55 protein-coding genes, 3 tRNA genes and 2 pseudogenes (1 of these 60 only partly in view) are annotated in these 56,706 nt (G+C 66.7%); 31 read left to right on the plus strand and 29 right to left on the minus strand.

Annotated features, from left to right (window positions below; all coding sequences use genetic code 11):
- The coding region (locus C5B96_RS11585; protein WP_104245520.1) for a LacI family DNA-binding transcriptional regulator at positions 1–828 on the minus strand (828 nt) is incomplete at its 3' end.
- Positions 829–910: 82 nt separating this feature from the next.
- Between C5B96_RS11585 and C5B96_RS11590 the strand changes: the two genes are divergently transcribed.
- On the plus strand, positions 911–2,203 hold the full coding sequence (locus tag C5B96_RS11590; RefSeq protein ID WP_104245521.1) for an MFS transporter: 1,293 nt from the start codon (positions 911–913) through the stop codon (positions 2,201–2,203).
- A gap of 105 nt (positions 2,204–2,308) precedes the next feature.
- Entirely contained in the window at positions 2,309–3,004 is a 696-nt protein-coding gene (gene nucS / locus C5B96_RS11595; RefSeq protein WP_104245522.1) for an endonuclease NucS, read from the plus strand.
- 37 nt (positions 3,005–3,041) lie between these two features.
- On the opposite strand, the gene C5B96_RS11600 is transcribed toward nucS, so the two are convergent.
- Positions 3,042–4,262, minus strand: coding sequence for an SLC13 family permease (locus tag C5B96_RS11600; RefSeq protein ID WP_104245523.1), 1,221 nt, complete (start codon positions 4,260–4,262; stop codon positions 3,042–3,044).
- A gap of 85 nt (positions 4,263–4,347) precedes the next feature.
- On the opposite strand from C5B96_RS11600, the gene C5B96_RS11605 reads away from it, so the two are divergent.
- Both C5B96_RS11605 and C5B96_RS11610 read left to right on the plus strand, forming a co-directional pair.
- Positions 4,348–5,025, plus strand: coding sequence for an HAD hydrolase-like protein (locus C5B96_RS11605; RefSeq protein WP_104245524.1), 678 nt, complete (start codon positions 4,348–4,350; stop codon positions 5,023–5,025).
- A gap of 131 nt (positions 5,026–5,156) precedes the next feature.
- Positions 5,157–5,822, plus strand: coding sequence for a peroxiredoxin-like family protein (locus C5B96_RS11610; RefSeq protein ID WP_104245525.1), 666 nt, complete (start codon positions 5,157–5,159; stop codon positions 5,820–5,822).
- A 77-nt stretch (positions 5,823–5,899) separates the two neighbouring features.
- On the opposite strand, the gene C5B96_RS11615 is transcribed toward C5B96_RS11610, so the two are convergent.
- Together C5B96_RS11615 and C5B96_RS11620 are read right to left on the minus strand one after the other, a co-directional pair.
- A complete protein-coding gene (locus tag C5B96_RS11615) occupies positions 5,900–6,787 on the minus strand; it encodes a LacI family DNA-binding transcriptional regulator (RefSeq protein ID WP_104245526.1) in 888 nt (295 codons plus the stop codon).
- A gap of 266 nt (positions 6,788–7,053) precedes the next feature.
- Positions 7,054–7,356: a helix-turn-helix domain-containing protein gene (locus C5B96_RS11620; RefSeq protein WP_104245527.1), complete on the minus strand. Its 303-nt coding sequence runs from the start codon at positions 7,354–7,356 to the stop codon at positions 7,054–7,056.
- Between the two features lie 139 nt (positions 7,357–7,495).
- Here C5B96_RS11620 and C5B96_RS11625 point away from each other — a divergent pair, with 139 nt between their 5' ends.
- A complete protein-coding gene (locus C5B96_RS11625) occupies positions 7,496–7,711 on the plus strand; it encodes a hypothetical protein (RefSeq protein ID WP_104245528.1) in 216 nt (71 codons plus the stop codon).
- A gap of 64 nt (positions 7,712–7,775) precedes the next feature.
- Here the strand turns inward: C5B96_RS11625 and C5B96_RS11630 are convergent.
- Positions 7,776–7,862: transfer RNA gene (locus C5B96_RS11630), tRNA-Leu, on the minus strand.
- 196 nt (positions 7,863–8,058) lie between these two features.
- Here C5B96_RS11630 and C5B96_RS11635 point away from each other — a divergent pair.
- The 7 genes and pseudogenes from C5B96_RS11635 to pknB all read left to right on the plus strand — a co-directional run.
- A pseudogene (locus C5B96_RS11635) lies at positions 8,059–8,727 on the plus strand (FhaA domain-containing protein); the annotation flags it as partial.
- A 350-nt stretch (positions 8,728–9,077) separates the two neighbouring features.
- The gene (locus C5B96_RS11640) at positions 9,078–9,761 is read left to right on the plus strand and encodes an FHA domain-containing protein (RefSeq protein WP_104245530.1); all 684 of its coding nucleotides are present in this window, start codon (positions 9,078–9,080) and stop codon (positions 9,759–9,761) included.
- Positions 9,762–9,773: 12 nt separating this feature from the next.
- Complete coding sequence (locus C5B96_RS11645) at positions 9,774–11,021, plus strand: Stp1/IreP family PP2C-type Ser/Thr phosphatase (protein WP_104245531.1); 1,248 nt, start codon at positions 9,774–9,776, stop codon at positions 11,019–11,021.
- A 13-nt stretch (positions 11,022–11,034) separates the two neighbouring features.
- Entirely contained in the window at positions 11,035–12,414 is a 1,380-nt protein-coding gene (locus tag C5B96_RS11650; protein WP_233189176.1) for an FtsW/RodA/SpoVE family cell cycle protein, read from the plus strand.
- Positions 12,415–12,419: 5 nt separating this feature from the next.
- Positions 12,420–13,874, plus strand: coding sequence for a penicillin-binding transpeptidase domain-containing protein (locus C5B96_RS11655; RefSeq protein WP_104245532.1), 1,455 nt, complete (start codon positions 12,420–12,422; stop codon positions 13,872–13,874).
- Positions 13,871–15,730 (plus strand): serine/threonine-protein kinase, encoded by a 1,860-nt coding sequence (locus C5B96_RS11660; protein WP_104245533.1) that lies wholly within the window; start codon positions 13,871–13,873, stop codon positions 15,728–15,730. The genes C5B96_RS11655 and C5B96_RS11660 overlap by 4 nt, the downstream gene beginning before the upstream one ends.
- Before the next feature lie 107 nt (positions 15,731–15,837).
- Positions 15,838–17,586 (plus strand): Stk1 family PASTA domain-containing Ser/Thr kinase, encoded by a 1,749-nt coding sequence (gene pknB, locus C5B96_RS11665; protein ID WP_104245534.1) that lies wholly within the window; start codon positions 15,838–15,840, stop codon positions 17,584–17,586.
- Between the two features lie 29 nt (positions 17,587–17,615).
- Here the strand turns inward: pknB and C5B96_RS11670 are convergent, their stop codons facing one another.
- From C5B96_RS11670 to C5B96_RS11675, 3 genes are read right to left on the minus strand one after another with little or no spacing between them, the layout of a single operon-like run.
- A complete protein-coding gene (locus C5B96_RS11670; protein WP_104245535.1) occupies positions 17,616–18,254 on the minus strand; it encodes an aminodeoxychorismate/anthranilate synthase component II in 639 nt (212 codons plus the stop codon).
- A complete protein-coding gene (locus tag C5B96_RS17405; RefSeq protein WP_158507174.1) occupies positions 18,251–18,418 on the minus strand; it encodes a hypothetical protein in 168 nt (55 codons plus the stop codon). Before C5B96_RS17405 ends, C5B96_RS11670 begins: the two co-directional genes overlap by 4 nt.
- On the minus strand, positions 18,415–19,323 hold the full coding sequence (locus C5B96_RS11675; RefSeq protein WP_233189168.1) for a class E sortase: 909 nt from the start codon (positions 19,321–19,323) through the stop codon (positions 18,415–18,417). Before C5B96_RS11675 ends, C5B96_RS17405 begins: the two co-directional genes overlap by 4 nt.
- Before the next feature lie 104 nt (positions 19,324–19,427).
- Between C5B96_RS11675 and C5B96_RS11680 the strand changes: the two genes are divergently transcribed.
- Positions 19,428–19,667: a cell division protein CrgA gene (locus tag C5B96_RS11680; RefSeq protein WP_104245537.1), complete on the plus strand. Its 240-nt coding sequence runs from the start codon at positions 19,428–19,430 to the stop codon at positions 19,665–19,667.
- Between the two features lie 113 nt (positions 19,668–19,780).
- Here C5B96_RS11680 and C5B96_RS11685 read toward each other — a convergent pair whose 3' ends face one another.
- Both C5B96_RS11685 and C5B96_RS11690 read right to left on the minus strand, forming a co-directional pair.
- A complete protein-coding gene (locus tag C5B96_RS11685) occupies positions 19,781–20,665 on the minus strand; it encodes a rhomboid family intramembrane serine protease (protein ID WP_104245538.1) in 885 nt (294 codons plus the stop codon).
- Between the two features lie 44 nt (positions 20,666–20,709).
- On the minus strand, positions 20,710–21,249 hold the full coding sequence (locus C5B96_RS11690) for a peptidylprolyl isomerase (protein WP_104245539.1): 540 nt from the start codon (positions 21,247–21,249) through the stop codon (positions 20,710–20,712).
- A 142-nt stretch (positions 21,250–21,391) separates the two neighbouring features.
- Here C5B96_RS11690 and C5B96_RS11695 point away from each other — a divergent pair, with 142 nt between their 5' ends.
- Complete coding sequence (locus tag C5B96_RS11695; RefSeq protein ID WP_104245540.1) at positions 21,392–21,925, plus strand: hypothetical protein; 534 nt, start codon at positions 21,392–21,394, stop codon at positions 21,923–21,925.
- A 176-nt stretch (positions 21,926–22,101) separates the two neighbouring features.
- Here the strand turns inward: C5B96_RS11695 and C5B96_RS11700 are convergent.
- From C5B96_RS11700 to dnaA, 10 genes are all read right to left on the minus strand, one after another.
- Positions 22,102–22,174 (minus strand) — tRNA-Ala (locus tag C5B96_RS11700).
- A 13-nt stretch (positions 22,175–22,187) separates the two neighbouring features.
- Positions 22,188–22,261: transfer RNA gene (locus C5B96_RS11705), tRNA-Ile, on the minus strand.
- A gap of 62 nt (positions 22,262–22,323) precedes the next feature.
- Complete coding sequence (locus C5B96_RS11710) at positions 22,324–22,731, minus strand: DUF3566 domain-containing protein (RefSeq protein ID WP_104245541.1); 408 nt, start codon at positions 22,729–22,731, stop codon at positions 22,324–22,326.
- A 5-nt stretch (positions 22,732–22,736) separates the two neighbouring features.
- A complete protein-coding gene (gyrA, locus tag C5B96_RS11715; RefSeq protein ID WP_199176638.1) occupies positions 22,737–25,310 on the minus strand; it encodes a DNA gyrase subunit A in 2,574 nt (857 codons plus the stop codon).
- A gap of 9 nt (positions 25,311–25,319) precedes the next feature.
- A complete protein-coding gene (gene gyrB, locus C5B96_RS11720; protein WP_104245542.1) occupies positions 25,320–27,281 on the minus strand; it encodes a DNA topoisomerase (ATP-hydrolyzing) subunit B in 1,962 nt (653 codons plus the stop codon).
- A 121-nt stretch (positions 27,282–27,402) separates the two neighbouring features.
- A complete protein-coding gene (locus C5B96_RS11725; protein WP_104245543.1) occupies positions 27,403–27,933 on the minus strand; it encodes a DUF721 domain-containing protein in 531 nt (176 codons plus the stop codon).
- Positions 27,926–29,113, minus strand: coding sequence for a DNA replication/repair protein RecF (recF, locus tag C5B96_RS11730; RefSeq protein WP_104245544.1), 1,188 nt, complete (start codon positions 29,111–29,113; stop codon positions 27,926–27,928). Before recF ends, C5B96_RS11725 begins: the two co-directional genes overlap by 8 nt.
- A gap of 55 nt (positions 29,114–29,168) precedes the next feature.
- Entirely contained in the window at positions 29,169–30,083 is a 915-nt protein-coding gene (gnd, locus tag C5B96_RS11735) for a phosphogluconate dehydrogenase (NAD(+)-dependent, decarboxylating) (protein ID WP_255414735.1), read from the minus strand.
- The gene (gene dnaN, locus C5B96_RS11740; protein ID WP_104245546.1) at positions 30,080–31,225 is read right to left on the minus strand and encodes a DNA polymerase III subunit beta; all 1,146 of its coding nucleotides are present in this window, start codon (positions 31,223–31,225) and stop codon (positions 30,080–30,082) included. Before dnaN ends, gnd begins: the two co-directional genes overlap by 4 nt.
- A gap of 351 nt (positions 31,226–31,576) precedes the next feature.
- Complete coding sequence (gene dnaA / locus C5B96_RS11745) at positions 31,577–33,007, minus strand: chromosomal replication initiator protein DnaA (RefSeq protein WP_104245547.1); 1,431 nt, start codon at positions 33,005–33,007, stop codon at positions 31,577–31,579.
- Between the two features lie 324 nt (positions 33,008–33,331).
- Here dnaA and rpmH point away from each other — a divergent pair, with 324 nt between their 5' ends.
- The 8 genes from rpmH to C5B96_RS11785 all read left to right on the plus strand — a co-directional run bounded on the left by rpmH (position 33,332) and on the right by C5B96_RS11785 (position 38,798).
- On the plus strand, positions 33,332–33,469 hold the full coding sequence (gene rpmH / locus C5B96_RS11750; protein WP_022895130.1) for a 50S ribosomal protein L34: 138 nt from the start codon (positions 33,332–33,334) through the stop codon (positions 33,467–33,469).
- 27 nt (positions 33,470–33,496) lie between these two features.
- Positions 33,497–33,847 (plus strand): ribonuclease P protein component, encoded by a 351-nt coding sequence (gene rnpA, locus C5B96_RS11755; RefSeq protein ID WP_104245548.1) that lies wholly within the window; start codon positions 33,497–33,499, stop codon positions 33,845–33,847.
- Positions 33,844–34,200: a membrane protein insertion efficiency factor YidD gene (gene yidD / locus C5B96_RS11760; protein ID WP_104245549.1), complete on the plus strand. Its 357-nt coding sequence runs from the start codon at positions 33,844–33,846 to the stop codon at positions 34,198–34,200. The genes rnpA and yidD overlap by 4 nt, the downstream gene beginning before the upstream one ends.
- 8 nt (positions 34,201–34,208) lie before the next feature.
- Positions 34,209–35,183, plus strand: a complete 975-nt coding sequence (gene yidC, locus C5B96_RS11765) for a membrane protein insertase YidC (RefSeq protein WP_104245550.1) — start codon at positions 34,209–34,211, stop codon at positions 35,181–35,183.
- 143 nt (positions 35,184–35,326) lie between these two features.
- Positions 35,327–35,902: a R3H domain-containing nucleic acid-binding protein gene (locus tag C5B96_RS11770; protein WP_233189178.1), complete on the plus strand. Its 576-nt coding sequence runs from the start codon at positions 35,327–35,329 to the stop codon at positions 35,900–35,902.
- Positions 35,903–36,031: 129 nt separating this feature from the next.
- The gene (gene rsmG / locus C5B96_RS11775) at positions 36,032–36,673 is read left to right on the plus strand and encodes a 16S rRNA (guanine(527)-N(7))-methyltransferase RsmG (RefSeq protein ID WP_369826477.1); all 642 of its coding nucleotides are present in this window, start codon (positions 36,032–36,034) and stop codon (positions 36,671–36,673) included.
- A gap of 210 nt (positions 36,674–36,883) precedes the next feature.
- Entirely contained in the window at positions 36,884–37,816 is a 933-nt protein-coding gene (locus C5B96_RS11780) for a ParA family protein (protein WP_104245553.1), read from the plus strand.
- Positions 37,809–38,798: a ParB/RepB/Spo0J family partition protein gene (locus C5B96_RS11785; protein WP_104245554.1), complete on the plus strand. Its 990-nt coding sequence runs from the start codon at positions 37,809–37,811 to the stop codon at positions 38,796–38,798. Before C5B96_RS11780 ends, C5B96_RS11785 begins: the two co-directional genes overlap by 8 nt.
- An 11-nt stretch (positions 38,799–38,809) precedes the next feature.
- On the opposite strand, the gene C5B96_RS11790 is transcribed toward C5B96_RS11785, so the two are convergent.
- The 4 genes from C5B96_RS11790 to trxB all read right to left on the minus strand — a co-directional run bounded on the left by C5B96_RS11790 (position 38,810) and on the right by trxB (position 42,605).
- Positions 38,810–39,772: a D-alanine--D-alanine ligase gene (locus C5B96_RS11790; RefSeq protein WP_104245555.1), complete on the minus strand. Its 963-nt coding sequence runs from the start codon at positions 39,770–39,772 to the stop codon at positions 38,810–38,812.
- Positions 39,773–39,774: 2 nt separating this feature from the next.
- Entirely contained in the window at positions 39,775–41,106 is a 1,332-nt protein-coding gene (locus C5B96_RS11795; protein WP_104245556.1) for a PLP-dependent aminotransferase family protein, read from the minus strand.
- 131 nt (positions 41,107–41,237) lie between these two features.
- A complete protein-coding gene (trxA, locus tag C5B96_RS11800) occupies positions 41,238–41,564 on the minus strand; it encodes a thioredoxin (RefSeq protein ID WP_104245557.1) in 327 nt (108 codons plus the stop codon).
- Positions 41,565–41,603: 39 nt separating this feature from the next.
- Positions 41,604–42,605 (minus strand): thioredoxin-disulfide reductase, encoded by a 1,002-nt coding sequence (gene trxB / locus C5B96_RS11805; RefSeq protein WP_104245558.1) that lies wholly within the window; start codon positions 42,603–42,605, stop codon positions 41,604–41,606.
- Positions 42,606–42,722: 117 nt separating this feature from the next.
- Here trxB and C5B96_RS11810 point away from each other — a divergent pair, with 117 nt between their 5' ends.
- Positions 42,723–43,529 carry an alpha/beta fold hydrolase gene (locus C5B96_RS11810; protein WP_233189170.1) on the plus strand — a complete coding sequence of 269 codons (807 nt, stop codon included), beginning with the start codon at positions 42,723–42,725 and terminating at the stop codon, positions 43,527–43,529.
- A gap of 20 nt (positions 43,530–43,549) precedes the next feature.
- Here C5B96_RS11810 and murJ read toward each other — a convergent pair whose 3' ends face one another.
- Together murJ and C5B96_RS11820 are read right to left on the minus strand one after the other, a co-directional pair.
- Positions 43,550–45,163 carry a murein biosynthesis integral membrane protein MurJ gene (murJ, locus tag C5B96_RS11815; protein WP_233189171.1) on the minus strand — a complete coding sequence of 538 codons (1,614 nt, stop codon included), beginning with the start codon at positions 45,161–45,163 and terminating at the stop codon, positions 43,550–43,552.
- A complete protein-coding gene (locus C5B96_RS11820) occupies positions 45,156–47,615 on the minus strand; it encodes a DUF6049 family protein (protein WP_104245561.1) in 2,460 nt (819 codons plus the stop codon). Before C5B96_RS11820 ends, murJ begins: the two co-directional genes overlap by 8 nt.
- 79 nt (positions 47,616–47,694) lie before the next feature.
- On the opposite strand from C5B96_RS11820, the gene C5B96_RS11825 reads away from it, so the two are divergent.
- Positions 47,695–49,122 (plus strand): CCA tRNA nucleotidyltransferase, encoded by a 1,428-nt coding sequence (locus C5B96_RS11825; protein ID WP_104245562.1) that lies wholly within the window; start codon positions 47,695–47,697, stop codon positions 49,120–49,122.
- 117 nt (positions 49,123–49,239) lie between these two features.
- Here C5B96_RS11825 and C5B96_RS11830 read toward each other — a convergent pair whose 3' ends face one another.
- Both C5B96_RS11830 and C5B96_RS11835 read right to left on the minus strand, forming a co-directional pair.
- Positions 49,240–50,310 (minus strand): inositol-3-phosphate synthase, encoded by a 1,071-nt coding sequence (locus tag C5B96_RS11830; protein WP_104245563.1) that lies wholly within the window; start codon positions 50,308–50,310, stop codon positions 49,240–49,242.
- 60 nt (positions 50,311–50,370) lie between these two features.
- Positions 50,371–51,636, minus strand: coding sequence for a glycosyltransferase (locus C5B96_RS11835; RefSeq protein ID WP_104245564.1), 1,266 nt, complete (start codon positions 51,634–51,636; stop codon positions 50,371–50,373).
- A 193-nt stretch (positions 51,637–51,829) separates the two neighbouring features.
- Here C5B96_RS11835 and rpsF point away from each other — a divergent pair.
- The 7 genes and pseudogenes from rpsF to C5B96_RS11870 form a co-directional block, all read left to right on the plus strand.
- Positions 51,830–52,159, plus strand: a pseudogene (gene rpsF / locus C5B96_RS11840) (30S ribosomal protein S6); the annotation flags it as partial.
- Positions 52,160–52,306: 147 nt separating this feature from the next.
- Positions 52,307–52,828: a single-stranded DNA-binding protein gene (locus C5B96_RS11845; RefSeq protein WP_104245566.1), complete on the plus strand. Its 522-nt coding sequence runs from the start codon at positions 52,307–52,309 to the stop codon at positions 52,826–52,828.
- Positions 52,829–52,855: 27 nt separating this feature from the next.
- Positions 52,856–53,119, plus strand: coding sequence for a 30S ribosomal protein S18 (rpsR, locus tag C5B96_RS11850; protein ID WP_104245567.1), 264 nt, complete (start codon positions 52,856–52,858; stop codon positions 53,117–53,119).
- 11 nt (positions 53,120–53,130) lie between these two features.
- A complete protein-coding gene (gene rplI / locus C5B96_RS11855) occupies positions 53,131–53,583 on the plus strand; it encodes a 50S ribosomal protein L9 (RefSeq protein ID WP_104245568.1) in 453 nt (150 codons plus the stop codon).
- 379 nt (positions 53,584–53,962) lie between these two features.
- Entirely contained in the window at positions 53,963–55,339 is a 1,377-nt protein-coding gene (gene dnaB, locus C5B96_RS11860; protein ID WP_104245569.1) for a replicative DNA helicase, read from the plus strand.
- 151 nt (positions 55,340–55,490) lie between these two features.
- Positions 55,491–56,132: a hypothetical protein gene (locus C5B96_RS11865; RefSeq protein ID WP_233189172.1), complete on the plus strand. Its 642-nt coding sequence runs from the start codon at positions 55,491–55,493 to the stop codon at positions 56,130–56,132.
- Entirely contained in the window at positions 56,129–56,467 is a 339-nt protein-coding gene (locus tag C5B96_RS11870; protein ID WP_199176639.1) for a hypothetical protein, read from the plus strand. Before C5B96_RS11865 ends, C5B96_RS11870 begins: the two co-directional genes overlap by 4 nt.
- A gap of 119 nt (positions 56,468–56,586) precedes the next feature.
- On the opposite strand, the gene purB is transcribed toward C5B96_RS11870, so the two are convergent.
- Positions 56,587–56,706 carry the 3' end of an adenylosuccinate lyase gene (gene purB, locus C5B96_RS11875; protein WP_104245571.1) on the minus strand. The gene runs 1,263 nt beyond the window's last position, so only the last 120 of its 1,383 coding nucleotides appear in the window; the start codon falls outside the window, past its right edge; it ends in the stop codon at positions 56,587–56,589.

A 56,706-nucleotide genomic window follows, 5' to 3' on the forward strand; every position in this document is an offset into this window, starting at 1 on the left:
GTCGCCCTCGGTCGCGAGCGCCCCGCCCCCGTGAACCCCCGCCGCGGCATCCGGAACCGCCAGCAGCCGCAGCCCGGCGGCGAAGCCGTCGTCGCTCGACGAGTTCGCCGCGACGTACCCGCCGAGCCCCGGGTAGACCTTCCGCGCCCCGGCGAGACGGTCGATCGCCACGGCGGTCGTCGCCTGCGCCAGCACCTCGTCGCTCAGCGGCCGCAGCGTGCGCTCGGCGTCGGTCGGCAGCACGACCGTCGCCACCCGCCGGTGCCCGAGCCCGTGCACCAGCCGCGCCAGCCGCGTCGACGCCTCACGATTGTCGAGCGCCACGTCGAGCACACCGTCGAAATGCTGCCCCTCGATCGCCACCATCGGAATGTTGCGCTGCCGCATCACCTCGATCGACCGCGTCAGCCGCGGGCTGCACCCGAGAAAGACGGCCGCGTCGAAGACGGCGCTCTGGATGCTCGACTCCCCCACTCCCGTCGCCGTGAGCAGCAGCAGGCCGGAGTGTTCGCTGCCGAGCGTCTGCGAGATGCCGTCGAGCACGGCGATCGTCATCGGATCGCGGAACGAGTGCAGCACGCGGTCTTCGAGCACCACCCCGACGATGCCCGACCGCCCCTGCCGCAGCGACCGCGCGCGCGGATCGGGCCCGAAGTAGCGCAGCTCCTCCGCCGCCTGCAGCACCCGTTCCCGCGTCGACGCAGAGATCGACCCGACCCCGCTGAACGCGATCGACGCCGTCGAGCCCGAGACGCCGGCCCGCTTCGCGACGTCGGCGAGGGTCGGCCGCGACGGTTCCGCGATCGACGGTTGTCTCTCTGCACTCACATCCCCTAGCCTAGTAGAGCCTCGATCGAATCGATTCGATTCCGGTTCTGGATGCTCGACCGCCCCCTCTTCGAAAGCCACCATGTCCCAGCCCAGCGCCCCCGCGACCACCCCGGCCCCCGGCCGGGCACCCGCCAGCCTCATCGCCTGGCGGAACGCCATCTTCGTCATCTTCACGATGAGCGGGCTGTCGATCGCCACCTGGGTCTCCCGGCTTCCTGCCGTTCGTGACGACCTGCACCTCGACACCTCCGCGGTCGGGCTGCTTCTGCTCGGCCTGTCGGGCGGAGCCGTGCTCGGCCTGCTGGCCGCCCAGCAGATCCTGTTCCGCCTGGGCCCGCGTGCGGGCATCGCCCTCTGCATGGTTCTGCTCGCCACCGGCCTCGCGAGCGTCGGAGTCACGGCCACCGTCGTGCCCGAGCTGGGCCTCGGCATCCTGTCGCTCGCCGTCCTCGGCTTCGGCAATGGCGCGATGGACGTGATGATGAACCTCGAGGGGGCGCAGGTCGAGCGCGCCGTGGGCCGCACACTGCTGCCGCTGATGCATGCGTTCTTCAGCTTCGGAACCGTCGCCGGCGCCGGGATCGGGGCCGCGGCATCCGCCCTCTCTGTGCCCGTCATCTGGCACCTCGGGCTGATGGCTGTGCTCATCGCCGCCACCGGCGTGGTGACCGTGCGCTTCCTGCCCGCGCACCTCGAGGCCGGGCAGCCCGACGGGGCCGGGCTCGACGGGGCCGGGCTGGACGGCCAGAAGACCGGCGCGCCCGCGAAGCCCGCCCTCGGCCAGCGCATCCGCGAGAGCCTGGCCGTCTGGGCCGACACCCGCCTGCTGCTGATCGGCCTGATCATGCTCGGAATGGCCTTCGCCGAAGGCTCCGCCAACGACTGGCTCGCCATCGCAACCGTCGACGGACACCACCAGTCGAACACCACCGGCGCCATCGTCTTCGGGGTGTTCGTCGCCGCAATGACGGTCGGCCGCGTCGCCGGCGGCCCCGTGCTCGACCGCTTCGGCCGCGTGCCGATCCTCCGCTGGTCGGCGCTGCTCGGCGCGATCGGGCTGCTCGGCTTCATCCTCGCGCCCAGCCTCTGGATGGCCGTCGTCGGCGCCGTGCTCTGGGGCCTCGGGGCGTCGCTCGGGTTCCCTGTGGGCATGTCCGCCGCCGCAGACGACCCGGCGAAGGCGACGGCGAGCGTGAGCGCGGTCGCGATGATCGGCTACCTCGCGTTTCTCGCCGGCCCGCCGCTGCTCGGTTTTCTCGGCCAGCATTTCGGCATCCTGAACGCCCTCTATGTGATTCTCGCGCTGCTCGTGCTCGCGGCGATCGCGGCGCCCGCCGCCCGCGAGCGCTCGGGCCGCTTCCAGCGCACCTGACGCTCCCAGGCGGGCAGGCGGGCCGGGGCGCTCCCGGGTGGGCGGGCGCTCCCGGCCTCTCCGGGGCGGGCGGGCCGCGCACCGCCGACCGCCTAAACTCGCTGTGTGCGACTCGTCATAGCCCGATGCGCCGTCGACTACGCCGGTCGACTGAGCGCCCACCTTCCCCTCGCGACCCGCCTGCTGATGCTGAAGAACGACGGCAGCATCCTCGTGCACAGTGACGGCGGCTCCTACAAACCGCTGAACTGGATGAGCCCGCCCTGCACCTTGCAGATCATCGAACCCGACGACGAACAGCGGGATGCCGGCATCACCGAGCTCTGGAAGGTCACCCACGCGAAGACGGCCGACCTTCTCGTGGTGTCGATCCACGAAGTGTTCACCGACACGTCGCACGATCTCGGAGTCGACCCCGGTCTGGTGAAAGACGGCGTCGAGGCCCACCTGCAGAAGCTTCTCGCCGAGCAGATCGAGCTGCTGGGCGACGGGCACGTGCTGGTGCGCCGCGAGTACATGACGGCCATCGGCCCGGTCGACATCCTGGCGCGGGATGCCGCGGGCCGCGCGGTCGCGGTCGAGCTGAAGCGTCGCGGCGACATCGACGGCGTCGAGCAGCTGACCCGCTACCTCGAACTGATGAACCGCGACCCGCACCTCGCGCCCGTCACCGGCATCTTCGCGGCGCAGGAGATCAAGCCGCAGGCCCGCACCCTCGCGCACGACCGCGGAATCCGCACCCTCCTCCTCGACTACGACGCCATGCGCGGCCTCGACGACAGCGACTCCAGGCTGTTCTGACGGCCGCGAGCCGCCGAGCTCGCTGCGGGCGGGGCGGCTAGGGGGCGCCCGCGCTCAGCCAGAGCGCGAGCACCGCGAGCGGCACCGTCACCACGACCGCCACCAGGCCCGCGAGCATGAAGCGGCCCCAGCGGATCGTCACGCCCTGCGCCGTCACCTTCTGGTGCCAGAGCAGCGTCGCGAGCGACGCCCACGGCGTCACGAGCGGCCCGAGGTTCACCCCGATCAGCAGCGCGATGAGCCGCACCGGCGACCCCGCAGCCGGCTCGAGCACCAGGTAGGCCGGCAGATTGTTGATCCCGTTCGCCGACACCACGCCGAGCCCCGCCAGCTGCAGCAGTGCCGGGAACGACGACCCCGACCCGCCGACCGCGCTCACCACAGAACCGAGCCCGTTGACCTGCGCCGCCTCGACCAGCACGAAGAGCCCCGCAGCGATCGCCACCGGCGTCCACGGAACGAGCCCCACCCCGAGCGCAGACCGCCGGCGCAGCGCGAACACGACCAGCAGAACCAGCGCTCCGCCCGTCGCGGGGATCCACACCGGCAGCCCGGAGACGAGCAACGGCAGCAGCACCACCACCACGACCCCCGACACCACGAGCAGAGTGCGGTCGTCGATGGATGCGCGCTCGGGTACGACGTACGTTCCGCGAAGCGCCCGCCGGAACAGCAGCGAGAGCAGAATGACGGGCACCACGATGCCCACGAGGGCCGGCGCCCAGACGACCGACGCGAAACCGAGCGGTGACGCCAGATCGACGCCCGCGGCATCCGCAGCCCCCGGCGCCCCCGTACCAGCCGAACCCGATGCCACGCTCGCGAGTTCCGTCGCCGCCAGCAGGTTCGTGAGGTTCGAGATCGGCAGCAGCAGCGACGCCGTGTTCGCCAGCCACACCGTGGCGAGCGCGAACGGAACAGGCGGCAGCCCGGCCTGCAGCGCCAGCAGCACCACCACCGGCGTCACCAGCACCGCGGTCGTGTCGAGCGACAGGAAGACCGTGCTCAGCGTCGCGAGAACGATGACGAAGAGCCACAGCATCCAGACCCGTCGCCCACCGCGGCGCGCGAGCCAGCCCGAGAGCACGGCGAACAGCCCCGCCTCTGCCGCGAGCTCCGTGACGATCGTGATGGCGACCACGAAGCCGAGTACCGGAACCACCCGGTCGGCCAGGGCCAGCGAATCGCTCTGCGGCAGAACTCCGGTGGCGATGACGATGATGGCGGCAACCACGAGCACCAGGCTCAGGATGACCATGGCCGACGGGCGTGGTCGCCGCGAGCTGGGGGGTGCGTTGGTGTCGATCAGGCGAGTCTACCCATGCGCCCTAGAATGTCGTGCGATGACAAATTCAGCAGTGTCACCCCAGAAACCGTGGTCGTGCATCCTCTTCGACCTCGACGGCACCATCACCGACTCGGCTCCCGGAATCATCGGCAGACTCTCCCGCACCCTGGTCGCCCTCGGCCGACCCGTGCCCCTCCCCGCCGAACTCGTGAAGTTCGTCGGGCCGCCCATTCTCGAGGGTTTCAGGATCGTCGCCGGCATGAACGAGGCCGAGGCGCTCGAGGCGCTCGGCATCTACCGCGGGCTGGCCGCGAGCGAGGGCCCGGCCGCCGACGCCGTCACCTTCCCCGGCATGGTGGGGCTCGTGCGCTTTCTGAACAAGGCCGGAATCCCGCTCGCCATCACCACCTCGAAGTCGGAGGTGCAGGTGCACCGCATTCTCGAGCACCTCGGCCTCGACACCGCGTTCGTCACCATCACCGGGGCGAGCGAAGACGAGACGCGAAGCGCCAAGGCCGACGTGATCGCCGAAGCCCTTACGCGCCTGCGGGAGGCCGGCGTCGACCTGACGAACCTCGTGCTGGTGGGCGACCGCATCCACGACATGGAGGGCGCGGCAGAGCACGGCATCCCGCCGATCATGGTCGAGTGGGGCTACGGGTCGCCTGCGGAGGCGGCCGGTGCCATCGCCGTCGTGCACTCGGTCGACCAGCTGCGCGCACTGCTCGTCTAGCGCGACCGGCGCGTCTGGTGCGACCGGCGCGAGTGGCGCGAGTGGCGCGACCGGCGCCGGCGGCCGCGGCTGTGTGACGCGCTGTTACAGGCTGCAGGATGCCCGGCAGCCCCGCGACGTAGCCTCGACCCATGCCTACCTCCCCCACCATCGCCGCCCAGGTCACCGAGTTCAACCAGGGCTTCGAAGCCCAGATCGGCCCTGACCTCTCTGCCGTGTTCGCCGCCGAACAGGCCGCCCTGAACTCCCGCGGCATTCCCGCGAACGCTGTCTCGGTCGGCGACACGGTTCCCGACGCCGACCTGCTCACCCCCGACGGCAACCCGACCACCCTCGCAGCGGCCGTCGGCGACGCACCGGCGGTTCTCGTGTTCTACCGCGGCGCGTGGTGCCCCTACTGCAACCTCACTCTGAAGACGTACCAGCGCGAGCTGCTGCCCGCCCTCCGCGAGCAGGGCGTCGGCCTCGTCGCCCTCAGCCCGCAGACCCCCGACGGATCCCGCGCGGCCGTCGAGGGCGCAGAGCTCGACTTCCCCGTGCTCTCGGATGCCTCGAACGCGCTCGTGCGCCGTCTCGGCCTGCTCACCGAGCCGAGCGCCGAGGCGCGTGAGGCGCACACGGCCCTCGGATTCGACGTGGCAGACAGCAACGCCGACGCGACCGGCGACATCCCGTTCCCCACCGTGCTGCTGGTCGACGCCGACCGCACGGTGCGCTTCGCCGATGTGCACGTCGACTACACCACCCGCACCGAGGTGTCGGCCATTCTCGAGGCGGTGGCGCGGCTCCGCGACTGACGCGGCGGTGGCGCGGGTGCGCAGCGGTGGCGCGGGTGGGGTGCGCCGCAGCTCGCGGCCGCAGCAGGCCCGACCGACTAGCCGGCCGCAGCATCCCGCCGCGCCGGAGCCTCCGCCAGCGTACGGCCCGGCACCGGCGAGCAGCCGAGCAGCACCTGCGGCTCGTGCCGCCCCGGCTCCGACAGCATCGACACCGCGAGCCGCCCCATCTCGCGTCGCGGAAGCTCGAACCCGGTCAGTTCGTCGGGCGAGTCCGGCGAGCCCGAGAGCGAGACGAGCGAGAACGCCGACGGCACAGAGAGCCCCTCGTCGGCCAGCGCCGACGTCAGCTGTTCCACCTGTTCGTGCTGCTCGACGAAGACGACGGTCGCACCCGAGGCCTGAACGACCCTGATCCACTCGTGCGGGTCTCCGACGGGCGGCAGATGGATGCCCGCCCGGCCGGCCTGCGCATCGAAACCCTTCGCCCGGTCGACGTACGACTCGACGCCGCTGCCGTAGCCGAGGTAGACGAACGTCTCGTGGCCGAGCTCCCGCGCCCGGTCGACGAGCGCACCCACCGCCTGCTCGTAGTCGGCGGCGACATAGGAGATCGGCCCGCCCGCATCGTCGCGGCGACCGATCGACACGAACGGAAAACCGCTGCCGGCGAGAAACTGCAGCTCTTCTGACGGCATGTACTGCCCGAGCAGAATGCAGCAGTCGGCGAGGCGCAACCGCGTGGCCCCGGTGCTGAGCCCGAGACTGCCCCCGCCCGCCCGTCCGCTGGTGAGCAGCAGCAGGTCGTGGTCGAGCCGCTGCGCCTCCTCCTCGATCCCGGCGAGGAACGGGTAGAAGAAGTCCTCCCGCTCGAGGGGGAAGAGGGCTTCGTAGGTGTAGACCCCGATCATCCGGTTGCCCATCTGCTTCAGACGGCGAGCGATCGGGTCGGCGACATATCCGGTCTCCTGGATGATCCGCAGCACCCGGGCACACTGACCCCGAACCGTTTCCTGGGCAGGGCAGTCCTCCGTCGCCCTCCCCAGCAGCACCGGCCCCACAGCCACCCCCGAGCATCCGGCACAGAAGCCGGGGTTGGGGGAGCGGGGGCGCTCCGCATTCAGAGGGAATTCGTATTATAGGCCGATGTGCTCGGTTCCCCAGTGACTCTAGTGCGCGTTTCGGGGCAGGCGGTAGCGCGAGTTCAGGTAATCTTCATTGCCTCGGGCCGACGCCCGGTGGGGCGCTCGGCTCAGCCCTGGCGGCGCTTCTGCTCGCGGATCAGGTCGGCGGCGGTGAACTTGTGCGTACGGCCGGGGATCATGTCGGGCGTCAGGCCCGTCACCCAGGCACCGGGGTCGGCATTCATCGCGCCGGCGAGGGCGATAAGCGTCGACAGGCTCGGGTTCGTCTGGCCGCGCTCGATCTTGCCCACGTTCGTCACGTGCATCTCGGCCAGCTCGGCCACATCCTCCTGGCTGAGCCCGAGGCGCAGCCGGGTCTCGCGCATGCGTTCGCCGACGGTGCGGGCAGCCTCGGAATGCGGATCAGCCATACCTCATGACTACCGGCCCGAACATTCTGCAGCCAGAGCGTGCGCACCTGTTACATCTGTGCCTCAGGTCTCCGCACTTTTCCGTCGGCTCGGCCGGCGGAAGCCCTGAGCGCACGCGCCGCGAACTAAAATCGATCCCATGACCGACTCAGACTCCATCGTCAAGCCCCGCCGCTCCGCCCCGGCGACCCTGCTCGCCTACGGCTTCCTCATCCTGGCGTTCGGGCTGCTGCTCACGACGCTCGGGCTCGTCTTCGATGGCGCCTTCGTCTCGCTCGGCCTGGCCCTGGCTGCCTTCGGCGGCATGTTCGCCGCCTTCGGCGCCTTCCTGACCTTCTTCACCCGCCGCACCTGACCCCCGCACCTGAAACAGAAGAAGGCCTCCGACCGGGATCAACCCGATTGGAGGCCTTCAGTGCTGGTGCGCGAAGGGGGACTTGAACCCCCACGTCCTTACGAACACACGGACCTGAACCGTGCGCGTCTACCAATTCCGCCACTCGCGCCAACTCAGCGAGATTAGCACTGAAAGCGCCGAATCCGAAAACGAGGCCCGCGGGCGACCACTCCTCCACAGGCTTCGAATGGCCCCGGAGTTCTGCACTGCAGGCCTTTAACACCCTCGGCAAGTAACATCTGTCGTAGCATTCATGCCGACGCCTGTGCCCTGCTCTGCGGCGGCACACCGAATTTGGGAGACGTGTGGGAATACTGGACAACTTCGAGAAAGGTCTCGAGCGCGCCGTCAACGGCGCCTTCGCGAAGACCTTTCGCTCGGGGCTGCAACCGGTTGAGATCAGCTCCGCACTCAAGCGCGAGCTCGACACCAAGGCGGCGGTCGTCTCGCGCGACCGCATCCTCGTGCCCAACAGTTTTCGCGTGCTCGTCGGCTCGAGCGACTTCCAGCGCATGAAGGGCCTCGGCCCGACCCTCGTCGACGAACTCACCCAGGTCGTGCAGAAGCACGCCTCGGCGCAGGGCTTCCAGTTCGCCGGCAGCGTCAGCGTCACACTCGTCGAGCAACCGCGCCTGAACACCGGCCTGCTCGAGATCGAGAGTTCCACGGTGCAGCGCGACGTCGTCTGGAGCCCGGTTCTCGACGTCGCCGGCAAGCGCTACCCCCTCACCCGCGCCCGCACGGTCATCGGCCGCGGCCGCGAGGCAGACATCACTGTCGAAGACACCGGCATCTCGCGCAAGCACATCGAGATCCTGTGGGACGGCAAGAACGCCGAGGTGCGCGACCTCGGCTCCACGAACGGCTCCCAGCTGAACGGCCAGGCGGTGACGCGGGCCGTCGTCGAGCCCGACTCGGTCATCCAGATCGGTCGCACCCGCGTGGTCTTCCGCGTTCTCGCCCAGGCGTCGGATGTCGCGGCCTTCGCCGAGGCCACGCCGCAGCCCGGTTCGGTCGATGCCGGCGCGAACGCCTCCGCAGCCGCACCACGGCCGGCCGCTCGCGCTGCCGCCCCGGAGGCCCCGGCTGCGCCCGCAGAAGCGGCGAAGGCTGCGCCGCCGGTGGAATCGCCGCGGCGCGCTGCCGCGGCAGCGGCCGCCGACCCCGCCGCAGAGGCGCCGCGCCGCGCGAAGCGCGCGCCCCAGAAACCGCGCTCGAATCGCCGGGACCAGCCCGCAGACGCCGCGGCAGACCCCTTTCCCCTCGACGATCAGGCACCGGATGAGAGCCAGCCGCCAGAGCCCGGCGGATTCCGGTGGAATCTATGAGTGAACTCACCCTCCTGATCCTGCGTTTCGGCTTTCTGGCGTTGCTCTGGGTCTTCGTCTTCGTGATCGTCTATGCGATGCGCTCCGATCTCTTCGGCCAGCGCGTGCGCAAGATGCGCGACCCTGCGGGCACCGCGGCATCCGCCGGCAGCGCCGCCGCAGCGGGCTTCTCGCCCCCTCCGCAGAACGCCGCCGTCGGGGCTCCCCCCGCGCAGGCGCCGATGCAGCCCGCCCCCGGGGCACACGGCGTCGTGGTCGGCGCCGCCGCATCCTCTGCCGGGCTGCCCGACACGTCGCACCCGCCCACACCGCCGCCGCAGTCGAAGGTGCCGGTGTTCACCCCGCTCGAGGGTTCGAGCGCCGGGGTGCATCCGCGGGCGACGACCAGCAACGCACACAAGCTCGTCATCACCTCCGGCACCAAGGCCGGAACGGAGATCGAGCTCGGCGTCGACCCGCTCACCATCGGCCGCTCCACCGATTCGAGTGTCGTCATCCGCGACGACTACACCTCCACGCACCACGCGCGCCTGCTCAACTGGAACAACGAGTGGGTGATCCAGGATCTGGATTCGACCAACGGCACATACCTCGACGGCAAGCGGGTCACCCAGCCCGCCCCCGTTCCGCTCAACACCCCGGTCAGAATTGGTTCCACCAGTTTTGAACTGCGGCGCTAGGCGGCCCCTCCCATGGCACTGGTCACGGAGAGCGCAGCGGTCTCCCACGTCGGGCGCGTGCGCTCGAACAACCAAGACAGCGGGTACGCCGGCCAGTCGTTGTTCGCTGTGGCCGACGGCATGGGCGGCCACGCCGGTGGCGACGTCGCGAGCGCTCTGGCGCTGAACAAGCTGCTCGAGATCGATGGCGAGTACAGCTCGGCGGTCGACGCGGAGTTCGCCCTGCAGGAGGCGATCGTCAGCGCGAACGCGATCCTCGCCGAGGCCGTGTACGAGCATCCGGAGCTCACCGGCATGGGCACCACGCTCTCCGCCCTCGTGCGGGTGGGCCACAGCGTCGCCCTCGCGCACATCGGAGACTCACGCATCTACCGCTTCCGTGACGGCAAGCTCACCCAGATCACGACCGACCACACGTTCGTGCAGCGCCTCGTCGACAACGGCCGCATCACCGCAGAGGAGGCGAAGGTGCATCCGCGCCGCTCGGTTCTCATGCGCGTGCTCGGCGATGTCGACTCCACCCCCGACGTCGACCTGCAGGTGATGGACACGCGGCCGGGCGACCGGTGGCTGCTCTGCTCCGACGGGCTCACCGGGGTCGTCGAGAACGACGACATCGCCAAAACCCTTGCCGAGCATCCCGCTCCCCAGGAGGTGGCCGACCTGCTCGTGAAGGAGAGCCTCGACCACGGCGCACCTGACAACGTCACCGTCGTGGTCGTCGACATCAGCGAATCGTTCACCGGTAGCACCTACATCGCCCAGACGGTGGGCGCCGCATCACGCCCCGTGGCGTATGGCGGGGCACAGGGCAAGAAGGCGACGCGGATGCCCGGCCTCCGCCTGCACCCGCGAGGCCCCGGTTCCGCCGAACCGTCGCACTTCGAGGCGCAGGGCGACGACTACCTCGACGAGTTGATCGACGAAGACCGGCGCCGCAGCCGCAAGCGCAAGCTCACCTGGCTCATCGGCGGTGTCGTCGTGGTCGTCGCCATCGCGGCGGCTCTGCTGCTCGGCTACCAGTGGACGCAGACGCGCTACTTCGTCGGCCAGACCAACGGTCACGTCGCCATCTACCAGGGCATCCAGCAGACCATCGGCCCGATCTCCCTCTCGCACGTGTACGAAGACACCGGAATCAGCATCGACCAACTTCCCGCCTACATGCAGACGCAGGTCGAGAGCACCATCAGCGCCGACACGATCGACGCTGCCAGGGCGACCGTGCAGAGCATCAGCGACACGGTGCCACGTGGTTAGCCGCGAGGCCGCCGTGGCCGCTCCTGCCGTCAAGCCGGGCGAGAAGCCGGTGCGCCGCATCCACGTGCCCGAGAAGCTCCGCAACCTCGAGATCTTCCTCCTGCTCTTCGCCTGCCTCGCGAATGCGGGCGCAGTCGTGATGGTTCAACTCGGCTCCAGCGGAACCGTCGACTATGGCCAGGTCGCGCTGCTCGGCGCCGGTCTGTCGGTGCTGGTCGTCGGGGCGCACATCGCCCTGCGGTTCGTCGCGCCGAACGCCGATCCGTTCATCCTGCCGATCGCCACCCTGCTGAACGGCATCGGTATCGCCGAGATCTACCGCATCGACCTGCAGATTCCGGGCAACGTGGGCTGGGAGAGCACCGCCGTGCGGCAGGTGGTGTGGAGCGCGATCGCCATCGTCGCCGCGCTCGTGGTGATCATCGCGCTGCGCAACCACCGCGTGCTGCAGCGCTACACCTACGTCTTCATGGCCATCTCGGGCTTCCTGCTGCTCCTCCCGCTGCTGCCCGGAATCGGCAAGGAGGTGTACGGCGCCCGCGTCTGGATCGGCGTCGGCCCGCTCTCGTTCCAGCCGGGTGAGGTCGCGAAGATCGCGCTGGCGATCTTCTTCGCCGGCTATCTCGTCTCGCGACGCGACAGCCTGTCGGCGGTCGGCCGCAAGGTGCTCGGCATGCGGTTCCCGCGCGGGCGGGACCTCGGTCCGATCCTGGTGATCTGGGCGGCCTCGATGTCGGTCATCATCTTCCAGCGCGACCTCGGCACCGCCCTGCTCTACTTCGGGCTCTTCGTGGTGATGATCTACGTCGCCACCGCGCGGCTCAGTTGGGTGATCATCGGTGTCGGCCTGTTCCTCGGCGGGGCGCTCATCGCGAGCCAGGTTCTCGTCTACGTCAACGACCGGTTCTCGAACTGGCTGAACCCGTTCGCCTCCGTGAACTACGACGCGCAGGGCGGCAGCTACCAGCTCGTGCAGGGCCTGTTCGGGCTCGCGAACGGCGGCCTCATCGGCACGGGCCTCGGCCAGGGCCAGCCCGACATCACGCCCCTGGCGCAGAGCGACTACATCGTCGCCAGCCTCGGCGAGGAGCTCGGCATGGCCGGCCTGTTCGCCATCCTCGCGCTCTACCTGCTCTTCATCGCCCGCGGGCTCCGCATCAGCTTCGCGGGCAACGACGACTTCGGCCGCCTGCTCGGCATCGGCCTGACCTTTGTCATCGCCCTGCAGTGCTTCATCGTCATCGGCGGGGTCACCCGCGTCATCCCGCTCACCGGTCTCACGACCCCGTTCCTCGCCGCCGGCGGCTCGTCGCTCGTGGCCAACTGGATCATCGTGGCGCTCCTCCTCCGCCTCTCAGACACGGTGCGCAATCAGCCAAGGTTGGTGGTCTAGAACCCATGAACAGGGAACTCAAACGCGTCACCATCGTCATTCTCGCGATGTTCGCAGCGCTCTTCCTCTCGGTGACGACCATCCAGTTCTTCTCCGCAGACACCCTGGCCGGAGACTCCCGCAACGCGCGCACCATCAACAACAGCTATTCGAAGGAGCGCGGCGCCATCCTGGTCGCCGGCCAGCCCATCGCGCAGAGCGTGCCCTCGGCCGACCAGTACAAGTACCAGCGCACCTACACAAACGGCCCCCTCTACAGCGCCGTCACCGGCTACTTCACGCTCGACCAGGGCTCCAGCGGCATCGAGGCCGCCATGAACGACGAACTCAGCGGCACCTCGGGCAGCCAGTTCCTCAGCCAGTTGAACAGCATCGTCACCGGGCAGAACCCACAGGGGGCCTCCGTCGAGCTGACCATCGACCCCGCTGTGCAGCAGGCCGCGTACGACGCTCTCGGCAGCCAGACCGGCGCGGTCATCGCCGTCGAACCGAAGACCGGCCGCATCCTGGCCATGGTGTCGAAGCCCGACTACGACCCGAACATCCTCGCCGTGCACGACACCGACGCCGTCATCCAGCAGTACGACGCTCTGATCGCCGACTCGGGCAACCCGCTGATCAACCGCACGCTCGGCGGAGACCTCGACCCGCCCGGTTCGACGTTCAAGATCGTGACGTCGTCGGCGGCCCTGCAGAATGCCGGCCTCACTGAAGACCACCAGTTGCCGAACCCCGCGGGCTACCAGCTGCCGCAGAGCACGAACGTCGTGTCGAACGCCGGTGGCGGCACCTGCGGCCCGGGCGACACCGTCAGCATCAGAACCGCTTTCGTTCTCTCCTGCAACATCCCGATGGCCGAGCTCGGCGTCGAGATGGGCGACAAGGCCCTCACCGACATGGCCAACGCCTACGGCTACAACTCCGACTTCGATTCGCCGATCCCCGTCGAGGCGAGCCAGTTCCCGCCTCTCGAAGACGACTCGCGTCTCGCCCTGTCGTCGTTCGGGCAGGCCAGCGTGCGCTCGTCGCCGATGCAGATCGTCGAGCAGTCGATGGCTGTCGCCAACGGCGGTTCGATCATGACGCCGACGCTCGTCGACGACGTTCGGGCGCCCGATCTGACGATGCTGAAGCAGTTCGAGGCCAAGAAGCTCGCCGACCCCATCAACTCGGTAACAGCTTCGACTCTTTCGTCGTGGATGGTCGAGGCGGTCAATTCCGGCGCGGCGACTAATGCAAGAATAGACGGAGTCAGTGTGGCCGGTAAGACGGGAACAGCGGAGAACGGGACGGGCGATCCGTACACCCTCTGGTTCACAGGTTTTGCTCCTGCAGACAACCCACAGGTTGCAGTTGCAGTAGTGGTACAAAATGGCGGCGGACTAGGCGAATCCGGGTCGGGCAACGAGGTTGCCGCACCGATTGCCAAGAAAGTACTTGAGGCGGTGCTGAATAAATGAGACCCACAGCAGGGCTCACCTTCGGGGGAAGGTACGAGCTTTCCACGCGCATTGCGATCGGTGGAATGGGCGAGGTCTGGCAGGCGACCGACCTGGTCATCGGGCGGAACGTCGCCATCAAGATCCTGAAAGACGAGTACCTCGGCGACCCGGGCTTTCTCGAGCGTTTTCGCGCCGAAGCCCGCCACGCGGCGCTGGTGAACCACGAGGGCATCGCGAACGTCTTCGACTACGGCGAAGAAGAGGGCAGCGCCTACCTCGTCATGGAGCTGGTTCCGGGCGAAGCCCTGTCGGCGATCCTCGAGCGGGAACACGTTCTGTCGACGGATCGCGTGCTCGACATCATCGCGCAGACCGCCTCGGCCCTGCAGGCGGCCCACAACGCCGGCCTCGTGCACCGCGACATCAAGCCGGGGAACCTGCTCATCACCCCCGACGGCCGAGTGAAGATCACCGACTTCGGCATCGCACGCATCGCCGACCAGGTTCCCCTGACCGCCACCGGGCAGGTCATGGGCACCGTGCAGTACCTCTCGCCCGAGCAGGCGAGCGGGCAGTCCGCCTCGTCGACGACCGACATCTACTCGCTGGGCATCGTCGCGTACGAGTGCCTGGCCGGCAAGCGACCGTTCAGCGGCGAGTCGCAGGTGGCCATCGCCATGGCCCAGATCAACGACGCTCCGCCGCCCCTCCCCGTGACCATCGCCGAGCCCGTGCGCAACCTCGTGCTCTCCTGCATCGCCAAGAAGCCGGCCGACCGCCCTGCCTCGGCGGCAGCTCTCGCGCGGGCGGCGACCGCACTGCGGCAGGGTGACGTCGCCCTGGCCGCCGCGGCTGTTCCCGCCGTTCTCGGCGACCGTCCGGCGCCCGCCGACACGGCGACCATGCTCATGCCCACCGCCGGCAACACCGGTGCGGGTGCAGGCGATCCGACGCAGGCGACCACCGTGCTCGGCGCGGCGGGCGCAGCTGGTGCCGGTGCCGCCTTCGGGTCGCTCGTCGGCGGCCCGGCGAACGGTGCGGGTGGCCCGAACGGCCCCGGCACGGCATCCCTCTCCACACTCGACGACGGCTCCGGGGAACCGGTCAAGAAGTCGCGCAGCCCGTGGACCTGGCCGCTCATCGTGCTGATCATCATCCTCGTGCTCGTTCTCGGTGGCACGATCTTCGCGCTGGCCACCAGCGGGTCGAACTCGGGGTCCGCTCCGACGACCAGCAGTGCTCCGCCGAGTTCCGCCCCGCCGAGCACACCGCCGCCGACCACGCCCACACCGACCGTCACCCCGAACACGGTCGTCGTGAACGACGCCGACCTGAAGGGCAAGACGTTCGACGAGGCGGCCCAGATCCTCTCGAACCTCGGCCTCGGCGCCGAGCGGGTCACCAAGAACTCGGCACCGAGCACCGACCTGGTCGACGTCGTCTACTCCGTGAGCCCGGTCGGCAACATCACCAAGGGCACGACGATCAGCCTGACGGTCTACGGTGACGCCGTCGCGCCGCCCGCCCCCACGTCGACGCCCACCGCAACACCGAAGGCCGTCGCTCCGAACGCGACCTTCGTCGTGTCGTGGGGCGCCTACAACTGCCCGTCGGGCACCACACTGTCGAGCTACGACATCGACCCCGGTGGGGCGACGGTCGCCATCCAGCCGGGAACGAACCCCGCGGCGACGCTCATCGCTCCGGCCACCGCCGAGACGCTCTCCATCTCCTACAAGGTGACCTGCACGGCCACCGGCGCCGGCAGCGGGCTGCAGTCGGAATCGTCACCGGTACTCGAGCTCGTCATGACCGCAGCGCCGACCACCCCCACGGCGACGCCGACCACCCCTGCTCCGACCCCGAAGGGCTGACCGGCCTTCCCCCGGGAGCGTCAGATGCACCAGCTACACTCACACGACCATCCTTCCGCCACCTGACCCCGCCCTGGCCCGACGCCAGCCGACCCTGGAGCCACACCGTGACCGATGACAGTCGCCTTCTTGCCGGGCGGTACCGCATCGGTGACATCATCGGTCGGGGCGGCATGTCGAACGTGTACGTCGGGCGCGACGAACGCCTGGGCCGGCCCGTCGCCATCAAGCTCCTCAAGTCGTCGCTCGCCGGCGACCCGATCTTCCGCACCCGGTTCCGCCAGGAGGCCCAGGCCGCCTCGCGCATGGCGCACCCCACCATCGTGCGGGTCTTCGACGCCGGTGAGGAGCGCGTCGCCGAGGCCGGCGGCAGCGAGGCGATCGTTCCCTTCATCGTCATGGAGTACGTGCAGGGCATCCTGCTGAAAGACCTCATCCGCCAGGGACCGGTCGACCCGGCCGAGGCCGTGCGCATCACCGACGGCATCCTCACGGCCCTCGAGTACTCGCACCGTGCCGGCGTCGTGCACCGCGACATCAAGCCCGGCAACATCATGCTGACGAACTCCGGCCAGGTGAAGGTGATGGACTTCGGTATCGCCCGCGCCATCTCCGACTCCTCGGCGACAGTCGCCCAGACGACGGCCATTCTCGGTACCGCGCAGTACTTCTCACCCGAGCAGGCCCGCGGCGAGTCGGTGGATGCCCGGACCGACCTGTACTCGACCGGCATCGTGCTGTTCGAACTGCTCACGGGGCGAGCGCCCTTCCGCGGCGAGACCCCCGTCGCCGTCGCCTACCAGCACGTGAGCGAGGCGCCGGTCGCTCCGAGTTCCATCAACCCGAAGGTCTCGCCGGCGCTCGACCAGGTCGTGGCGCACTCCCTCGCGAAGGACCGCTTCGCCCGCTTCCAGAGCGCCGCCGACTTCAAAGTCGACCTGCAGATCGCCGGTGCCGGCAAGATCCCGTCGAAGCGCCTGCCCACCGAAGACTTCCAGGCGTCGCTCTTCGGCGCGCCCCCGACGCTCACCGCCGGGTCAGACGCGGCACTCACCCAGCTCGCCGGCGACGACGAGTACGCCGTGCGCACGCAGTCACGCCCCCCTGTCATCTGGATCTGGGCCGGTATCGCGAGCGTCGCGGTCATCCTCATCGCGATTCTGTTCTGGGTGTTCTCGCTCAAGGAGACCAACATCATTCCCGACGCCTCGCGCGTCATCCCGGTGACCTCCGGGCAGACCTACGAGAACGCGAATGCGACCCTGCAACAGCTGAACCTCGTGACGCAGCGGTACGACAAGAACGATCCGTCCGTTCCCGCGGGCGAGGTCATCAGCACCGACCCGGCGGCCGGCACGGTGGTTCAGCCGCAGACGGTCATCAGCGTCTACGTGTCTCTCGGGCCGAAGCCGGTGGCGATGCCGAGCGTGGTGGGCAGTACGGTCGCCGCCGCCACGCCGACGATCACGGCCCTCGGGATGCTCGTCGGCGCGACGACGAAGGAGAACTCCGCCACGGTGCCCGCCGACGTGATCATCAGCACGACTCCGGCGGCGGGAACCCAGAGCTCGGCGGGTGCGACAGTGACCTTCGTCGTCTCCAACGGGCTGGTGACCGTGCCGAACGTGGTGAACATGCCGCTCGAACAGGCCATCACGGCGCTCAAGGCCATCGGGTACGACCCGAGTTCGGCCACCGACGACACCTGCGCCGCGCAGGTCGGCAGCCCGGTCACGAACCAGACCGTTCCGGCCGGTGACGCCCCCCAGTCCCAGGCGATCGTCGTCACCTACTGCACGGGCGACGCACCGGTCGTGCCGACGCCCACGCCGACCGCCACCCCCGCCACGAACTGACGCGGCGTCGTCGCCTGGCCGGTGCCGCGCTAGCCGGCGTGAACGAGCGGACTGAGCCCGTCGGCCGCGGCTTCAGCCGAGTCGAGGCCCGCCGACACCAACCAGTTCGCGAGCATCCGGTAGCCCCCCTCGGTCAGAACCGACTCGGGGTGGAACTGCACACCGTAGACCGGCGCTGTCGTGTGCCGCAGACCCATGATGACGCCACCCTCCGTGCGCGACGTCACGACGAGCGCCTCGGGCACGGTGCCGTCGACGACCGCGAGGGAGTGGTACCGGGTCGCGAGGAAGTTCTGGTCGACACCCGCATAGAACGGGCTGCCGTCGTGCACGATGACCGATGTCTTGCCGTGCATCAGCTCTTCCGCGTTCGTCACCGTCGCACCCATCGCCTCGGCGATCGCCTGGTGGCCGAGGCACACGCCGAGAAGCGGTGTCGACGCGGCGATCGCCGCGTGCACGACCGCGACGGAGACCCCGGCCTCTGAGGGCTTGCCCGGGCCGGGCGAGATCAGCACAGCGTCATACTGCTCGAGCGCCGCGGCAGCGTCGTCGACGGTGAACGCATCGTTCCGAACGACGGTCGTCTCCGCCCCGAGCTGGTGCAGGTACCCGTTCAGCGTGTACACGAAGCTGTCGTAGTTGTCGATGACGAGAACGTGGGTCATGGATCAACCGTAACCGGTTGGCTCGGCGTCAGCAGCCCGTCGACCAGCGGGAAGATCCAGGTCGAGAGGGCGAAGAGCACGATGGCGACCGCCACCACCAGGATCAGGATGCGCAGCCACACCGGGCCGGGCAGACCACGCCAGAGGGCGCCGTACATACTCACGCCCCCTTTCCGGTGAGGCCGGCGATCTCGGCGGGCGCTCCCGCGCTCCGCGGAGTGAAGGAGTCGAGCACCCCGTAGGCGATGATGCGCTCAGATGCGATGTAGAGGGGGTTGCAGCTCGTCAGCGTGATCAGCCTGTCGGTGGGTGCGGCATCCGGAACCTGCGGAACAGCACTCAACACGTCGACACCCTCGGGCGTGACGTACTCGGTGTCGCGGTAGCGGTAGGTGTACCAGCCGTCCTGGGTCTCGACGTAGATGGGGTCGCCGATCTGCAGCTCATTGATCTTGATGAACGGGCTGCCCCATCCGTCGCGGTGCGCAGCGATGGCGAAGTTGCCCATGTCGCCCGGCATCTGGCTCTGCTCGTAGTGGCCGGCGCCTCCGGCGTTCAGCACGGCCTTGGCATCGACGCCCTCTGCGATGGTGCGCTTGTAGTCCGCACCGAACCGCGGAACGTAGAGCACAGCGAACTGCTTGGTCTCCGCCGGTGCGGCCATCACCACGGGCGAGGCACCGGATGCTCCAGAGGAGTCGGCCGGAGGTGCCGCTGCGTCGGTGCTGCCGGGGGCGGCGGGCCCCACGGGCGAAGCGTTCCACTGCTGTGACAGCCCCGAGGCATCGTTGGTCTGAGCGTTGTTGAGCGCGATGCCCTGGATCCAGAGCTGCCAACCGAGAAAGAGGAAGACGAGCACGCCAGCGGTGATGAGCAGTTCTCCCGCGACTCCGATGACCCCCCGCACGATCGATCGGGGTGCGTTGTCGCGGCGCCCGCCCGTGCGGCCCCTGTTGCCTCGGTTGTCCCGGCGTCGCCGGTCATCATCAGGAGTGGGCGACGAGCCCGCCGAACCGGCGCCGTCGCCGGATTCCGGGTCTTCGGAATAAAGTGAGTAAATGTCTGTCACGCCGGCCATCTTAGGAGAAGTGGATCACTAAACGCTGAGTTCCTCACAGCGTACCAACAGTGCTCTTCTGCGCCCGGCCAGTATTCCCGGCTAGAATCATCGGCATGGCCCGCGAAAAGACCCGTTCCCAGCACGTCGTTCCGAGAACGAGCGATGAGTCGAGCCCCAACCCGGTGTGGTTCAAGCCGGTCATGTTCGGCTTCATGCTGCTCGGTCTCATCTGGATCATCGTCTTCTACGTCAGCCAGGGCGTGCTGCCCATCCCCGACCTCGGCAGCTGGAACATCCTCATCGGCTTCGGCATCGCCTTCATCGGCTTCATCATGACCACTCGGTGGCGCTGAGTTACACGGGTGTAATTATCCCCAGTGTTAATAACCCTGTGGATAACTTCGAATAATCCACAGGGTTATCACCAGTTCGGTGCAGAGTGAGCCGCACGGTCTCGGGATGCGGCTCAGACGAGTGAGCGGATGACGGTCACTGCGACGAGAACGACGAAAACCGCAGCCGTCAGCAGAACCTGCACCGGCTGCCGCTGGCGCTGCCGGGTCTCGATGTAGATCAGCCCGACGAGCGCGCCGGCGACCAGCCCGCCGATGTGCGCCTGCCAGCTGATCCCCGGAACCAGAAAACCGATCGCCAGGTTCAGCACGACCAGCACCACGAGCTGGGAGGTGTTGCCACCCAGCCGCCGCGCAATGATGAAGAATGCGGCCATCAGGCCGAAGATCGCACCAGACGCACCGATGACACCGGCACCCGGGTCGGTCAACAGGTCGACGGCTACGGCACCGCCGATGGCGGCGATCAGATACAGCGCGAGAAAGCGCAGGTGCCCGACCATCGGCTCGAGAATCCGCCCGAAGATGAAGAGCGAATACATGTTGAAGAGAATGTGCAGAATCGAGAACGGCGACGTGATCGAGAACGGCGTGTGCACCAACGCATAGGTCAGCAGGCGCCACGGCTGCAGGCCCACCGCGTATCCCGCATCGGGCTGTACGTAGGCACCTGCGAACTGCAGGGCACTCGTGACACCGAGCGCGGGAATCAGTTGCAGCACGAAAACGAACACCGTCACCGCGATGATCGCGTAGGTGACGATCGGGTTGCCGGATGATCGGCTCATCGACCGCGCGGCCCGCACCAGTGCCGGGCGACGTGTGTACTGGCCGCCCGATCGTGCGTTTCGCGCACAGTCGACGCAGTGCACACCCACGGCCGCCTGCACGGAACACTCGGGGCAGACCGTCTTGCCGCAGCGCTGGCAGAGAATGTAACTCTGTCGGTCGGGATGCCGGTAGCAGACGTTCGACGACGTCTCGGGAACGGAGGTCATCGCGCTACGAACCCTGCGACGGAGCCGACGGCCAGGAGAACCACTTACGCGTCAGCGACCTCGACGCTCTCGATCACAACGGAGTCGAGAGGGCGGTCGTAGGAGTCGGTCGCGACAGCCGCGAGCTTGTCGACGATGCGGCGCGAGGAGTCGTCGGCCACCTCACCGAAGATGGTGTGCTTGCCCTGCAACCACGGGGTCGGCCCCACGGTGATGAAGAACTGCGAGCCGTTGGTGCCCTGCCCACCCTGGATGCCGGCATTCGCCATGGCGAGGATGTACGGCTGGGTGAAGTCGAGGTCGGGGCTGATCTCGTCGTTGAAACGGTAGCCAGGGCCACCGGTGCCGTTGCCGAGCGGGTCACCGCCCTGGATCATGAAGCCGGGGATGATGCGGTGGAAGACGCTGCCGTCGTAGAGCTTGGCGGTGGTGGCCGTACCCGTCTTCGGATCGGTCCATTCGCGCTCACCGGAAGCGAGACCGACGAAGTTCTTCACGGTCTGCGGAGCGTGGTTGCCGAAGAGATTGACGGTGATGTCGCCGAGGTTCGTGTGGAGAGTCGCGACGTGGGTGTGCTTGGCCATGGCTCAATTCTCACACACCGCCCGCCGCACACAGTCAAGGGTCAGCGTAAAGAAGGAGGATAGTCAGGTCTCGATGTTCGGTCGACCTCCATTGCGTGGCAAGATTGGGTTCGACCGCGTTCTCAGCCGATGGAGGTTTCTGATGAGTCTCACCCGTAAACGCCAGAAGGCGCTCAAGAATTTGCGCTCCACTGCCGACAAGCTCTGGAGCGACCAGCAGGAGATTCTCGACCGTGCCAACCACGTCGCTCGTGAAGCGAAACTGCAGTTGGGCGAGTTGACCAAAGAAGAGGTCGTGCCGCGCGTGCGCACCGCGACCAAGACGGCCTCCGACTCCATCGCTCAGTCGACGGCCCACAGCCTCGCCTCGGTGAAGGTCGCGAGCGACCAGGCCAAGTCGAAGTTCAACTCCGACATTCTGCCGGCAATCGGTGGCGGCCTGGCCTCAGCGGCGGGTGCGCTCGGTGTGAGTGACAACAAGACCGTGAAGTCGGCGATCTCGAAGGTCAGCCCCCAGGCGGCCAAGAAGAACTCGCACGTCGGCACCTATGTTGCGCTCGTGACGGGCGCGGTCGCCCTCGTCGGTATCGGTTATGCCGTGTGGCAGACCTTCCGCGCCGACGACGAGCTCTGGATCAGCGAAGACGAGATCGACGCAGGCACCACCGCCTCCTAGTCTCCCCAGCACGAGAAAGACCCGGCCTCCACAGGGAGCCGGGTCTTTCTGCTTAACACAACGGCGCAAGCAAGCGAAGCGCGCTGCGCCGGGCGGGGACCGGCGCAGCCAGAAGTAAATGGAGCGACGCTCGAACCAAAAAAACCGGCCCGCTGGCCGGTTTCTTGTGATTCGAGTGGAGCCTAGGAGAATCGAACTCCTGACCTCCTGCTTGCAAAGCAGGCGCTCTACCAATTGAGCTAAGGCCCCGTAAGGGAATGGGTGGGGGTACCGGGATTTGAACCTGGGACCTCTTCATTATCAGTGAAGCGCTCTAACCAACTGAGCTATACCCCCGTCTGGGCTGTTGTGCCTCCCGGCTGTACCGGGAAACGCAACTTTACGATCTTACCCAAAACCTACTTGTTTGTGAAACCGAGCATCACTCCGCCGGTGATTTTCACCGTCAGGTTGTACAGAACGGCCGCGATCGCGCCCAGCGCTGTGATCACGATCACGTCGAGGATCGCCACGATGATCGCGAATCCCATCACCTGCCCGAGGGAGGCGAAGTCGTTGATGTCGAAGTTGCCCGTGCCGGCGATCTCGGTCAGCACCTTGTTGACCGAGTCGAACACACCCGTCTGGTTCAGCAGCGACCAGATCAGGAACGCCGCCACGACGGTGACGATCCCGAGGATGATCGACCACAGGAACGACAGCTTGAGGATCGACCAGAAGTCGACGTAGACCAGGCGCAGGCGCACCTGCTTGGTCTGGGCGGGGCGTGATGACTTCTTGGCGAGCTTCTCGGCCACATTACTCATGGGTCTTAGCTTTCCTCTCCAGCATCCGCGGCATCTTCGGAGGCCTCCGCCTCGGCGACTTCCTCCAGAACCACGGTGCGTTCGGTGTTCTTGGCCAATGCGATGATCCGATCGTCTTCAGCGAATCTCGCGAAGACAACACCCATGGTGTCTCGGCCCTTGGCCGGGACTTCGGCCACGGAGGAGCGTACCACCTTGCCGCTGGCAAGAACCACCAAGACCTCGTCCTCCTCGTCGACGATGAGCGAGCCGGCGAGATCGCCCCTGGCCTCCTGCAGCTTCGCGACCTTGATGCCCAGACCACCACGCCCCTGCAGCCGGTACTGGTCGACCGAGGTGCGCTTGGCGTAGCCGCCCTCCGTCACCACGAAGACGAATCCGTTGTCTGACACCATCGACGCGTCGAGCAGGTAGTCGTCGTCACGGAACTTCATGCCGATCACACCCGCGGTCGATCGTCCCATGGGGCGGAGCGCTTCATTCGAGGCGGTGAACCGGATGCTCATGCCCTTCTTCGACACGAGCAGAACGTCGCTCGTCTCCTCGACCAGCAGCGCAGACACCAGTTCGTCGCCCTCGCGCAGGTTGATCGCGATGATGCCGCCGGAGCGGTTCGTGTCGTACTCACTCAGCGCGGTCTTCTTCAGCAGCCCCTCGCGCGTGGCGAGTGTGAGGTAGGTCGCGGCCTTGTAGTCCCGGATGTCGAGGATCTGGGCGATCTGCTCGTCGGGTGCCAGGGCGAGAAGGTTGGCGACGTGCTGCCCCTTCGCATCCCGGCCGGCCTCCTGCAGCTCGTACGCCTTCGCGCGGTACACCCGGCCGGTGTTCGTGAAGAACAGCAGCCAGTGGTGCGTCGTGGTGACGAAGAAGTGGTCCACCACATCGTCTGCCCGCAACTGTGCGCCCTTGACGCCTTTGCCGCCCCGGTGCTGGCTGCGGTAGTTGTCGCTCCGCGTGCGCTTGATGTATCCGCCGCGCGTGACGGTGACCACCATCTCCTCCTCGGGGATGAGGTCTTCCATGTTCATGTCGCCGTCGAAACCGAACATGATCTCGGTGCGGCGGTCGTCACCGAACTTGTCGGCGATCTCCGTCACCTCCTCGATGATGATCTCGCGCTGGCGCGCCGGGCTGTCGAGGATGACGTGGTAGCTGTCGATCTCGAGCTGCAGCGCGGCGGCCTCATCGACGATCTTCTGGCGTTCGAGAGCCGCGAGTCGACGCAACTGCATCGTCAGGATGGCGTCGGCCTGGATCTCGTCGACGTCGAGCAACTCCATGAGCCCCGTGCGGGCATCGTCGACGGTGGGCGAACGGCGGATCAGCGCGATGACCTCGTCGAGAGCATCCAGAGCCTTCAGGTACCCGCGGAGGATGTGCATGCGCTCTTCGGCACGGCGCAGACGGAACCGGGTGCGGCGCACGATGACATCGACCTGGTGCGCGACCCACTCGGTGATGAACCCATCGATCGGCAGGGTGCGCGGAATTCCATCGACGATCGCCAGCATGTTCGCGCCGAAGTTCTCCTGCAGCGAGGTGTGCTTGTAGAGGTTGTTCAGCACGACCTTCGCCACGGCGTCGCGCTTCAGTACGATGACGAGCCGCTGGCCCGTTCGACCGGAGGTCTCGTCGCGGATGTCGGCGATGCCGCCGATCTTGCCGTCTTTGACGAGCTCGGCGATCTTGATCGCGAGGTTGTCGGGGTTCACCTGGTACGGCAGTTCGGTCACGACGAGGCAGGTGCGACCCTGCAGTTCTTCGACGTTCACGACGGCTCGCATCGTGATCGACCCGCGCCCGGTGCGGTAGGCATCGTGGATGCCCTTCACCCCGAGAATCTGGGCGCCGGTCGGAAAGTCGGGGCCTTTGATGCGCTGGATCAGCGCATCCTGCAGTTCTTCGCGCGTGGCATCCGGGTTCTCGAGGCACCAGACGGCGCCGGCGACGACTTCGCGCAGGTTGTGGGGCGGGATGTTCGTGGCCATGCCGACCGCGATGCCGACGGAGCCGTTCACCAGCAGGTTCGGGAACCGGCTCGGCAGCACGACGGGTTCGAGGGTGCGGCCGTCGTAGTTGTCCTGGAAGTCGACGGTCTCCTCTTGGATGTCGCGCACCATCTCGAGCGCGAGCGGAGCCATCTTCGTCTCGGTGTACCGGGGGGCCGCAGCGCCGTCGTTGCCGGCCGAGCCGAAGTTGCCCTGCCCGAGGGCAAGCGGATAGCGGAGGCTCCAGGGCTGGATGAGGCGCACGAGCGCGTCGTAGATGGAGGAGTCGCCGTGCGGGTGGAACTGGCCCATGACCTCGCCGACGACGCGCGCCGACTTGGAGAATGCCCGGTCAGGGCGGTACCCGCCGTCGTACATCGCGTAGATGACGCGGCGGTGCACCGGCTTCAGGCCATCGCGCACGTCGGGCAGTGCACGCCCGACGATGACACTCATCGCGTAGTCGAGGTACGAACGCTGCATCTCGAGCTGCAGGTCGACCTGCTCGATGCGGTCGGTCATCATTCCGCGGGAGTCAGGCGCGAGGGCTTCACCGTCGATGGGGTCGCCGGGAGTGTTTTCGTCAGTCATGGGTCTCTTCTAGATGTCGAGGAATCGAACGTCTTTGGCGTTCTTCTGGATGAAGTTGCGTCGGGACTCGACGTCTTCGCCCATCAGGGTCGAGAAGATCTCGTCGGCTGCGGCCGCATCATCGAGCGTGATCTGGCGGAGGGTGCGCGTCTCCGGGTCCATCGTGGTGTCCCACAGCTCGCGGTAGTCCATCTCGCCGAGACCCTTGTAGCGCTGGATCGCGTTCTCCTTGGGGATGCGCTTGCCGGCCGCTGCACCGTGCGCGAGCAGGGCATCCCGCTCGGCGTCGGAGTACACGTACTCGTGCGGAGCATTCGACCACTTGAGGCGGTAGAGCGGAGGCATCGCGAGGTACACGTACCCGAGCTCGATGAGGGGCCGCATGTACCGGAACACCAGCGTCAGCAGCAGGGTCGTGATGTGCTGTCCGTCGACATCGGCATCGGCCATCAGCACGATCTTGTGATAGCGCGCCTTGTCGGGGTTGAAGTCTTCGCCGATGCCGGCGCCGAACGCCGTGATCATCGCCTGCACCTCGTTGTTGCCGAGTGCGCGGTCGAGCCTCGCCTTCTCGACGTTGAGGATCTTGCCGCGGAGGGGCAGGATCGCCTGAGTCTCGGGGTTGCGGCCCTGAATGGCGGAACCGCCGGCCGAGTCACCCTCGACGATGAAGATCTCGCTCTTCACCGGGTCGCGGCTCGAGCAGTCCTTCAGCTTGCCGGGCATGCCGCCGCCTTCGAGCAGACCCTTTCGACGGGTCTGCTCCCGGGCCTTACGGGCAGCCATGCGCGCCTGCGACGCTTGGATCGCCTTGCGGATGATCTCCCGCGCCTCGGTCGGCTTGCGGTCGAACCAGTCGGCGAGCTCCTTGCCGGCGACGCGCTGCACGAAGGCCTTCGCCTCGGTGTTGCCGAGCTTCGTCTTCGTCTGGCCCTCGAACTGCGGCTCGGCGAGCTTCACCGAGATGACAGCGGTGAGACCCTCGCGAACGTCGTCGCCCGTCAGGTTCTCGTCTTTCTCCTTCAGGATCTGCTTCTCGCGCGCATACCGGTTCACCAGCGAGGTGAGCGCGGCGCGGAAGCCCTCTTCGTGTGTGCCACCCTCGTGCGTGTTGATCGTGTTCGCGTAAGTGTGCACGCTCTCGGTGTACCCGTTGGTCCACTGCATGGCGACCTCGAGCGAGATCTTGCGGTCGGGCGCTTCGCTCTCGAAGGAGATGACCTCCTCGTGCACGAGTTCGTTCTTCTTGGCGCGGTTCAGGTACTCGACGTAGTCGACGAGTCCCTTCTCATAGAGATAGGAGACGACGACGTCTTCGTCACCGCGCTGGTCGGTGAGCGTCAGCCGCAGGCCCTTGTTCAGGAAGGCCATCTGCTGGAAGCGCGCGCGCAGCGTCTCATAGTCGAAGTCGACGGTCTCGAAGGTCTCGCGGCTCGGCCAGAACGTGATCGTCGTGCCGGTCTCCGTCGAGGCCTCACCCTGCTCGAGCGGTGCCTGCGGAACGCCGTGTTTGTAGCTCTGGCGGTAGACGTGACCCTGGCGGCGAACCTCGACGTCGAGCTCGGCCGACAGGGCGTTCACCACGGAGCTGCCCACACCGTGCAGGCCACCCGAGACGGAGTAGCCGCCGCCACCGAACTTGCCACCGGCGTGCAGGATGGTCAGCACGACCTCGACGGTCGACTTGTTCTCGTGCTTGTTCATGTCGACGGGGATGCCGCGACCGTTGTCGACGACACGCACCCCGCCGTCTTTCAGGATGGTGATGAGAATCGTGTCGCAGTACCCGGCGAGCGCTTCATCGACCGAGTTGTCGACGATCTCGTAGACCAGGTGGTGGAGCCCCCGCGGACCGGTCGAGCCGATGTACATTCCGGGGCGCTTGCGAACCGCTTCGAGGCCCTCGAGGATCTGGATGGCGTCTGCGCCATATTCGTCTTCGGAGTCGGACTGGTCAAGTGGGGATGTCATAGATATATGGGCTCCAAAGCATGATGAGACGACCCTTCATTCTACCAAACACGGGGTCTCATCAGACGCTTTGACGGCGATCTGGGACGTTTATTTTGTCGGGGTGACCTGTTTTGCCTCCCTACCCGTAGGTATCGCGAGGGCCCCGCCCTGGAATTGATCTGGAGCCTCTTTTCCAGGATGGGGCGTCAGGGGCCAAAAAGCGCACCGACTCGATCCCCGCCTCCGGGTACTCCTGGGCGATGCGCGTCATGATCATCGTGCGCATGTGACGCAACTGTGTCGCCCACGCTGTGGAATCGCACTGAACGCTCAGAACCGAGTCCGTTATCCCTACCGGACGAGAGTGTTCGGCCGTCTCTGCGCCCGCGATCTCGGTCCACGCGAGCATGAGGTCGGATTTCGCCAGCGACGAGGTCCAGCCCAGTTCGTTGGTGAGGGAATCCATCACCGAACTGATGCCCTTCGGGTCACGACCGGTTCCGTACGGCACCGTCTCACCCGCCGGCTGCCGTCGCTGGCGCAGCCTGGTGCGGCTCATCAGCCGCGCATCCCCGAAGACATGCTTGAACCGCAGGTAGACGGACTGCGATTCGTTCGCCGGCAGAACGGGCCGTTCCCCAGCCGGTTGCTCAGCTGTTCCGTCAGCCATCGGCGGGCTCTTCGACGATCGTGCCACCGGAGATGTGCACCGTGCGGGCGGTCAGCTCGACCGGCACGTCGCCGAAGACCGCAGCCGTGATCAGCACCTGCTCGTAGTCGGAGACCGCGGCCGCCAGCCGGGCACGCCGGGCCTTGTCGAGTTCGGCGAAGACGTCGTCGAGAATGACGACGGGGTCACCCGACGGTGAATCGGTGCGCAGGAGGTCGGCTGAGGCGAGTTTCAGGGCCAGCGCGAACGACCACGATTCCCCATGGCTGGCATACCCCTTCGCGGGGAGACCGTTGAGTTCGAAGAGCAGGTCGTCGCGGTGCGGGCCGCAGAGCGTGATCCCTCGATCGAGCTCCTGCCTGCGGAGCCCGGCGAGCGCGGCCCGGAACTGCGTCTCCACATCGGCGCGGCGGAAGGGCGAACCGAGCCTCTCTGCAGACACCCCGGGTTGGTCATCCAGTTCGTCATCGCCCGACGACGAGGAGAGGATGCTCAACGTGCTGCTGATACGCGGCGAGTGGTCGGAGCCCGCGACGGCCAGGTACGCCGATTCGATGTACGGGCGAAGCTGCGAGACCAGCGCATCGCGCTCGGCGATGAGCTCGGAGCCGAGAACGACCAGCCGGTCATCCCAGATCTCGAGCGTCGACAACTGGTTGGCCTTGACGCCTGAAGTGCGGGCCGATTTCAGCAGCGTGTTCCGCTGCCTCAGAACCCTGTCGTAGTCGGTCGCGACCCCGGCCAGTCGCGGGCTCCGGGCGATGAGCAACTGGTCGATGAACCGGCGCCGGCCCGACGGGTCGCCCCGCACGAGGGCGAGGTCTTCGGGGGCGAAGAGAACACTGGAGAAGTACCGCGGAATCTCGCGCACCTTCGTGACGGTGCGATTGACCTGTGCGCGGTTGGCCTCCGACCTGTTGATCTGGAGTTCGACCAGCACTTCGCGACCGGCGTGCTCCAGTCGGGCCCGGATGATCGCCGCCTGCTGGCCGCTTCGGATGAGAGCCTGATCGTTCGAGACCCGATGCGAGCCGAGCGTGCTGAGGTAGCCCAGCGCCTCCACCAGGTTCGTCTTGCCCTGGCCGTTGCTGCCGACGAACAGGTTCGGGCCGGCGCTCAGGGTGACCTCGGCGACCGGATAGTTGCGAAAGTCGGTGAGGCTCAGGTGGTTGACCAGCATGGGAACTCCGAGGGAATGCGGTGACCGGAGTAGGCCACCGCATTCGGGCCGTCGGTCAGTCGGCCTTCTTCACAGCGTGGCCGCCGAACTGGTTGCGAAGTGCGGCAACGGCCTTCATCGAGGGCGAATCCTTCTGGCGTGACACGAACCGGGCGAAGATCGAAGCGCTGATGGTCGGCACGGGAACGGCGTTCTCGAGCGCCTCTTCGATCGTCCACCGGCCCTCGCCGGAGTCTTCGACGTACCCCTCGATGTCGTCGAACTCCGGGTCCTGTTCGAGCGCGAGAACCAGCAGCTCGAGCAGCCAGGAACGAACGACGGTTCCGCGCTGCCACGCCTTGAACGTTCCGGTGACATCTTTGATGATGTCCTTCTTGGTGTCGAGGAGCTCGTACCCTTCGGCGTAGGCCTGCATGAGCGCGTACTCGATACCGTTGTGCACCATCTTGGCGTAGTGGCCGGCGCCGACCTCGCCCGCGTGGACGAAGCCTTCGTCGCGCGGGCCTTCGGGGCGAAGCGCATCGAAGATCGGCATCGCGCGCTCGATGTCTTCTTTGCGGCCGCCGACCATGAGGCCATAACCGTTCTTCAGGCCCCAGATTCCGCCGGAGACACCCGCGTCGACGAAGGTGATGCCCTTCGGCGCCAGGAATTCGGAGTGCTTGAAGTCTTCGGTGAACCGCGAGTTGCCACCGTCGATGATGAGGTCGCCCTCGTCGAGAACGTCGGCGAGGTCGGTGATGACCGAGTCGGTGATCTCGCCTGCCGGCACCATGACCCAGACGATGCGCGGTGCGGGGAGGGCGGCGGCGAGGGCCGCCAGGTCGGCGACATCGCTCACAGCGGGGTTGCGGTCGTAACCGACCACGTCGATGTCGGCCGCGCGCAGGCGCTCGCGCATGTTGTTGCCCATTTTGCCGAGGCCGATGAGTCCGAGGTTCATGTTGTCTCCTTGCTTGGTGACGTTCAGCGCAGCAGAAGGTTCGGCTGAAGCAGGTACTTGTAGTCGTCTGACCCGGGCTGGTCTTTGGAGGACTGGCTGGTGATCAGCACGGGCCCGGGCTTGTTGGGGTTGTCGGTCTTCGTGAAGGAGATGCGCACATACTCAGAGTGCACAGCACCCAGCCCGTCGAGCAGGAACTGGGGCTTCAGGGAGACCACGGTGTCTGTGCCGGTGAGCAGAGCGTCGATCGATTCGGAGGCCTGCGCCTGCTCGGAGCCGATCGCTTCGAGAGTCACGCCGTCGATCGTGAAGGTGAATCGCAGGGCGGCCTCGCGCTCGAGCACGAGCGACACGCGCCGGGTCGCTTCGATGAGGTCTGCGGTGTTGATCACGGCGTAGTTGTCGACCGACTCGGGGAACAGCCGCTTGACGGGAGGGAAGTTGCCCTTGATGAGCAGGGAGGTCACCGTCTTGCGGTCGGCCTTGAACGCGATGAGCTCGCGGTCGTCGGTGTTCGTGATGGCGACCGAGATGGTTCCGCTGTTGCCGAAGGTCTTGCCGATCTCCTGCAGCGTCTTGGCGGGCACGAGCGCCGTGGCCGTCTCGATCTCCGACGTTCCCGAGTCCCAGTCGATGTTGCGCACAGCGACGCGGTACCGGTCGGTGGCGACGAGGGAGAGGCTGTTGTTCGAGATCTCGAGCTGCACGCCGGTGATGACGGGAGTCACGTCGTCTCGCGATGCGGCCACCGCGACCTGGGCGATAGCTGCGGAGAAGTCGTCGGACTTCAGCAGGCCCGACTGGTCACTGACGACCGGGAGGCTCGGGTACTCCTCGACGGGCATGTTCAACAGGGTGAACTTCGCCGAGCCGGCGGTCACGATGATGTGGGTGTCTTCGGTGTAGAAGCGCACCGGCGCATTCGGCAGGCGGTTCGCGATGTCGGAGAGGAGGCGGCCGGAGACGAGCACCCGGCCCGGTTCTTCGACGTCGGCCGTGATCTGCGTCTGCGAGGAGACCTCGTAGTCGAATGACGACAGAGTGAGACCGTCTCCACTCGCTTCGATGAGCACGCCGCTCAGGATCGGCAGAGTGGTTCGCTGCGGAAGCAGCTTGACGGCGAACGAGACGGCTTCGCTGAAGACGTCTCTGTTGGCTTGGAACTTCACTCTTCACCTCAGTCTGTGCGTGTTGGTCGGTCAATGCTATCCGGTGCCGACCGCTTGCGGGTGCGCTGTCTCGGTGCGCACTTTCCGGCCTGTAGAAGTTATTGGCCGGATCAATTAAAGGTTTAAAGATTAATCTTCTTAACCGACGTGGATATGTGGACAACTGAGCCGGATCCGTGTGAACACAAGGGAACTACACCGGTGTGAGTTGTTGAATCTCTGCGTGAACTTCTTGTAATTACCGAGGTGTGGAGGAGAAGACCCGACAGCCGATCCCACAACTGCCCACAGACCGTCAACATGTTCGGGTCGGTTATGCACAGGGTTGTGCACAACGTGTGGAAACAGCTGTCAGATGCCCTTGTAGCGCTGATTGTGCTTGATGCGGCTGCTGATCTCGGTGACCTGGTTGTAGATCGAGCGCTTCTCGGTCATCAGCTTGCCGATCTTGTTGTTGGCGTACATCACCGTGGTGTGGTCGCGGCCACCGAACAGCTGGCCGATCTTCGGCAGCGAGAGGCTCGTCAGCTCACGGCAGAGGTACATCGCGATCTGTCGTGCCGTCGCGATGGCTTGGGAGCGCGACGAACCGTAGAGATCGTCGACGGAGAGTTTGAAGTACTCCGCGGTATGGCCGATGATGTCGACGGGAGCGATGACGTTGTCGTCGTCGAGGGTGATGAGGTCTTTCAGAACGGTCTGCACGAGCGCGAGGTCGACAGGGTTGCGGGTCAGGCTGGCGTAGGCCGTCACCCGGATCAGGGTCCCCTCGAGCTCACGGACGTTCGATGAGACCTTCGATGCCATGTACTCGAGAATCTCGTCGGGCACCTGGAGCCGTTCGCTCTGCGCCTTCTTCCGGAGGATCGCGATGCGCGTCTCGAGGTCGGGTGTCTGCACGTCGGTGATGAGACCCCACTCGAACCGGGTGCGCATGCGGTCTTCGAACCCGGTGAGATGCTTCGGGGGTAGGTCACTGGTGATGACGACCTGCTTGTTGTGGTCGTGCAGCGTGTTGAAGGTGTGGAAGAAGGCTTCCTGGGTCTCCGCTTTTCCCTGCAGGAACTGGATGTCGTCGATGAGCAGCAGGTCGATGTCGCGGTACCGCGAATGGAAGGCCGCACCGCGGTTGTTGGCGATCGAATTGATGAAGTCGTTCGTGAACTCCTCGGAGCTGACGTACCGAACCCGTACCCCGGGGTAGAGACTCATCGCATAGTGGCCGATGGCGTGCAGCAGATGGGTCTTGCCCAGACCCGAATCGCCGTAGATGAACAACGGGTTGTACGCCTTCGCCGGCGCCTCGGCCACGGCGACAGCCGCCGCATGGGCGAAGCGGTTCGAGCCGCCGATGACGAAGTTGTCGAAGCTGTACTTCGGGTTCAGCCGGGTGTCGTTGTTGCGGAGCGGCCCGACAGTTTCCTGCACGGGGGTGGTCTCCACATACCCGGCGGAGGGGGTGGGCACGATCTCGATGACCTCTGCCTGCTGGAGATAGTCGTTGCCACTGATGTCGGGATTCACCACGACAGCGAAGCTGGTCACCCCGTACGACTCGTCGAGTCGGCCGAGCGCAGAGAGAAGGGGAACGCGGATGCGCTGTTCGAGCATCCCGCGCGTGAGATCGTTGGGGACTTCGAGGTAGAACGACCCGGCCATGATGCCCTTGGGAACCACGAGGCCCAGGAAGCCCTGCAGCTGCGGAGTGATCCGTTCGTCGGTCGACAGCGCCTGCAGAACCGTGCGCCAGTTGGCTTCCGGTGAACCGGGATCGTCGGCCATGGAACTCCTGTCGGAACGGAAATGTGAGTCCAAGCGGCTGCGAGGGAGATCACTCTGATTGCGTGACGTCTTCCCCAAGACTTTTCGTCACAAACCTAGGGATCTAAGCTAGTGATTGCACAGGGTCAGATCAAGTTGATTGTCTGCGCCCTCCGCGTGTCCGTCCCGCGCTCTGACAATCGACTGTGGATAATTGGGCGTTTGGCCGCTGTCGGTTTGACCATTCGAACCTCAGGCCGTAGTTTTAATCAGTTGACTTGTGTGCACGCTGCACACCCTAAGAAGCTTCCCGGCGCTATTGGCTGGGCCCACGGAGAACACATCATGAGCAAAAGAACCTTCCAGCCGAACAACCGTCGCCGCGCCAAGGTGCACGGCTTCCGTCTGCGCATGCGTACCCGCGCCGGTCGCGCGATCCTCTCGGCTCGTCGTCGCAAGGGCCGCACCGAGCTCTCCGCGTAGCATCCCCCGCGATTAGTTCCGTTCCAGGTGCTGGCCAAGACGGCTCGGGTTACGACAGCAGATGAATACCGCGCTGCTGTGCGTCGCGGTGCCAGATTCGCCGCACCCACCTCGGTGACGTACGTTCGCCAGAACGGCGACGCGCCGGCCCGCTTCGGTTTCATCGTGTCGAAGGCCGTGGGCGTCGCCGTTCAGCGCAACCGCGTGCGGCGTCGGCTCAAGGCCATCTGCTACGCCCTTCAGTCGACGGTCGCGCCGGGAACGGAGATCGTGATCCGGGCGCTGCCGAGCGCGGCGACCTCCACGTTCGACGACCTGAGCACCGACGTCGCTCGTTCGCTCGCCCGCGCGAAAGTACTTCTGCAGGTGACGGCATGAGCGCGGTGAGCGCCGATCGTCCGGTGTCGGCAGGGTCGATCATCCGCACCCTCGCCATCGGCGCGTATCTGCTGCCGCGCAATGCCGCGGTTCTTCTCCTCAGGGCCTACCGCGCGGTCATCTCGCCTCTCTATGGCGACGTCTGCCGGTACTACCCCTCATGTTCGTCGTATACCCTGCAAGCGATTCAGCAGCGGGGTCTCATCCTGGGAATCGCGCTCGGCGGCTATCGCCTCGCGCGCTGTCATCCTTGGGCTGCCGGCGGGATCGATGACGTTCCCCCGCCCCGCACACAACACTTCCGTGTCACGAGATTCGGTTTCGTCGTAGCCAGTAGCCAAGGAAAGGGCTAACCCGAAGCATGGACATTCCCGGTTTTATCAGCACCATTCTGTGGCCTATCAAATGGGTCGTCGAAGGTCTGCTCGTTCTCTTCCACACCGTTCTCACGGGTCTCGGCATGGACCCTGCCGAGGGTCTCACCTGGGTGCTCTCGATCGTGGGAATGGTGTTGGTCATCCGCGCCGCCCTGATCCCCATCTTCGTGCGGCAGATCAAGAGCCAGCGCAAGATGCTCGAGGTCGCGCCCCAGCTGAAGAAGATCCAGGACAAATACAAGGGCAAGAAGGACCAGTTCTCCCGCGAGGCGATGTCGCGCGAGACGATGGAGCTCTACAAGAAGACGGGTACCAACCCGCTGAGTTCCTGTCTGCCGCTGCTGCTGCAGATGCCGATCTTCTTCTCGCTCTTCTCCGTGCTGAACGATGCCCAGAAGGGCACGGCGGGCGTGTTCTGGCTGAACTCCGACCTGGCGTTGCAGTTCGGCAACGCGAAGCTGTTCGGGGTCGCCCCGCTGCACGAGAGCTTCCAGCAGGCCACCACGACCGGCGATGTCGCTGTGATGATCATCGCGGTCATCATGGTCGTTCTGATGACCGGGTCGCAGTTCATCACGCAGCTGCAGATCATGTCGCGCAACCAGTCCCCCGAAGCCAAGAACAGCCCGATGTTCAAGCAGCAGCGCATCCTGCTCTACATCCTCCCGCTGGTCTTCGCCTTCTCGGGGTTCAGCTTCCCGCTCGGCGTCATGTTCTACTGGCTGACCTCGAACTTCTGGACCATGGGCCAGCAGTTCCTGGTCATCCGCAACATGCCGACCCCCGGCAGTGAGGCGGCGAAGGCGCGTGAGATCAGGTTGGCGAAGAAGGGTAAGTTGAACATCGCCACCGCGGCTGACGGCAGTGTGAACCATGTCGTTCTCGAGGTGCCGAAGACGACGCAGCGCCAGCAGCCGGTGGGCAAGACCCGTGCGAAGAAACAAGGTGAGAAGAAGTGAGCGACGTGAGTGAAATGACCACAGACCTCGGTAGCGACGTCGCTACCGAGAGTGGTGCCAGCCGTGAGGGAGTGAGCGGTGAGGCTGTGAGCGGTGGCGCTGCGACCGGTGATGTTGCGACCGGTGTAGCCGCTACGGATGCTGTGGCCACAGGCTCGGCTCCGTCCGCGAGTTCTGCTGAGGCCGCAGGGTCGGTCGGCGAGGGTGCCGAGACGAGCCAGGCTGTACAGGATGCCGGGGCTGCTGCCGCGCCGTCGGAGAACGCTCTCGAAGAAGAGGGTGACATCGCTGCCGACTACATCGAGGAACTGCTCGACATCTGCGATCTCGACGGTGACATCGACATCGATGCCCGTGCGGGTCGTGCCTACGTGTCGGTGAATTCGTCGGAAGACAGCAACCTGCGGCTCCTCTCGCAGCCCGATACCGTTCAGGCTCTCCAGGAGCTCACGCGCCTCGCCGTGCAGACCAAGACGGGCGGCTTCTCCCGTCTGATTCTGGATGTCGGGGGTAGCCGCCAGATCCGCGAAGCCGAGCTGGCGCAGCTGGTCACCGACGCCGTCGATCGCATCGAGGTGGGCGGGGAGTTCTCCGTCGCTCTTGCGCCGATGTCCTCGTATGAGCGCAAGGTGGTTCACGACATCGTGGCTGCGCGTGGCTTCTCCTCGAACTCAGAGGGCGAAGGCCGCGACCGCCACACGGTGATCAAGCAGTCCTGAGTTGGTTTAGTGGATCCAGATGTTTCACGTGGAACATCTGGACCCTGGAGATGGCGTGGACCCTGGAGGGCTCACGCCATTTCTATTAGAGCGAGCCGGACGTGCTCGCACAGAGATGAAGGATGAATGATGGCTGATCTCCCTGAGGGCCTCGAGCCTGAACCGGCCGTTGCGAACGAGCTCTTCGGGGCCGCGACCATCGGAAAGGCGCGACAGTTCACACTGAACCTCGCCGTGCACGGTGAGGAGTACGGGTTGATCGGCCCGCTGGAACTCCCCCGGCTGTGGAGTCGACACATCCTGAACTGCGCGATCGTAGCGCCGCTCATGCGGCCGGGCCGGGTGGGAGACATCGGGAGTGGGGCCGGCCTGCCCGGGTTGGTTCTCGCGATCGCTCGGCCCGACGTCGACTTTGTCTTGATCGAACCGATGGAGCGTCGCACCAAGTGGCTGGAAGACCAGGCGGCGGAGCTCGAGCTCCCCAACGTGACGGTGATGCGCGGGCGTGCGGAAGACGTCGGATTCACGGGCGGCCTCGACCAGATCACCGCTCGCGCCGTGAGCGCGTTCTCGAAGCTCATCCCCATGTGCGCTCCCCTCGTGCGGCCCGATGGCGAACTCGTGCTGATGAAGGGGGCCAGTGCGGCGAAGGAGGTCGAGGCGGCTGCGAGGCAGATCAAGCGCTTCAAGCTCGTCGACGTCGAGGTACGAGATCTCGGGGTGGGCGTTCTGGACGACATCACTCGGGTGATCACCGCCACCGTTGAGTGAGCGCTGTTCACTGAGAGGTGTTCGGCGAGAGGTGTTCAGCAGAAATTGACCAGGGGAGACGCGACACCCCGGTCAGCTTCGGTTGAGTACGCCAGGGCTGTACCGTAGAGGTGCCCTGGTACGCATTCGTGCCCAGAACGGCCGATCTTCACACGTTTCACGTGAAACATTTCCCTGCACGACGACCCACTAGCTCCGCAGAAAGACTCTATGACAAGCGAATCGATCGGTTTCGACGACTCGACCCCCCTCGCAAGGGAGATTGCGGATCTTTCTCAGCGTCGTCGTGCCGTGGCGGCGGCCGAGTACCCCCTCCCCCACGAAACACGCGTTTTCACGGTGGCGAACCAGAAGGGCGGTGTGGGCAAGACGACGACGACAGTCAATCTGGCAGCCGCCCTCGCCAAGACGGGTGCCAAAGTGCTCGTTCTCGATCTTGACCCGCAGGGGAATGCGTCCACTGCGGTCGGAGCCGACCACCGTGCCGAGATCCCCAGCATCTACGACATTCTGATCCACGATCTCCCGCTGGAGGATGTCGTGCAGAAGAGCCCGGAGTTCGACCGGCTCTACTGCGCCCCCGCCACGATCCACCTCGCCGGTGCCGAGATCGAGCTGGTGCCGATGGTCGCCCGTGAACTCCGCCTGCGCGAGAGCCTCGACGCTTACCTCGCCCGCAGCGCTGAGGCCGGCGAGCCCTACCACTACGTCTTCATCGACTGCCCACCGTCACTGGGACTGCTCACGATCAACGCCTTCGTGGCCGCCCGTGAGGTGCTCATCCCGATCCAGTGCGAGTACTACGCATTGGAGGGTCTCAGCCAACTTCTCTCGAACATCGCGTTGATCGAGAAGCACCTCAACCCCAGGCTCGCCGTGTCGACCATCCTGTTGACGATGTACGACGGCCGCACCCGTCTCGCCACCCAGGTCGCCGAAGACGTGCGATCCCACTTTCCCCAGCAGACGCTGCGTGCGCTCATCCCCCGCACGGTACGGATCTCCGAAGCTCCGAGCTACGGCCAGACCGTCATCAGCTACGACCCGCAGTCCACCGGGGCCCTTTCCTACCTCGAAGCCGCCTCCGAGATCGCCCGGCGCGGCAACAACCACACATCTCAAGGAGCAGAGCAGCATGGCTAACCCGAAACGCACCGGACTCGGCAGGGGCATCGGCTCGCTCATCCCCACTTCGGATGAATCGCGCTCCGTCAGCCCGGTCGACGTCTTCTTCGCCGAACGCGGCGAAAGTGAGCCCGACCTGGTGTCGGTACCCGGAGCGAAGCTCGCCAGCCTCAGCCCCGACAGCATCATCCCGAACGCAAAGCAGCCGAGAACCGAGTTCGACGCTGACGATCTCGCCGAGCTTGTGGCGTCGATCCGCGAGGTCGGCGTACTGCAGCCCATTGTGGTGCGTGAACTGCCTGCAGCATCGGGAGCTTCGGCGAGTAGCCCGGCCGGCGAGCCTCAGTACGAGCTGGTGATGGGGGAGCGCCGTCTCCGTGCGAGCAAGGAGCTCGGGCTGAGCACCATTCCCGCGGTCATCAAGGACACTGCGGACGAGAACATGCTGCGCGACGCACTCCTGGAGAACCTGCACCGGTCGCAGCTCAACCCTCTGGAAGAAGCGTCGGCCTACCAGCAGCTGCTGTCGGACTTCAGCATCACGCAAGACGAACTGGCCACGCGCATCGGCCGATCCCGGCCGCAGATCACCAATACCATTCGGCTGCTCAAGCTGCCGACAGCGGTACAGAAGCGTGTTGCGGCGGGTGTTCTGAGCGCCGGACACGCCCGTGCGATCCTCTCCGTCGTCGACGTCGACGAGATGGGGCGGCTCGCCGACAAGATCGTCAACGAAGACCTGTCGGTTCGCGCTGCGGAGGCCGTGGCATCCAGAGCACCGAAGGCCAAACGGGTACGACCGACGGCCGGCCGCAGGAATGACCATCTCGATGAGATCGCCGAGAGACTCGGAGACCGCCTGAACACGCGGGTGAAGGTCAGCCTGGGGGCCACCAGGGGCCAGATCCTGATCGACTTCGCGACGATACAGGATCTCAACCGTATTCTGGCCGAGATGGGCGAGCCGATCTTCGGCCGAGGCGGCCCGCGCTTCGAGTAGAGGCCGCTCGGCTAGCGCGCGTCGCGGATCGCGACCTCGCCGATGGCCTCGTAGACCTGACCGAGGTCGAGGCCGGCCGCGACGATCGCCTGGGGCACGAGCGATGTCTCGGTCAGGCCGGGCAGAACGTTCGCTTCGAGGAACCACGGGGTGCCGTCGCCGTCGATGATCAGGTCGATGCGCGAGATGTGGCGGAGGCCGAGAGCCTGATGGATGGCCAGAGCGGCTCCAGCGGCTGTCGAGGCGACCTCCGTGCCGAGACGGGCAGGTGTGTAGAACTGCGTTTCACCCGCGCTGTAACGGGCCTCGAAAGAATAAACCCCTGATCGGGGTACGATTTCGACGGCCGGTAGTGCGAAGGCGCCTTCCCCTGTGTCAACCACTCCGATGGAGACCTCGGTGCCCACGACCTTCTGTTCTATCAGTGCTGTCTCGCCATAGGTGTACGCATCGACGACGGCGCGGGGAAGATCGGCCTCGTTCTCGACCACGGTGACTCCCTGGGCGGAACCTCCTGCGGCCGGCTTCACGACGACGGGGGTCCCGAGATGCTTGAGCACCCCGCCCAGAACCTGAGACGCACCCAGCTCCCTGAAGGTCTCCCGGGGCAGGGTGATCGACGCGGGAGTCCGGTAGCCGGCCCGCTCGACCAGCACTTTGGCCGTCGGCTTGTGCCAGGCGAGCTGGGCGGCCGCGGCTTCCGCTCCGACGTAGGCGATGCCCTGTGCATCGAGAAGGGCGCGAAGCGATCCGTCTTCGCCGCTCGCCCCGTGCAGGGCGGGCCAGACGAGATCGGGCGCAGCCTCGGCCAGGGCCGCGAGCAGCGACGAGTCGGGCTCGCGCAGAACGACCCGGTGGCCACGCGCGATGAGGCTGTCGGCGACGCGACGGCCTGAACGGAGGGACACGTCGCGCTCGTGGGAGATACCGCCGGCGAGAACGATGACGGAGCGGGTGGCTGGGGTGTCTGTCATTGTCAGTCCATGTCTGGTGGTGGGGCAGAGAATGAGGAAGAGCGAACGGTCTGCAGCGGCCCGGTCGCGCTGAATGTCTCGAGCAGATCGATCTCGCCGTTGATGACGGTGGTCAGGCGACGGATGCCCAACCTGATCTGGTCAGGAGTGGGGTAGCAGTACGACAGCCGGATCTTGTTGCGCCCGCCACCGTCGGCGTAGAACGCCGTGCCCGGAGTGTAGGCGACGAGTTCCTTGACCGCGCGGGGCAGCATCTGTTTGGTGTCGAGGTAGTCCGGCAGGGTGAGCCAGACGTAGAAACCGCCGTTCGGCGTGGTCCAGCTGAGCTCGGGCAGGTGCTCGCCCAGTGCCGAGAGCATGGTGATCTTGCGCTCTTCGTAGACCCCGCGGAAGGTGTTGATCTGCCCCTTCCAGTCGGCCATCTCGAGGTATTCGGAGATGACCAGCTGGCTGAAGGCACTCGGGCAGAGAATCGCAGATTCTGCGGCGAGAACGAGCTTCTCCCGAATCGCATGCGGTGCGATGGCCCATCCGATGCGGAAACCGGGTGCCAGCGTCTTCGAGAACGACCCCAGGTAGATGACACCCTCGTCTTCGGTGCTGCGAAGCGCCTGAGGGGGCGGGCCGTCGAAGTAGAGCAGCCCGTAGGGGTTGTCCTCCAGAACGAGAATGCCCTCTGACCGGCAGATCTGCAGAATCTCTTCGCGTCGCTCCGCCGAGAGGGTCACCCCTGCGGGGTTGTGGAAGTTCGGGATCGTGTAGAGGAACTTGATCGTACGGCCCGACGAACGTACCCGGGCGATGGCCTCCCGCAGGGCATCCGGAATCAACCCATCGTCATCCATCAGTACGTGCTCGACGTCGGCCTGGTACGAACGGAAGACGCCGATCGCCCCGACATAACTGGGAGCCTCGGCGAGGATCACGTCGCCCGGGTTGATGAACAGCTTGGTGATGAGATCGAGCGCCTGCTGGGAACCGGTCGTGACGACGACATCGTCGACGCTGCCCCGGATGCCCTCCAGCGCCATCACTTCGAGGATGTGTTCGCGGAGCCGCGGTACACCCTGCCCCGAGCCGTACTGCAGCGCAACGGCACCCTGCTCGGTCATGACGCGGTTCATGGAGTCGATGACGAGCTCACGGGGCAGCGCCGAGACGTAGGGCATGCCGCCGGCGAGCGAGACCACCTCGGGACGGGAGGCCACGGCGAACAGGGCCCGCACCTCGGAGACGGACAGGCCGGCAGCGCGCTCCGCGTAGTTGTTGTACCAGGGGTCGAGATTCGTGCCCGACGACGACGGGGTGTTTTGGCTGCTCACGTGCACTTCCATCAAGAGGCGAAATTCAATGCTATCGAAAAAGAAAAAGGGTCCGGGGCCACAACATGTGGCTCCGGACCCTGTGCGCAGAGGCATCCGACGGTGTCGGCGCCCCTGCGAGCGGTTCTGTGGTGAGCCTCGCCCTAGGCGAGGTAGGCGGCGAGGTCGCTTTCGAGAGCGGCCTTGGGCTTGGCGCCGATGATGGTCTTGACGACCTCTCCGCCGCGGTAGACCTTCATGGCCGGGATCGAGGTGATCTGGTACTTCGCGGCGGTCTGGGGGTTGTCGTCGACATTGAGCTTGACGATCTTGATCTTGCTGGAGTGCTCGGCGGCGATCTGGTCGAGGATGGGCGAGACGGCGCGGCACGGGCCACACCACTCGGCCCAGAAGTCGACCAGGATGGTCTCGTCGGAGTTGAGAACGTCGGCCTCGAAGCTGGCGTCGGTCACTGCTGCTGCATTTGACATCGTGTTCCTACTTTCTGTGGAGTTCTCAAGGGCTGCTGATCAGGAGTTCTGCGTCTGGAGTGCCTCGACGAGCTCGATCTCAGCCTCGGCTTCGCGTAACTCTGCGATAGCCGACGCCTCTGCGAGGCCTGCCAGGTAGTGTTCGGCGTCGAGGGCGGCGACGGTTCCCGATGCTGCGGCTGTCGCGGCCTGGCGGTAGGTGTCGTCGATGACGTCACCGGCGGCGAAGACACCGGGGATGTTGGTCTTCGACGAGCGGCCGGCCACGGCAATGGTGCCCGAGGCGGTCAGGTCGAGCTGGCCGTGCACGAGGTGGGTGCGAGGATCGTTGCCGATGGCCACGAAGAGGCCCTGCACGGGAAGGTCGCTGGTCTCGCCGGTGACCGTGTTCTCGAGCTTCAGGTTCTCGACGGTGTTCTCCCCGTCGATGCCGACGACGGCCGAATTGAAGACGAACTCGATCTTGTCGTTCGCGAACGCGCGCTCCTGCATGATCTTGGAGGCGCGCAGCGTGTCTTTGCGGTGCACCAGGTACACCTTCTCGGCGAAACGCGTGAGGAAGGTCGCCTCCTCCATGGCCGAGTCGCCGCCGCCGATGACCGCGATCGTCTTCTTCTTGAAGAAGAATCCGTCGCAGGTGGCACACCACGACACACCGCGGCCGCTCAGGCGCTCCTCGTCTTCGAGACCGAGTTTGCGGTAGGCGGAGCCTGTGGAGAAGATGACGGCCTGCGCCTCGAAGTCACCGCTGTACCCGGTGGAGACCTTCTTGATGTCGCCGGAGAAGTCGACGCTCGTCACGTCGTCGAGCAGAACCTCTGTGCCGAACTTCTCAGCCTGCTCCTGCAGCTTGGTCATCAGGTCGGGGCCCTGGATGCCCTCGGGGAAGCCCGGGAAGTTCTCGACCTCCGTGGTCTTCATGAGTTCGCCGCCCGCTTCGACGCTGGATGCGATCAGCAGTGGCTGCAGGCCGGCGCGCGCTGCATAGATGGCGGCGGTGAAACCGGCGGGACCGGACCCGATGATGATTATCTGACGCATCGACAAGCTCCTTGATCGCGGTGGGGACGCCACCGACTCTGTGTTACGAAAGCTTCAACACATCCTATCCGCCCCGTATTCCGGCGCCATCGGGTTATGCACAGGCATGATGGAGGGGTGAGCGAAGCCTTCAATCCCGTCGACGGAACACGTATCGCCTTCCAGGAGACCGGATCGGGCATCCCGCTCGTGATGGTGCACGGCTCGGCCCTCTCCCGTGCGATCTGGCGCGGGTTCGGCTACGTCAGGGCCCTGAAGGACGACTACCGCCTGATTCTCGTCGACATGCGGGGGCACGGCCTGAGCGGCAAGCCGCACGGCAGGGACGACTACGCCATGTCCTTGGTCATCGGCGACCTGCTGGCCGTCTACGAGGCCGCCGGCATCGATGCGGCCCACTACCTCGGCTACTCGTTCGGCGCGCGGGTCGGTTTCACGCTCGCCGAGACGCACCCCGAACGCCTGCTCTCCTTCATCTCAGCCGGGGGCAGTTACCGAATCGGCTCTGGCGTCGTGAGTTCGCTGTTCTTCCCCGGCTACGACGAGGCGCTCGGTTCGGGCGGCATGCAGGCCTTCGTCGACGGCTGGGAGGCGGAGGCCGGCGTCACACTCGATGCGGCGACGGTGAACGCGTTCCTCGCGAACGACCCGATGGCCCTGCAGGCGTACTTTCGGCGGCTCGACGTCGAAGAGGGTGTCGACGAGGCGCGTCTGCCGAGCATCCAGACACCCAGCCTGCTGCTGGCGGGAACGGATGATCGGGGGCGCTACCGCGATTCCGAGCGGGCCGCGGCGCTGATGCCGCACGCGCGCTTCGAGCCGCTGCCGGGCCGCGGGCACGGCGACACCCTCTTCCCGTCGGGGCCGGTGCTCGACCTCGTGCGGCCGTTCCTGGCCGAGCAGTCGAGCCCGCAGCGGCGCTGAGAAAAGCGCGGGCAGCGGCGCTAGGAGCGGCGCAGTCGGCGGAGGATGGGGCCGGCGGCATCGGTGAGCTCGCTCGAGCGCACCACGCGGAGCGCCAGGGCGTAGACGCCCAGCATGACGATACCGATGACGACCATCGAGACGATCGCCTGGAACCGACCCGACATCGCGAACCCGCCGTCTGAACTTCCCCCGAGGAGGAGGAAAACGACTGCACCGGCGATGGCAGCGGGCAGTGCAGCGAGCGCGTCTTTCGCGAAACTCGAGAGGGTGCGCCGAACGCTGCCTCCGAGCCGTCTCCGCAGCAGAACAGCCGCCACCACCGCCTGCAGCACTCCCGCCACAGAGAGCATGAGGGCTACAGCCGAGCCGACCAGGTCTTTCGGTATGACGAAGAGAACCACAAGGCATCCGGCGGCGAAGACGACGCCCTGGAAGAGGTTGGTGAAGAAGGGTGTGCGCGTGTCGCCGATGGCGAAGAAGGCCCGTTGCAGCACGAAGAGGATGCTGAACGCGGGAAGCCCGATCAGGAAGGCGATGAGCACGTTGCCGATGGCGAGAGCGCCCGGGTAGTTCTCGGCGAAGACCCGCCCGAAGGGATAGGAGGCCACCAGGAGCACGACAGCGGCGAGCACCATGACGACGGTGATCTGGCGGATGGATGCGCCGAGATCGGCGCGCACCAGATCGAGGCGCTTGGCGCTGGCGTTCTCGCTCATACGCGTGAAGTAGGCCGTTGCGATGGAGACCGCGACGATGGAGTGCGGGAGCATGAAGATCAGCCAGGCGTACTGCAGCACGGCCACCGACGCGTCGTTGCCCGACGCGGTGGAGACGACGTTCGTCTCGACGAGGCCGGCCGCGGTGCTCACGAGGATCATGCCGAACGACCAGCCGGCGATGCGACCCGTCTGCGCCAGCCCGACTCCCCTCCAGCGGAAGTCCGGGCGGTACGAGAGGCCGACCCGGCGCCAGAAGGCGAAGAGAATGAGGCCCTGCACCGCGATGCCGAGCGTCGCCGAGCCGGCGAGCAGGGCGATCGAATCGGGCGTCCACCACGAAAAGGGGCGACTGCCGGCCGCGTCGGAGCCGTAGATGGCGAGGAAGACGACCAAACCGGCGAGGGAGACGACGTTGTTCACGATCGGGGCGAGCGTGAACGGGCCGAAGGAATTGCGGGCGTTCAGAACCTCGCCGAGGATCGTGTAGACGCCGTAGAAGAAGATCTGCGGGAGGCACCAGTAGGCGAAGGCGGTCGCGAGGGCGGCCTGGTTGGGCGCGAAGTCGTGCACGGTGATGGAGACCAGCCAGGGCGCCAACACCGTTGCGACGAGTGCGGCGACGGCGAGCACCGCCAGGGCGATCGTGACGAGCTTGTTGATGTAGGCCCTGCCGCCGTCGAGATGCAATGCGCTCTGCACGATCTGGGGCACGAGCACGGCGCTCAGGGCACCGCCGGCGACAATGACGTAGATGGTGTTCGGCAGCTGGTTGGCCGCAGCGAACGCATCGCCGACCGCAAAGACGCCGATCGCCTGGATCAACACGATCGTCTTCACGAAGCCGAGGATGCGGGAGATGATCGTTCCGCCGGCGAGCAGGGCGCTCGAGCGGCCGATGCTGCGCTCAGCCACGGTCTTCGCCAGCCGTCGGGTGCGCTCCCGGGTCGGCCGCGGCGGGTGTGGCGACAGTTCCCGCGCCAGCGTCTGCCGCGGCATCCGGAGCCGCCTCGGAAGGCTCGCCCGCAGCGGCTGCCGCCTTCGCGCGCCGCCGCTTCTGCACCTGGCGCACGATGCCGAACGCGAGCAGCCCCACCGCCAGCACCCCGATGACGATCGTGCCGATGCCCTCCCAGTCGGCGCTCACGTTGATCTGGCGGGGGGCTGCCTGGCTGATGGTGACTCCGGAGGGGCTGTAGAGGTCGAGGCGCAGGTCCACCTGGCCGCTCGCCACGGCAGCCTTCACGGGCACGCGCGCGGTCTTCTGCGACTTCGCCTCGACGACGACCTCGATGCGGCCGGGCTCGACCACGAGGCGACCGTTCGAGGGGGTGACCTGCAGGTCGACCGTCACCGGCTGGTTCAGCTCGTTGCTGATCAGCACCGGAACCTCGCTGCTGGTGGCGAAGAGGTTGATGTTGCTGCCGTCGATGATCTTCACCGAGTCGAGCGTCGTCGAGGTCAGGGTGGCGTAGTCGGCCTCGGCGGCGGTTCGACCGTCGGGGTCGGCGGCCCAGGACTGCGCGAGAACGGCCAGAAGTGTGGCGCGCTGGTTGCCCGTGAGGAGTTCGGGCTTCGCCGCGACGGAGGAGAAGTCGTCGACCTGCTTCTCGTAGGCCAGCATCGCGCTGACGGTCGCCTTGCGGCTGGCCGGCTCGTCGCTGTTCTGCACGCTCACGCCCAGCGGGGCGGCGGTGAGCACCTCGGCCAGGCTGCGGGCCGTCGACCACGGCAGCGTGTCGAGTGCGTCGAGTGCGCTGTCGATCTGCGCGGCGGCGGCGGGTGCCGGTCGCCCGAGGTCGGCGACGAGCGCGGTGGGGGTGTCGCCGGTCTGGGCGTCGACCACGGCGAGGATGCCCGACAGCTCGGCGAGGGCGGCGTCACGAGCCGTGCCCGTTGTGGCCGTCGAGGCGTTCTGCAGGGCATCCGAGAGCCCCGCATCGACGATGACGGCGCGTTTGTCGCCGATGGTGGCGGGAGCACTCGGGGTCAGCCCGTCGACCGACGAGGGGAGGGCGACATTGGTGGAACTCAGGATGCTCGTGGGGCGCCCGCCCGCAGCGAAGAAGTCGAGGTCGTCTGTCGTCACGGTGCCGGCGGCGGGCCAGGCGAGGTCGGTGCGGGTGTAGTTCCAGGAGGTGAGCTCGGCGAAGGAGGGGAGCGTGCCGGGCGGGCTGGCCGGGATGGGGTCGGGGGTCGGGGCTGTCGTGGCGGCAGTCGTGGGGTCAGTCGTGCCGGAGGAGGGGGCGCCGGCCGCATCTGACGTCGTGCCGGCCGCACCGGCACCGCCCGCCGCGGCCCCGGCGCCGGCACCGGCCGACGATGTCTCCCGGCCGAACGGATCGGGACTCGGCGTCGACTGGAAGTTCGACGCCGACAGCGCGTAGTCGAACGACGTCGGTTCGAGCATCGCCGCCGCGCCGGCCTGCCGCTCGACGCTGATGTCGGCGTCGCCGTAGGCCAGCGGAAAGGTCGGGTTCGGCGCCGAGGCGAGGCGTGCGAGCCAGTCGAGCGCCGACTGCGGGGCCGCGGTGCCGAGCACGCGGATCGACACGATGACCATCGGGTCGATCGCGAGCGTCACCTGGCGGCCGATGACCGAGTCGAGTTTCAGCTCCAGCACTCCGCCGCTCGCTGTGTACGTCTCGAGCTCGGCGGGCGTGAGCAGCCCCCGGGATCCGGCCGGCACCGTGAGCGGCATGATGACCGCGACCGACGCCTCCCTGGTGGGAGCGTCGACCGACCAGACGATGGTGCTGCGGGAGTCGACGAGGGTGGTCGACGCGGTGTACCGGGCTTCGAGGCCGTAGGCGCCGAAGCCACTGAGCCCGAGCCCGGCGGCGGGCAGCGCTGCGCGGAAGGTGCCGGTGGTTCCGGGCGCGACGGCGGCCGTGGGGATGTCGACGGCGAGGGAATCCGCTGCGGGTGTGGCGCCCGTCGACGGGGTCAGCCAGGTGTCGAGAGCGGCCCGCGTACCGAGTTCGGCGCGGTCGAGCCAGGCGCGAACGGTTCCGGCCGGCAGGGCGGAGGCCGTGGTGTTGGTGACGCTGATCGTCATCGCGAGGTCTTGGCCGGGCTGCAGCACTCCGGCGGCGTCGGGTGCGAGGGCGACGGTCACGCCCCCGCCATCGGTGGGTGCGTCAGTCGGTGCCGCGGTGGATGTCGCTGGCGCCGTAGCGGGTGCGTCGGCCGGCGTGGGGGCGGGGGTGCTGTCGGCGCGTGCCGCATCGGTGCCGCCGAGCATCCCGATCAGCACGACACCGGCGACAGCCAGACCCGCCACGAGACGCCGGGGACCGCCCGCCGAGACCGACCGGAAGACGCGTCTCGGGCTGCGGCGGACGCCCGAATCTAACGCCGCATCCATGCCTGTGATTCTAGGGTCTCGGCCTGAGCAGACCGTGAAGGCCTCGCTGGGCGCCACCGTCGGCAAGTAGGGTAACGGGGTGCAACCCGTGTCTGACTCCCTCGCGTTCCTGGCCGAGCTGGCTTCGAAACCGCCCATCTCGGTGCTGGCGGAGGTGTTCAGGGCGGCCGGGCACGACCTCGCCCTCGTCGGCGGGCCGGTGCGCGACGCCTTTCTCGGCCGGGCGGTTCACGACCTCGACCTGACGACCGATGCGACGCCCGATGAGATCCTCCGCATCGTGAAACCGCTCGCCGACGCCCACTGGGACATCGGGCGGGCCTACGGCACGATCGGCGCCCGCATCGGCGGCGAGACCGTGGAGATCACGACGTACCGTTCAGACGTCTACGACCAGGTCACCCGTAAGCCGTCAGTCGAATTCGGCACCTCACTCGAGTCCGACCTGTTGCGCCGCGACTTCACGGTGAACGCCCTGGCGCTGCGTCTGCCCGACCGGGTGCTGGTCGACCCGTCGGGCGGGATGGATGATCTGCTGGCCGGCATCCTGCGCACCCCGTCGACGCCCGAGGTGTCGTTCGGCGACGACCCCCTGCGCATGCTTCGAGCCGTGCGGTTCACGGCCCAGCTCGGCTTCACGGTCGACGACGAGACGCGCTTCGCCCTCGACGAGATGGCGGGGCGCATCGAGATCATCTCGGCCGAACGGGTGAACGAAGAGCTGAGCAAGCTGCTGCTCTCCCCCGCGCCGCGCCGCGGAATCGAACTGCTCGTCGATTCGGGTCTCGCGGCGTATGTGCTGCCCGAGATCCCCGCGCTCAGCCTCGAGATGGACGAGCACCACCACCACAAAGACGTCTACCAGCACAGCCTGACCGTGCTCGACCAGGCGATCGACCTGGAGCGCTCGCGGGACTTCCCCGGCGCGCCCGATCTTGTGCTGCGGTTGGCGGCTCTGCTGCACGACATCGGCAAGCCGGCGACGCGCAAGCTCGAGCCGGGCGGCGTGGTGTCGTTCTACCACCACGATGTCGTGGGTTCGAAGCTCGCGAAGAAGCGCCTGCGTGCGCTGCGCTTCGACAACGACACGATCGCGGCGGTCTCCCGGCTGATCGAGCTGCACCTCCGGTTCTTCGGCTACACCGAGGGCGCGTGGACCGATTCCGCGGTTCGACGCTACGTGCGGGATGCCGGCCCCCTCCTTGAGCGTCTGCACATCCTGGTGCGGGCCGATGTCACCACCCGTAACGTTCGGAAGGCCGACCGCCTGTCATTCGCCTACGACGACCTCGAGGCGCGGATCGCCGCGCTCGCGGAGCAGGAGGAGCTCAATTCGACCCGGCCCGACCTCGACGGTGAGCAGATCATGCGGATTCTCGGCATCACGCCCGGGCGTGAGGTCGGCGAGGCCTACCGTTTTCTGCTCGAGCTGCGCCTCGAGGAGGGGCCGCTCGGCGAGGAGGAGGCGACCCGGCGCCTGCTCGCCTGGGCGGCGGCGCGGGCGTAACCGAGGAGTGGGCGGGCGTTGCGTCGCCCATGGGCCTGACGGCCCTGTGCTCCTCGCTTAGGCTCGGCGAGCTGGCGCGCCAGGCGGCCCGGGGCGCCGAGCGGGCGCGCCCGTGGCTCAGGTGTGCGCGGCGATGAACGCCTCGAGGGCGGCGCGCGCCTCGTCGTCGGGGAGCTGCGCCGACGGGCTCTTCATGAAGTAGGCCGACGCCGACTCGACAGGGCCGCCGAGCCCCGCGTCGCGCGCGATCGCTGCGGCCCGCAGCGCGTCGATGACGACACCCGCGCTGTTCGGCGAATCCCACACCTCGAGCTTGTACTCCAAGCTGATCGGCGCGTTGCCGAAGCCGTGGCCCTCGAGGCGCACGAACGCGAACTTGCGGTCGTCGAGCCACGGCACGTGGTCGCTCGGCCCGATGTGGATGTCGCGCTCGGGCAGCTCGATGTCGATGTTGCTCGTCACGGACTGCGTCTTCGAGATCTTCTTCGACTGCAGCCGCTTGCGCTCCAGCATGTTCTTGAAGTCCATGTTGCCGCCCACGTTCAGCTGGTACGTGTGGTCGAGCTGGATGCCGCGGCTCTCCATCAGGCGGGCGAGCACCCGGTGCGTGATGGTCGCTCCGACCTGGCTCTTGATGTCGTCGCCGACGATCGGAACACCGGCGTCGCGGAACTTCGCCGCCCACACCGGATCGCTCGCCACGAACACCGGCACCGCGTTGACGAAGGCCACACCCGCATCGATGGCGGCCTGCGCGTAGAACTTCACGGCCTCGTCCGACCCCACGGGCAGGTAGCAGACGAGCACGTCTGCGCCGCCCTCGCGGAGGGCAGCGACCACGTCGACGGCGGGCGCATCCGACTCCTCGACCAACTGGCGGTAGTACTCCCCCAGGCCGTCGAAGGTCGGGCCGCGCTGCACGGTGACGCCCGAAGCGGCCACGTCAGCGAACTTCAGCGTATTGTTCTCGCTCGCCCAGATGGCATCTGCCAGGTCGAGACCCACCTTGGCCGCATCGACGTCGAATGCGGCGACGAAGCTGATGTCACCGACGTGGTAGCGGCCGAACTGCACGTGCATCAGCCCCGGAACCGGCTCGTCGACGGGCGCGTCGCGGTAGAAGGTCACACCCTGCACCAGAGAGTTCGCACAGTTTCCGACGCCCGCGATTGCAACCTTGATACCCATGTGGCGTGTGCTTCCTTCGACTGTTGACTTCTGGCAAACAGTTTCCAGCTTAGTAGCGCGCTAGAGGCGGAGTGCCCGCCGGTAGGCCTCGACCGTGAGCTCGGCGGTCAGTCGCCAGGTGTGCAGCTCGGCATGCCGGGCGGCACTCGCCGACAGGCTCGCCAGCCCGGCCGGGTCGCTGAGGAGCGCATCGATGGCCCTGCCCCACACGGCCGGTTCCCGGCTCGGCAGCAGCATCCCGGTCGAGAGATGCGAGACCGAGCTGCCCGTTCCGGTCGAGTTCGACGCGATCACCGGTGTGCCCGACGCTGCCGCCTCGAGCGCGACGAGCCCGAATGTCTCCGAATGGGACGGAATGAGCAGCAGCGCAGACTCCCTGATCAGGGCGGCAGCGGCCTGCCGGGTCTGGGTTCCGACGAAGACGACGTCACCGCCCAGGCCGAGATCGTCGACGAGGGTGTGCAGCGATCGCTCGAACTTCTTCTCGCCCGGTGTCGGCGCGCCGGCGATGGTGAGCAGCGGTCGGCGTTCCGCCGGAATGGTGGCGAGGGCCCTGATCGCCAGATCCTGCCCCTTCAGCGGCTGGATGCGACCGAGGGTCAGGATGCCGGGTCTCGCTGTTCTCGCCGCCCGCCCGCCCAGCGGCTGCGCATCCGGAGCCGAACCGCCCGGAGCCGAACCGCCCGGAATCGAACCGCCTGCAGCCCCGAAACCCTGCGCCGGGTGGAACAGCGACCGGTCGACACCCGGCGGGATCACCAGCACGCGGTCGGGGTCGGCGCCGTACGACTCGACGACCGCGGTCTTCTCCTCCACAGTGGAGCTGATCGTGAAAGCCGACTCCTGCACCAGCCGCTGCTCGCCCCACAGCCGTTCGACGGGCTCGGGCCGGTCGCCGGGCGCGAGGTGCGCGTTCTTCAGGGCCGCAACGGTGTGCAGGCTCTGGATGTGCGGAACGCCCTGTTGCTCGGCGACCGCCAGCGCGGCAGCGCCAGAGAGCCAGTAGTGGGAGTGCAGGATGTCGAAGCGCGGCAGCTCCCGCAGGGCATCCCGAAAGGCATACATGTGGCGGGCGAGGTCGGCTTTCGGCACCGGCTCGCGGGGCCCGGCCTGCAGGAAGCGCACCGGCACGCCGGCCTCGGTGTACCCGGTCTGCGGATGCTCGGGGCTGGCCGCCCGGGTGATGAGCTCGGGTTCGTAACCGAGGGCTGCGAGCTGCTCGGCGAGGGCGACCACGTAGACGTTCAGTCCGCCGGCATCGGCCGACCCCGGAGTCTCGAGGGGGGAGGTGTGCAGCGACACCAGACCGACGCGCTTCAGCTCCACGTCGGCAACTCTATCTGCGCTCCCGAGCTTCCACCCCCACCGGCGGCACCGTTCTGGTAGGCTCTACAGGTTGTCTACACCCAGTGGGGTTCTCTCACGCGGGTCATGACTGCTGCACACACCCTCCTGTCACAGATCGTCTGTGGCCGACAAGACCAAAGGAGGTGGGTTAGTGACGCACAAATACGAACTCATGGTCATCCTCGATCCAGAAATCGATGAGCGCACCGTGGCTCCGAGCCTCGACAAGTTCCTCAACGTCATCCGCAAAGATGGTGGCACCGTCGACAACGTCGACATCTGGGGTCGTCGTCGCCTGGCGTACGAGATCAACAAGAAGACCGAGGGCATCTACGCCGTCGTGAAGCTGACTGCAACGGCAGACTCCACCAAGGAGCTCGACCGCCAGCTGAAGCTCTCCGAAGCCGTCATGCGCACCAAGGTGCTGCGTGCCGAAGAGGCCATGGCGCAGGTCGCCGAAGCCGCGAAGCTCGCTGAGGCCAAGGCCGCCCGCGCTGCTGCCAACCCGAAGTCGTCGGCTTCGTCGTCGGCTCCGTCGGCACCCGCGTCGTCGTCGGCTCCCGCCGCGCGCGCTGCTGCTGCCGTCAAGGCTGCTCCGTCGAAGCCTGCTGCTGCCCCGGCGGCCGCTGCATCCGCTGAGTAGTCGACCATGGCTGGCGAAACCGTAATCACTGTGGTCGGTAACCTCACCGGCGATCCCGAGCTGCGTTACACGCAGAACGGGCTGGCGGTTGCCAACTTCACCATCGCATCCACGCCGCGCACCTTCGACCGTGCGTCGAACGACTGGAAAGATGGCGAAGCACTGTTCCTTCGTGCAAGTGTCTGGCGTGAATTCGCCGAGCACGTGGCCGGTTCTCTGACGAAGGGCTCCCGTGTCGTTGCGACCGGTCGCCTGCGGCAGCGTTCCTACGAGACGAAAGAGGGCGAGAAGCGCACCTCGATCGAGCTCGAGGTCGACGAGATCGGTCCCAGCCTGCGCTACGCAACGGCCCAGGTCACCCGCGCCTCCTCCTCCGGCGGTGCCGGTGGTGGCGGCGGTCGAGGCCAGGTCGCCAGCAGTGGCGGCGACGAGCCGTGGGCAGCATCCGCTCCCGCTTCGGCGAACTCCGGTGGCGGCGCTGATGTCTGGAACACTCCGGGCAGCTACAGCGACGAAACCCCCTTCTAAACTTCACCTTTCAGAAAGCAGACAACCATGGCTGGAAAGAGCAGCGGCGACCGCCGCAAGCCGATCCGCAAGGGGAAAGACGGCAAGAATGCCGCCCCCGCGAAGTCGATCCGCGTCGGCGTCATCGACTACAAAGACGTCAACACCCTCCGCAAGTTCATCTCCGAGCGCGGAAAGATCCGTGCTCGTCGCATCACCGGCGTTTCTGTGCAGGAGCAGCGCCTCATCGCCCGTGCAGTCAAGAACGCCCGCGAGATGGCCCTGCTGCCGTACGCCGGCTCGGGCAGGTAGGAACTCACACAATGTCGAAACTCATTCTCACCCACGAGGTCTCCGGCCTCGGTTCAGCAGGTGACGTCGTCGAGGTCAAGAACGGCTTCGCCCGCAACTACCTCATCCCCCAGGGCTTCGCGGTGACGTGGAGCCGCGGTGGCGAGAAGCAGATCGAATCGATCAAGGCTGCTCGTTCCGCGCGTGAGCTCAAGACCATCGAAGAGGCCCAGCACCTCAAGCAGGTTCTCGAGAACAACGTCGTCAAGCTCGCCGTCAAGGCCGGCAAGGAGGGTCGTCTGTTCGGCTCCGTCAAGACGAGCGCGATCGCTGACGCCGTTGCTGCAGCGGGCTACGGATCGATCGATCGCCGCAAGGTGGAGATCACCACGCCGATCAAGTCCACGGGCACTCACGAGGCTTCCATCCGCCTCCGTGACGACCTCAGCGCGACCATCACCATCCAGGTCGTCGCCGCAAAATAGCTGTGACCCGAAGGAGGGGGGCGCTTTCGAGCGCCTCCCTCCTTCGTCGTTTTTGTCAAGTGTTTTGTACACAGGGCGTGTCGGATGTTCAAGGTTCAACCGTGCATTCAGACATCCATTCGTCCACAGGGTGTGGATTCGCCAAAGGGCTGGTCAGACGGCTATTCAGTGCTAAAAGAATTCTGCTGTCCACAGCTGATTCCACACCTTGTACACAAGACGCGCCGTGTTTCACGTGATTAGTGCACAGAGTTATGCACAGCTCGATTTGTGGCGGGTCTGGCTGGCTTCCTAGTCTTAGCCAGCATCATCCGCGTGTCACATTCCACGGGTGTCAGACGGTGGCGGTAAGCCTGAAGCCACAAGGAGAGGAGTTCGGGTGTCGATCGCTCATCTCGGTCTGACCGGCGAAACGCGCAGCATCGGGGAGACCCGGGGGCACGAGCGCACGCCACCGCACGACCTGCTCGCCGAGCAGAGCGCCCTGGGCGGAATGCTGCTCAGCAAAGACGCCGTGGCCGACGTCGTCGAGGTCGTCCGAGGCGCCGACTTCTACATTCCGAAGCACGAGTTCGTCTTCGACGCGATCCTGAACCTGTACTCGCACGGCGAGCCCACCGACGTCATCGCGGTCACCGACGAGCTCACCAAGTCGGGCGACCTGACCCGCGCCGGCGGTGCCGAGTACCTGCACACGCTCACGAGCCTCGTGCCGACCGCAGCCAACGCCGGCTACTACGCCTCCATCGTCGCCGAGAAGGCCATTCTCCGTCGCCTCGTCGAGGCGGGCACGCGCATCGTGCAGATGGGGTACGCCAGCGAGGGCGAGGTGATGGACCTGGTGAACAACGCCCAGGCCGAGATCTACGCCGTGAACGGCAACACCGAGACCGAAGATTATGTGCCCCTCACCACCGCGGTGACCGCGGCCATCGATGAGATCGAGGCGGCCAAGGGGCGAGAAGGCCAGATGACCGGCGTGCCCACGGGCTTCGCCGAGCTCGACATGCTGACGAACGGGCTGCACCCGGGCCAGCTGATCATCGTCGCCGCCCGTCCTGCGCTCGGAAAGTCGACGCTCGCGCTCGACTTCGCGCGCGCTGCGTCGATCAAGCACGACATGCCGTCGATCTTCTTCTCGCTCGAGATGGGGCGCAGCGAGATCGCGATGCGCCTGCTCTCGGCCGAGTCATCCATCCCCCTGCAGAGCATGCGCAAGGGAACCGTCGAGAGCCAGGACTGGACGAAGATCGCGGCGACCCGTGGCCGCATCAACGACGCGCCGCTCTACATCGACGACAGCCCGAACATGACGCTCGTCGAGATCCGCGCGAAATGCCGGCGGCTGAAGCAGCGGGTGGGGCTGAAGATGGTCGTCATCGACTACCTGCAGCTGATGACCTCCGGCAAGCGCGTCGAGTCGCGCCAGCAGGAGGTGAGCGAGTTCTCCCGTGCGCTGAAGCTCATGGCGAAGGAGCTGCAGGTTCCGGTCATCGCGCTCTCGCAGCTGAACCGTGGCCCCGAACAGCGCGCCGACAAGAAGCCGGCGCTCTCCGACCTCCGCGAGTCGGGTTCGCTCGAGCAGGATGCAGACATGGTCATCCTGCTGCACCGCGAATCGGCCTACGAGAAGGACAACCCCCGCGCCGGCGAAGCCGACCTCATCGTCGCCAAGCACCGCAACGGGCCGACGGCGACCGTGACCGTCGGGTTCCACGGGCACTTCTCGCGCTTCGCGGACATGCCGCACGCGTAGTCGTCGCGAGCATGCGGGTGGGGCGCCTCCGGCCGCCGGGGGTGCTTTCGGGCTCGTGCCTGCCTGTGCCTTGGCTGCTTTCGGCCGGGGCGCCTCTCAGGCGTGGCGCAATACAATGGATGGTCAGCACGTACGAGAAGAGGCCAGTCACGTGAGCAGCCAGGCAGTCCGCCGATCGCCCTATTGGGGTGTACCGGTCGCCCGGGCTGTGCCGGCGCTGGTGGTGGGCCTGTTCCTCGCTTTCAGCCTCAACCACTCGTCTCAGGTGGGGCTGTTCGTCTTCGGCATGTACGCCATCGTGTCGGGGCTCCTGGTGGCTCTGCTCTCGCCGCGCTTCGTCGCCGTGCGGCTCACCCGCCGCCTGTTCGTGGCGCAGGGTGTCATCGGTGTGCTGGTCGGCGCACTCGCGCTGGTCTTCAACGAGGGCGGCGTTCCGTACTTCCTCTACCTCGTGACCCTGTTCGGGGCGCTGACGGGGGCGCTGGAGATCTACGCGGGGCTTCGCAGCCGGATGCCGCGGGAGTCCGGCGGTGCGCGCGACGGTGCTGCCCGGGGCGGCGACTCTCGGGCCGACGACGCTGCTGCCGCGAAGGACTGGCTGGCCGTCGGAGGCTTCACGGCGGTTCTCGCTCTCGTCTTCCTGATCATCCCGCTCGACATCGTCACCGCCGTCGGCCTCTTCGGGGGCTACGCCGTCATCCTCGCCATCTTCCTCGTGATCGGCGGTCTCTCCCTGCGCTGGGGCCCCCACGTCGAGCACGCCGCACCGCTGAGCCAAGAAACGACCTCGTGACCTCCCAAGAACCCACCAAGCCCACCCGCCGCGAGATTCTGAAGCCCGTCGAGCTGGTGGTGATCTCGGCGATTCTCGCCGTCTTCGTGGGGCTCACCGTGCTGCTCTCGACACGCCAGCCGCTGCTCGCCGTGATCTTCTTCGGCATCGCGTTCATCGTGTCGCTGGTGGTCATCGCGATGTTCACGCTCACGTTCAAGCCGAACGCGGCGGAGCAGCAGGAGATGCGCGGCGAGGGCGGCGGCTCCGGCTCCGTCGACGGCGGCGCGGGCGGCACCGGTGGCACTGGCGGCGTCTCGGGCCCTTACCTCGGCCCCGGCCCGAAGGGCCACTGACTCGCCCTGGCCAGCATCCCCGAAGCTCGTCGTCGGCCAGGACACGCTCCCGCGCGACGCTGCCGGGCAGCGGGCTGGCGGGTCGGGTCAGGCCCCGGGCAGCGGGTTGGCGGGACGGGTCAGGCCGAGAGGTGGTCGACGAGAGCGCTCGCCAGGCCGGTGTAGGTGGCGGGCGTGAGCGCGAGGAGTCGCGCCTTCGCCTCGTCGCCGATGTCGAGGGCCGAGACGAACGCGACGAG

Source organism: Subtercola sp. Z020 (assembly GCF_002931235.1).
Classification (GTDB): domain Bacteria; phylum Actinomycetota; class Actinomycetes; order Actinomycetales; family Microbacteriaceae; genus Subtercola.

Bases quoted from the DNA above. Each gene is read 5' to 3' on its own strand.
- C5B96_RS11645 (WP_104245531.1), top strand. From the start codon at position 9,774: ATGGCACTGGTCACGGAGAGCGCAGCGGTCTCCCACGTCGGGCGCGTG.
- C5B96_RS11790 (WP_104245555.1), bottom strand. From the start codon at position 39,772: ATGACAGACACCCCAGCCACCCGCTCCGTCATCGTTCTCGCCGGCGGT.
- rpsR (WP_104245567.1), top strand. From the start codon at position 52,856: ATGGCTGGAAAGAGCAGCGGCGACCGCCGCAAGCCGATCCGCAAGGGG.
- gyrA (WP_199176638.1), bottom strand. From the start codon at position 25,310: ATGACTGACGAAAACACTCCCGGCGACCCCATCGACGGTGAAGCCCTC.
- rpmH (WP_022895130.1), top strand. From the start codon at position 33,332: ATGAGCAAAAGAACCTTCCAGCCGAACAACCGTCGCCGCGCCAAGGTG.
- C5B96_RS11820 (WP_104245561.1), bottom strand. From the start codon at position 47,615: ATGGATGCGGCGTTAGATTCGGGCGTCCGCCGCAGCCCGAGACGCGTC.
- C5B96_RS11640 (WP_104245530.1), top strand. From the start codon at position 9,078: ATGAGTGAACTCACCCTCCTGATCCTGCGTTTCGGCTTTCTGGCGTTG.
- C5B96_RS11725 (WP_104245543.1), bottom strand. From the start codon at position 27,933: ATGGCTGACGGAACAGCTGAGCAACCGGCTGGGGAACGGCCCGTTCTG.
- C5B96_RS11710 (WP_104245541.1), bottom strand. From the start codon at position 22,731: ATGAGTAATGTGGCCGAGAAGCTCGCCAAGAAGTCATCACGCCCCGCC.
- gyrB (WP_104245542.1), bottom strand. From the start codon at position 27,281: ATGACATCCCCACTTGACCAGTCCGACTCCGAAGACGAATATGGCGCA.
- rplI (WP_104245568.1), top strand. From the start codon at position 53,131: ATGTCGAAACTCATTCTCACCCACGAGGTCTCCGGCCTCGGTTCAGCA.
- C5B96_RS11605 (WP_104245524.1), top strand. From the start codon at position 4,348: ATGACAAATTCAGCAGTGTCACCCCAGAAACCGTGGTCGTGCATCCTC.
- C5B96_RS11590 (WP_104245521.1), top strand. From the start codon at position 911: ATGTCCCAGCCCAGCGCCCCCGCGACCACCCCGGCCCCCGGCCGGGCA.
- yidC (WP_104245550.1), top strand. From the start codon at position 34,209: ATGGACATTCCCGGTTTTATCAGCACCATTCTGTGGCCTATCAAATGG.
- C5B96_RS11670 (WP_104245535.1), bottom strand. From the start codon at position 18,254: ATGACCCACGTTCTCGTCATCGACAACTACGACAGCTTCGTGTACACG.
- trxB (WP_104245558.1), bottom strand. From the start codon at position 42,605: ATGCGTCAGATAATCATCATCGGGTCCGGTCCCGCCGGTTTCACCGCC.
- C5B96_RS11655 (WP_104245532.1), top strand. From the start codon at position 12,420: ATGAACAGGGAACTCAAACGCGTCACCATCGTCATTCTCGCGATGTTC.
- dnaA (WP_104245547.1), bottom strand. From the start codon at position 33,007: ATGGCCGACGATCCCGGTTCACCGGAAGCCAACTGGCGCACGGTTCTG.
- yidD (WP_104245549.1), top strand. From the start codon at position 33,844: ATGAGCGCGGTGAGCGCCGATCGTCCGGTGTCGGCAGGGTCGATCATC.
- C5B96_RS11690 (WP_104245539.1), bottom strand. From the start codon at position 21,249: ATGGCCAAGCACACCCACGTCGCGACTCTCCACACGAACCTCGGCGAC.
- C5B96_RS11625 (WP_104245528.1), top strand. From the start codon at position 7,496: ATGACCGACTCAGACTCCATCGTCAAGCCCCGCCGCTCCGCCCCGGCG.
- C5B96_RS11830 (WP_104245563.1), bottom strand. From the start codon at position 50,310: ATGGGTATCAAGGTTGCAATCGCGGGCGTCGGAAACTGTGCGAACTCT.
- C5B96_RS11600 (WP_104245523.1), bottom strand. From the start codon at position 4,262: ATGGTCATCCTGAGCCTGGTGCTCGTGGTTGCCGCCATCATCGTCATC.
- C5B96_RS11660 (WP_104245533.1), top strand. From the start codon at position 13,871: ATGAGACCCACAGCAGGGCTCACCTTCGGGGGAAGGTACGAGCTTTCC.
- C5B96_RS11620 (WP_104245527.1), bottom strand. From the start codon at position 7,356: ATGGCTGATCCGCATTCCGAGGCTGCCCGCACCGTCGGCGAACGCATG.
- C5B96_RS11610 (WP_104245525.1), top strand. From the start codon at position 5,157: ATGCCTACCTCCCCCACCATCGCCGCCCAGGTCACCGAGTTCAACCAG.
- C5B96_RS11845 (WP_104245566.1), top strand. From the start codon at position 52,307: ATGGCTGGCGAAACCGTAATCACTGTGGTCGGTAACCTCACCGGCGAT.
- C5B96_RS11680 (WP_104245537.1), top strand. From the start codon at position 19,428: ATGGCCCGCGAAAAGACCCGTTCCCAGCACGTCGTTCCGAGAACGAGC.
- C5B96_RS11685 (WP_104245538.1), bottom strand. From the start codon at position 20,665: ATGACCTCCGTTCCCGAGACGTCGTCGAACGTCTGCTACCGGCATCCC.
- rsmG (WP_369826477.1), top strand. From the start codon at position 36,032: ATGGCTGATCTCCCTGAGGGCCTCGAGCCTGAACCGGCCGTTGCGAAC.
- recF (WP_104245544.1), bottom strand. From the start codon at position 29,113: ATGCTGGTCAACCACCTGAGCCTCACCGACTTTCGCAACTATCCGGTC.
- C5B96_RS11795 (WP_104245556.1), bottom strand. From the start codon at position 41,106: ATGGAAGTGCACGTGAGCAGCCAAAACACCCCGTCGTCGTCGGGCACG.
- trxA (WP_104245557.1), bottom strand. From the start codon at position 41,564: ATGTCAAATGCAGCAGCAGTGACCGACGCCAGCTTCGAGGCCGACGTT.
- C5B96_RS11780 (WP_104245553.1), top strand. From the start codon at position 36,884: ATGACAAGCGAATCGATCGGTTTCGACGACTCGACCCCCCTCGCAAGG.
- C5B96_RS11695 (WP_104245540.1), top strand. From the start codon at position 21,392: ATGAGTCTCACCCGTAAACGCCAGAAGGCGCTCAAGAATTTGCGCTCC.
- C5B96_RS11785 (WP_104245554.1), top strand. From the start codon at position 37,809: ATGGCTAACCCGAAACGCACCGGACTCGGCAGGGGCATCGGCTCGCTC.